The following is a 57,671-nucleotide window of genomic DNA, read 5'->3' as shown; positions in this document are numbered from 1 at the left end:
TAGAAGCCGCTGTTTCAAGAGGGCTTTTCGGCATGCGGTGCCAAAAACGTGATGAGCGGTCGAGCCGCGCATTCCGTTTGTGTTTTCAGTCGCTTGGACATGAAATCGTCACAGGGGAAATTTTTGCCAGTTGGCCTGTAAGCCGGGTTCTGTAAGGCCCCGGTTTCCCGGGACGCGGCAGCCATTCATCTGGGACAGCGTTTGCACGCTGCCTCGCGCAACCCACCCGGATGACTGGCCCGGAAACAGGCTGTAGCCACGCTTTCGCGCCGCCCGCGTCATCCCTATTCGGTCTTGCTCCCGGTGGGGTTTGCCGTGCCGTCCCTGTTGCCAGCGACGCGGTGGGCTCTTACCCCACCCTTTCACCCTGACCTCGCATGCGAGGCGGTTTGCTTTCTGTGGCACTTTCCCTGAGGTCGCCCTCGCCGGACGTTATCCGGCACCGTGTTTCCGTGGAGCCCGGACTTTCCTCACCCTACCGCCTTTCGGCATTGGTAAAGCGCGGCTGCCCGGCCAACTGGCATCGGGTCCTTAGCCGACCCTTTGCCCGATTGCCATCAAAAAGCGAGGCCGAAGCACCCCCTTGGGCGCTTTTGATGAATCAGTCTCTGAAGACGGGCTGAAAGACGTCACCATAGCTCTCATCGACCACACGCCCGTGCTGGAGCAGTTCGGCGCCGAGACGACCGATCTCGTCCGAGCTCTTCGCCGCCGCTCCGCAACCGCCCGTGAGCACCGCGACGTGGTCGCTGACAAAGCCGATCGCCGGATAATTGTCCGGGGTGAAGGACGTCACGCAGGCCGCCATCGAAACCGGTGCATCGGCAAGCGTTGGCACCAGATCGGAAATGATTCGGCGCAAATGGTCACGGGTCGTCAGCCGTCCACCGCGACGGAACCACGCCCGAACCTCCGGCTCGGTTTCCAGCAGCAGATCGTCGGGATCGCCGCCGATCTTCAGATAGGTCTTGCCGTCCGGATAGCGCACAGGCGGCAGCAGGTAGATATGATCGATCGGGTCATCCGGTTGGTGAATGAGCGATGGCATACCCGCATAGGCCGACAGGTTTGCCTCGTCGATCTCGAAGAACGCCACAGTGCGTCCATAGACCTTGAGATCGATTGGACGCGGCAGGAGATTGTCATTGATTGAGAAGCCACCGGCGGCGACAAGCACACGCTCCGCAGTGTAGACGGCCCCGTCATCGGTGGTGACAATGGCAAGACCCTGCTCCTCGCGGACCGAAATCGCCGTCTGACGGATCACCCGGGCACCGGCCTTGCTGGCCAGCACACTCTGCGCTTCGACGAGCCGGCGCGGATTGACGTAGCCGGCATTTGCCCGCTCGTAGACGCCCTCACACGCGTCACCGAAATCGAAATAACCGAAGCGCGCCTGGAGTGCCGTCTCGGACAGCATCTCAACCGACACACCGAGCTCGCGTGCCGCAGCCTCGACCTGACCAACATAGGGATCACGTCCTCCCCTCTTCGGTCCGACGATCAGGCAGCCGACCTCCTGATAGAAATCAATCCCGCTCTGGGCGGCGATCTCGCCGTAACGGGCGATCGACCGGTTGGCGAGCCGCGCCCAGACCGGGTTCGAATCGATTGTCCGGGTGATCCGGGCTTCATCATAATGGCTGGCAAAGACCCCGTGATGCGACGACCATTCCTTGGGTTCGTCGGGTCCGATCACGGCAACCCCGTCTGCCTGCAGCGCCAGATGACGAGCTGCAGCGGCTCCCATCATGCCCCGTCCAACGACAATCCACTTGAACCGTTCAATCATGCATCATCACCCTTGCGTTGCGTCCGGTGATACCATGGCAAGACACGCTGTCCAGTCGGTTTGCAGGATCGGGCATGGGTCTTTGTCAATCGCCGATCAGCGCGATGACCTTGCCGCAATAGCGCTTCGAGATCGGGTTCATGCGCTTGGCGCCATGGCCGGCATTGTAGCGCAGGATCGTGCCACAGGTTTCGCCACCACCCAGTTCATGGGCCATCGAGAGATACTTCATGCCATAGCGGATGTTGGTTTCGGGATCGTAGAGCCCCTTGGTTTTCCCCCGATAGCCCATGGCCCGAGCGGTAGCCGGCTTGATCTGCATCAGCCCCACCTCCCCGGCACTGCCGCGCGCCTTCGGATTGAAGTTGCTTTCGATCCGGACCACGGCATGAGCAAGATCGACGGGAACGCCATAGGCCTTGGCATATTTCGAGATGATGGCGCCGTAGGGGCTCTTCGAGAAGGCGGGGGCAGCGGGGTAGCCGGCATCCCGGGTGATCGTCTTCAGCGGCTTCTTGAAGCGGCGCTCCTCGCTGCCGGCGAGCGCTGACTGGGCGTGAGACAAAAGAAGAGCGAGGCATGCCGCAGCAGCAACAAGTCGTCGTGTCATGGGAAGGTTCAGTCTCCAATCGAGCAACCGAAATCCGGCACGCGTCAAAGCGGACGCAAGCTTGCGTCGCGAGCCCTCACCGGGCCGCCCGTTTCGGTTCTCTGAAGTTGATGTTTGCGCCGGGTTCTTCTGCGAACCACCGGCGCCGTTCAGCCCGTCCTTTAGAGCGACCCAATGAGGAATTCCTGTGGCACTGCAACAAATAGCAGCGCGGCGGGTTGATTTCCCCGGTCAGGAAGGCGGCAGCGGCAGGCATTTTTCAGGTGAAACGAGGCAGAGCAGCCAGCAGGCGATGCAGCGTCTCTATGGTCGAACTATCGGCCACACCATCAACCTTGGCTTGCCGGAAGTGCCGCTGGAATGCAGCGACCACGGCCTCGGTGCTGACGCAGAATTCGCCAGAAATTTCAATCCCATAACCATAGAGCGACAGCATGGACTGCAGGGCCTCGACAGGCTGCCCCCGGTCACCCCGCTGGAAGAACCGTCCCCCTGCGATCGGAGCAGGCGCCACCCAATGACCCACCCCTGCCCGATGGAGCTTCTCCCAGGGGAAATTTTCACCCGGATCCACCTTACGTATGGGCGCCACATCGGAGTGCGCAAGCACCCGATCAGGGGCTATCCCATGACGTTCGACGCATTCGAGACATAATTCGATGACGGATTCGATCTGTCTGTCGGGGTAGTCGGGCAGGCCCGCCGGATGTCCGGCATTGGCGATCTCTATGCCGATGGAACGCGAATTGATGTCCACCTCTCCGGCCCAGTTGCTCTTGCCCGCATGCCAGGCCCGCCGCGATTCGGGGACCATCTGCACAACACGTCCGTCTTCATGGACGATATAGTGGCTGGATACCTGGCTCTCAGGATTGCAGAGCCAGGCCTGCGCCCCTTCGGCTGACGGCATGCCAGTGTAGTGCAGGAGAAGAATATCCGGCCGCTCGACCTCGAGACGCTCACCATGATTGGGCGACGGACAGACCTCCGCACGCCCATAGTCGGCTGCAAACGAAGTCATGCTGCCCGGCGCGCTTTCTCGATCGCCGAGTAAGCGGCGTTGAAGCTCGCCATCCGATGGTGGGCAACTGCGTGGAACTCAGTCGGCACACCCCGGGCATGCAGCCGGTCCGGATGATTCTCGGCGGCGAGCGCGCGGTAGCGCTTGCGAATGGTTGCAAAATCGTCGGACGGCTTCACGCCGAGAACGCCATAGGGATCCCCATCCTGATGGATGTGCCGCTCGGTGAGCGACGCGAACCGTTCATCCGAGATGCCAAACAATTCGGCGATCCGGGCCAGAAAGGCCAGCTCCTTCTCGTGCACCAGACCGTCCGCCTTGGCGATGTGGAACAACGCGTCGATGATGTCTTCCAGGACAGGGCAGAACTCGTCACAGGTCCGGCACATGCCCGCGAGGTTTCTGGCATAGGTCTCGAAGCCGGCCACGTCCTGACGTGCGAGATTGTAGAGACGCGCAACATTGCGGGCTTCCTCCGGCGGAAACTCGAATATCCTGCGAAAGGCTTCGACCTCGGCATTCGACACTATTCCGTCTGCCTTCGCCATCTTGGCGGAAAGCGCAATGATCGCCACCGAAAAGGATACACGACGCCGCGTTTCTGGGTCGCCCTCGAAGACCGTGCGCACGGTCTCGACGATGCTGCCGATCACATTGCCGGCCGCCTCTCCGATTGCGCCCAGCAAACGGTCCCAGAATGACGATATTTGTTCGCAGGCGAAATCGAAGATCATGTCGGAAGCTTGACCAAATATGCCTCGAAAAAGCAAGGAGCGGAGACCTCGGGCAAGGATTAAAGTTTCTTCATCTTGAATGGGTTTCGCTGAATGCGACCTTCCAGGGACCGGCACCCCGGCACGACTGCTTATCCACAGTTCCCCTCCCGCCGTGCCGCTGCAATTGAATCGATTATATTCGACATCGCCACCCTGAAGTCAGCGAAACGCCCGTTTTCCTTGATTTTTTGGCTTTACAGCCCGCCCCGCCTGTCGCATCCATTTGCCACCTGAACAGTCAGCAAGACGGGCAATGATGGAGCCCGAGGAGGATCGATGGCCAAGCAGAAAGTCGCGATGTTGACCGCAGGGGGGCTCGCTCCCTGCCTCTCGTCCGCCGTCGGCGGATTGATCGAGCGCTATACGGACATCGCACCTGATGTCGAGCTCATCGCCTACAAGTCCGGCTTCCGTGGCCTGTTGATGGACTACAAGATCGAGATCACGAAGGAGATGCGTGAGAAGGCGCATGTCCTGCACCGGTACGGCGGCTCGCCAATCGGCAACAGCCGCGTGAAGCTGACGAATGTCGCCGATTGCGTCAAGCGCGGCCTCGTCAAGGAAGGCGAGAACCCCTTGCGGGTCGCAGCTGAACGCCTTGCGGCAGACGGCGTGACCATCCTGCACACCATCGGCGGTGACGACACCAACACCACTGCGGCTGACCTCGCCGCCTATCTTGGCGCCAACGGCTACAACCTCACCGTGGTCGGCCTGCCAAAGACCGTGGACAACGACGTCTACCCGATCAAGCAGACGCTCGGCGCCTGGACGGCAGCGGAGGTCGGCGCCCGCTTCTTCGATCACGTTTCGAACGAACAGAGCGCTTCCCCGCGCACCCTCGTCATCCACGAGGTCATGGGCCGCCATTGCGGCTGGCTGACGGCGGCCACGGCGCGCGCCTACATCCAGCGCACCCGGCACAATGAGTATATCGAAGGCTTCATGATGAACCAGGAGCTGAAGAATATTGACGGCCTCTACCTGCCGGAGACCCACTTCGACATGGAGGGCGAAGCCAGGCGTCTGAAGGAGATCATGGACCGCACCGGCTTCGTCACGCTTTTCGTCTCGGAAGGCGCCTGCATGGACGAGATCGTTGCGGATCGTGAAGCCGCCGGCGAAGAGGTCAAGCGCGACGCCTTCGGCCATGTGAAGCTTGACACCATCAATGTCGGCAACTGGTTCCAGAAGCACTTCGCCAAGCTTCTCGATGCGGATCGCTCCATGGTTCAGAAGTCTGGCTATTACGCCCGCTCGGCTCCGGCCAATTACGAGGATCTGCGCCTGATCCAGAGTATGGTCGATCTCGCGGTGGAAAGTGGCCTGAACAAGGTCTCCGGCGTGACCGGCCACGATGAGGATCAGGGCGGACGCTTGCGCACAATCGAGTTCCCGCGCATCAAGGGCGGCAAGCCCTTCGATCTCGAAACACCGTGGTTCAAAGAAGTGATGGACTATCTCGGCCAGAACTACCGCCCGATCCATTGACCTCGCGGCGGAAAGCTGGCTTCCTCTTGAAGGAGGAGTGAGTGTTATGCCCCATGCCACCTGGATCCTGTTCGCAGTCGTTGCAACGGCCATGCTTCTTGTGCCTGGCCGGTCGAAACGTCTGGTGCTGTCCTATGCTCTCGCGCATGGCCGCAAGAGCGCTTTCGCCACAGTGACCGGCGTCGCGCTCGGCGCCGCGCTCACGGCATCGGTGACACTGGCGACTTCCTGGGCGGTGTTGACACTGTCGAGCTGGGCCTTCGCGGTCCTGCAATGGATCGGCCTCGCCTTCCTCGTCCTCTTGGTCATCGGTTTCTCGCGCGCTCCCGTAGGCACCGGACCGATCGCAGACAACGATAACTTGCGCGAGGAAAAGCCTCTGCGAGTCATCCTGCACAGTTTCGAGAGCGAAGCCCGGGATCCGCGCACCAACCTGCTGACCGCCGCACTTCTGCCTCAATTCCTGCTGCCGGAGCTACCGTTCCTCCCCCAGGCGATCGCCCTTGGCAGCATCTTCGTGCTCGTCGCGGCGATGACGTGCCTGCCCTATGCGCTGATGGCGGAGAAGGCACGGAAAACCCTGAAAAAGCATGCGGTTCGTCGAACCGTGAATCGGTCGGGCGGAACCGTGCTGATCGCGGCAAAGGCAGTCACCGCCGGCTATCGCAAGATTGCGGCCTGAGCCAGCGAGGCCAGGTGAATTGCCGACTGGACCGCAAGCTTGCCGCAATCTCGGGCATAGATTAAGAAATCAGAACGAACCATCCGGTGATTTGCTGGGGCCGTTCGCGTGCATCTCGTAACGGATAGTGGCATGAACGTCAGAACCGACCGCGGCATTGCTCTGTGCATGGCTGCTTCATTGTTGGCTGGATTGGGCGGATGCACCGCGATCGATGACAGCGTGAAGGCTGATTTCGCCTCCGCGCCCGTCGCAAATCCGAAGTCGCCCGAAATGCTGGCCGCGTCGGCTGCCGAAGCTGCGACCAGCGGCACGGCTGCCCCGGTGAGTTCGGTGATGTCCCCGGCGCAATTGGCAGCCGCCAATCCCGGACCGCCCCAGATCATTCCTGGGACCGAGACCGCCGCGCCGATCCCGTTGCTCAAAGCGTCCGCACTGTCACCGACGACACAGCAGACCGCTGCCACGGAGGCGCTTGCCATGGTGACGTCGCCCGATTCGTCCTTGCCGGTCGGCCAGGAAATGGCGGCCGCGACTGCCCAGACTCAGGCGATTGTAGCACCTCCGGGTATCGCACCATCCGCGGCTCTGGCGCCGGGGGCAGGCAACGCCGCGGCCGGCGAACAGGCACCCGTGATTCTCGCCTATGCCGCCCCGCTCCGCGCCACGGCATTGACCAGCTTCGGCGACCCCTTCGACATCTCCCCACCCGGCGAACCGGAGACGCTCGCATCCGACCGGAAGCCGGAAACAATCGGACCGACCCGCCTCAATGCGCTGATCGAGAAATACTCCAAGCTCTACGAGATCCCGGTTGATCTGGTGCATCGCGTCGTTCACCGAGAGAGCCGCTACAATCCCGAGGCCTACAGCAAGGGCAATTACGGCCTGATGCAGATCCGCTACAACACGGCAAGGGCCATGGGTTACAACGGACCGGCCGATGGTCTGTTCGACGCGGAGACCAACATCAAGTATGCAGTGAAGTACCTCAAGGGCGCCTGGCTTGTCGCAGAAAACGATCACGATCAGGCGGTTCGCCTCTACGCGCGAGGATATTATTACGATGCCAAGCGCAAGGGGCTGTTGCATCTGATGCAGTGACGCTCCCTGCGGTCGTCAGCGCAGGGCATGCCGCACGGCCTGCACCAGCTTTTGCGGCTTGTGATCCAGACGGCGCGGTGTGAGGCCAAGGCGCACGACAACCAAACGCTCCGAAGCAATGACTGCGATCGACTGGCCATCATGGCCAAGCATCCAGACCGTCTCGTCCGGCAGACCATGAACGCTGTCGTCGTCCTCCGGACCATTCTGCCAGGACTGGCCGTGCGTGTAGCGGCCGTCTGACACATCGGTCGGGCGCATCATCTGCGCGACGACACTGGGATTGATGAGCTGGCGTCCCGCCCACACACCGTTCTCTGCGACCAGCAAGCCGAAGCGTGCCCAGTCGCGGGCCGTGGCATAGAGGTAGGAACTGCCGACGAAGGTCCCGGTCTGATCGGCCTCCAGCACGGCACTGTGCATGCCGATGGCGTCGAAAAGCGCCTTGCGCGGGAAGGCGCGTGCTTCTGCCTGATCTTCGAAGTGTGACATCCAATAGCGGGAAATCAGCACGGTCTCGCCAGAGGAATAGTTGAAAAGGGTTGCCGGCGGCGCAGACGCCGGAAGCGAGGCGGCATAGGCCGCCATGTCGCGCTCCAGATAGAGCATCCGCGTCACGTCGGTGACGTCGCCATAACTCTCGTTGAAGGCAATGCCGCTCTGCATCGCCAGGAGATCGGCAAGCCGGATGTCCCGGCGGCCATCGCCGGACCAGGAGCCGAACAGGTCTCGCGCATCCGGGTCGATGAGCCCCTCGCCCTTGAGCATGCCGACCAGCGCTGCGGTCACGGTCTTGGTCATCGACCAGCCAAGCAGGGGCGTATTCCGGTTGAAGCCCGGCCCGTAAAGCTCTCCGACGATCCGACCATCCTTGATCACCACCACCGCCCGGGAACCCGGTCCGAGCAGTGCGGGATCGGCCAGCACGGCTGCGAGCCTCGGATCGGTTGCCGCCTCGCCCTCGCCTTCCGGCCATGGCAGGTTCGCGTCTACCGCCACGGCCTCTGCCGGAGGCGCGGTCAGTCGGCGCGCGGCGTCGACATCCGTAGCGTCCACATTGGCGCAGCCGAGACCGGGACGGTACAGCGCGAGCGAGGGTGCAACGACGCCGAGCATGGCGGTACGGACAAGTCTCCCTTCGAGATCAACATCGACGCTCACCAGTCGCAACAGCGGGTGGCCCGGCGCCTGCACATCGTCGCGCAGGACTTCGTCGGCGTCACGTCCGGCGATGAAGACATTCGAACAGATGATCTTCGCACCATAGCCGGTGCCCACCCGCAAAAGCTCAGGCGGAAATGCGACCAGCCAACCGGTGGCGACCACGCCAAGCCCGCCAACGGCGATCGCACCGCGCAAAACCCACTTCACCCAACCCGGCATCCATATCTCCTCAAACTTCCGTCATAAAAGCAGGAAAGCATGACGGAAGGACGGTCGACAAAGAAGAAAGCGGCTTTCCCGAACGCCGTTCAAGGCAGCGCAGGGCTTGTCGGTTGCACGAGCCGCTTCTGCAGGTACTCCATCACCTCTCCCGCAGCGAAGGGCTTGGCAAACAGGAAGCCTTGCGCTTCACCGATGCCGAGGAGCTTGATGAAGTCGAGCTGGTTCTTCGTCTCGATCCCCTCGATCGTCGTGCGGATCTGAAAGGTCTCGGACAGTTTATGCATCAGGTCGACCAGCTTTGCCCCCTGGCTCGTCTCCAGCATCTGACTCGCGAAGGATCGGTCAATCTTCAACTCGTCGAGGGGAAAGAGCCTGAGATTGTTGATGGAGGAGAAGCCGGTGCCAAAATCGTCAAGCGCGATCCGGACACCGCTCGACCGAAGTTCCGCCAGACTGCGGCAAACGAGATCGATGTCGACGGAGAAGACTGCCTCGGTCACCTCGATGGTGAGACGTTCAGGAGCGAGACCGGTCTCTGCAAGACAATCAAGAATATGCGTAACGAAGTTCGGATCCTTGAACTGGTCGCCAGAAACATTGACGCTGACGCCAGTCGGTGCCGGCCATGTCACAGCCGACGCACAAGCCTGCTGCACGACCCATTTTCCGATCGCCTGGATGATTCCCGTCTTTTCGGCGAGCGGAATGAAGATATCCGGCGTAATGAGCCCCCGTTTCGGGTGGCTCCAGCGCAGCAGCGCTTCGAGCGACCGAACCTCGCCGTTCTCAACACCGACGATTGGCTGGTACTCGAGATAGAATTCTCCGTCGAGCAACCCGCGCGCCAGATCGCGCTCGAGTTCAAGGCCGTCCCTGACCTGTCGTGCCAAAGCCTCGTCATAGAAAGCATGACTCGGGCCAAAGGCCTCCTTGGCACGGTAGAGAGCGAGGTCGGCTCGCTGCTGGAGCACCTTCACATCCCGGTCCTGCGCAGCGATCAGCGTCGCGCCGATGCTCACACCCGCCATGATCCGTCCATGCTCTAGCTCAAAGGGCTGCGCAAGCGCATGCTCGATCTCAAGGCAGACGAACTCTGCCACCGGTCGCCGGGATGCCTGCGGAAGGATGGCCGCAAATTCATCAGCACCCAGTCGGAACAGCAAGGCGCCGTCCCCGGCCGATTGGCGCAGCCGATCTGCAACGGCGACCAGAAGGGCATCGCCTGCCGCATGCCCCAAGGTATCATTGACATATTTGAATCGGTCGAGGTCGATCAAGAGAAGGGTGCCCGAGGACGTATCCGCGCTTCGCATGCGCACGCGCAGTGTCTCTTCGAGCGCTTGTCGATTCCCGAGGCCCGTCAGCTGATCAAAGCGCGACGCGACTGCGAGATCCGACGCCCCACCTTCAAGGCGCCTGATTCGATCCTGCAGCAGCGCCTCCCAGGCGGCGATCCGCCAGCCGACACCCGCTCCGACAAGCGGCAGGGCCGTCGCAGCGAGGAACGACCAGTCGAAGAGCAATTCTGTGGACAGGGCGGCAAGCCCGGATTGGGCAATGGCTGGCAGGACGACCGCTGCCGGCGCAATGGAGCCGCCGACAAAACCGGCGAAGCCATATCTTAGAGCCCGGCCGAGCGGGATTTCACTTAACATCATGTTAAACACCCCTAAAATAACTGAGGACAATTTGAACAAAATGAATTGAAATTCGGTTACTACCGCAAGTCTAAGCCGTCATCATACTGTAGCATGCGATCGCTAAACGCCGTCAAACCCAAGAGAACGGCGGATCGACATGACAGACATTGCACCGAATGCCGGGTTTCATCGAAACGAAAAGCTGAAGGATGCTCTGCTCCAGCATGCCCCCCTTTCAGCAGCCGGGCTCTCGGAGCGACTGTTTGGCCTGCTCTTCTCAGGGCTCGTCTACGCCCAGATCTGGGAAGATCCGGAGGTAGACATGGAGGCGATGGATCTGGCCGAGGGGGCCCGCATCGTGACCATCGGCTCCGGCGGCTGCAACATGCTCGCCTATCTGAGCCGGCGCCCGGCCTCTATCGAAGTGGTGGACCTCAACCCGAACCACGTCGCCCTCAACCGTCTGAAGCTCGCCGCCTTTCGCCATCTGCCTGATCACGCATCGGTTCGCCGATTGCTGGGTGAGCCGTCGGTCAAGACCAATGCCCACATGTACCATCGGCATGTGGCGCCCCATCTCGACGCCGGGACCCGCGACTACTGGGAAGCGCGAGATCTCATGGGTCGCCGCCGCATCACGGTCTTCAACCGCAACATCTATCGCACCGGCCTTCTCGGTCGTTTCATTGCGCTCGGCCATCTGATTGCCCGCAGCCACGGCGTAAGATTGGAAGAGCTGGCCGAGACCCGGTCACTGCGCGAACAGCGCCTCTTCTTCGACAATCGAATCGCGCCGCTGTTCGACAAGCCGCTGATCCGCTGGCTGACCCGCCGCAAGAGCTCGCTCTTCGGTCTGGGCATTCCTCCGCAGCAATATGACGAACTCGCCTCGCTTGCCGAGGACGGGACGATCGCACCCGTGCTGCGCCACCGCCTGGAGAAGCTCGCATGCCACTTCCTGCTGCGCGACAACTATTTCGCATGGCAGGCCTTCATGCGTCGCTATCCGAAGCCGGAGGAAGGCATTTTGCCGACTTACCTGCAGGAAAGGCACTATTCGGCCATCCGTGAAACAGCGTCCCGGGTGACAGTCCATCATGCGAACTTCACCGAACTGCTTGCAGGAAAACCGGCCGCCAGCGTCGACCGCTACGTGCTGCTCGACGCGCAGGACTGGATGACCGAGCGCCAGCTCAACGACCTCTGGAGCGAAATCAGCCGGACGGCAGCCGACGGCGCGCGCGTGATCTTCCGGACAGCCGCCGAAGAGAGCATCCTGGACGGCAAGCTCGAGCCGGCGATCCCGGGGCAATGGCATTACCAGGCGGAACGCTCGCAGGCACTGACCAAGCAGGACCGCTCGGCGATCTACGGCGGCTTCCATATCTACGAGAAGCGGCCCGTATGAACGAGAGCCCTGCGGTGCTGACGGCCGGTGATGCGCGCGACCATGCCCTGCGCATGGACCGGATGTACCGCTACCAGCGGCATATCTACGATCTGACGCGGAAATACTATCTGCTCGGCCGAGACCACATGATCGCACGGCTGGGCATTCCCTCCGGCGGCTCTCTGCTCGAAGTCGGCTGCGGCACCGGTCGGAACATGGTCCTTGCACGCCGCCATCACCCGACAGCCATGCTCTACGGCCTCGACATCTCTGCCGAAATGCTCGCAACGGCACGGGCAAAATTCGCCGGAGAGCGCGTTCCACCACGCTTCGAAGTGGGTGATGCAACCGCCTTCACTGCAGCGGACTTCGGCCAGACCGGCTTCGACCGGGTGATGATCTCCTATGCTTTGTCGATGATCCCCGACTGGCCGGCGGCAATCGACAGGGCGATCGCGGCGCTGGGGCCCGAAGGTGCTCTGCACATTGTCGATTTCGGCCAGCAGGAACGCCTGCCCCGCGCCTTCCGCACAGGACTCCAGGCCTGGCTCACGCGCTTCCACGTCACCCCGCGCCCGGATCTGCGCGCGGTGCTTGAAGAACGCGCAACCGCCAACGCCCTGAAGCTGACCTTCGAGCCGCTGTGGCGCGGCTACGCGTGGCATGCTGTTCTCGCCCGCTGACGGTCGCGCTTTCAGGACAGCATTGCATCTCCCCTGATTTTGACCATGATGGATGCAGAGTTGCATCGTCTCGCCGCGCGTTTTCCTTGTCGTGCGGTATGGAGGCGTGGCTCTTCAATCCTTAGCCGACGGACCCTTCATGCGGTGGCTTTCTACAACGCTTTTTCCGCTCTGCTTCGCACTCGCGGCCTGCACGTCCAGCTCCTACGACTTCCTGGAAACGGCATCGGTCACGCCACGCTTCCAGGACACCGACCCACAGCATTTCGACGGCAAGACACCGCACCGGCATGATGTCCACGGCATTGACGTGTCCAAGTGGAATGGCGATGTCGACTGGCGACAGGTGCGCAAATCGGGCGTCTCCTTCGCCTTCATCAAGGCGACAGAAGGCAAGGACCGGGTCGATCCGCGCTTCCACGAATACTGGCAGGGAGCCCGCGCCGCCGGCCTGCCTCATGCTCCCTATCACTTTTACTATTTCTGTTCCTCGGCCGACGAGCAGGCCGACTGGTTCATCCAGAACGTTCGACGCGAATCGATCCACCTGCCGCCAGTCATCGACGTGGAATGGAATCCGAGTTCGCCAACCTGCCGCTTCCGGCCGGATGCCGCCACCGTCCGCAGCGAGATGCAGCGCTTCATGCAGCGCATCGAGGCGCATTACGGCAAGCAAGCGATCATCTACACCTCCGTCGACTTTCACCGGGAAAACCTCGTGGGCGCTTTCCAGGATCATCATTTCTGGGTTCGCGCTGTGGCCCAGCACCCCAGCGAAATATATCCGGACCGCCGATGGGCCTTCTGGCAGTATACGTCGACGGGCGTGGTTCCCGGCATTCGCGGCGAGACGGACATCAATGTCTTTGCCGGCACCAGAAAGAATTGGCAAAACTGGGTAGCAGCTGTCTCGAAATGATCGCAAACGCTGCCTAGACGTCTCGTCTGACAGGCTAGGGCTGCGGATCTCGCGCGCTTGAGGCCAAGACACTTCACATTCATGACCACTCGAAGGATCAACTGATGAAAAACGCCCTGCGTCGTGTGCTTCCTCTGGCTCTCCTCCTTGCTTCGACCGGCCTCGTCCAGGCGCAGCAGCAATGCGGTGGCGATCTCGCGGCCTTCCTCGCAGGCGTCAAGGCCGAAGCGGTTTCTGCCGGCACACCGGCCGAGATCGCCGACAAGGCACTTGCAGGTGCCGTGATTGATCAAAAGGTTCTGTCCCGCGACCGTTCGCAGGGTGTCTTCCGCCAGACCTTCCTGGAATTTTCCGGCCGCACGGTGAGCCAGGCGCGCCTCGACATCGGTCGGAAGAAGATCAAGGACTTCGCCGAAGTCTTTGCGCGCGCCGAGCAGGAATACGGCGTACCACCGGGTGTGATTACCGCGTTCTGGGCGATGGAGACCGACTTCGGCGCCGTTCAGGGTGACTTCAACACCCGCAACGCCCTTGTCACGCTGGCGCATGACTGCCGCCGGCCAGAACTCTTCCGCCCACAATTGCTGGCACTCATCAAGATGGTCGAGCATGGCGATCTGGAGCCGGCCAGCAACACCGGTGCCTGGGCGGGCGAGATCGGTCAGGTGCAGATGCTGCCCAGAGATATCATCGAGTTCGGCATCGACGGTGATGGCGACGGCCATGTGAACGTGAAGCAGAGCAGCCCGGACGCCATCCTGACGGCCGCCAAGTTCATCCAGCATCTCGGCTTCAAGCGTGGCGAGCCATGGATCCAGGAAGTGACGATCCCGGACAACCTGCCGTTCGAGAAATCCGGTCTTGGTGGCACGCTGACCGCCGGCGAATGGTTCACCCTTGGAGTCCAGCCGCGCGATGGCAACACCGCCTTCTCGTCGCTACCGGCCGCCCTGGTGCTGCCGCAGGGCCGCAAGGGGCCAGCCTTCATCACCTATCCGAACTTCAACATCTATCTCGAATGGAACCAGTCCTTCATCTACACGACCTCGGCGGCCTATTTCGCAACCCGCTTCGGCGGCGCGCCGGTCTACCAGAAGGGCAATCCCGAACCGGGCCTTGACGTTGATCAGATGACAGCGCTTCAGACGAAACTGCAGGGGCTGGGACACGATGTCGGCAAGATCGACGGCATCCTCGGCGCCGGCACGCGCGTGGCCGTCCAGAAGGAACAGCAGCGGGTAGGCCTTCCTGCCGATGGCTGGCCGACACCAGCACTCCTGAGCGCGCTCTGAAACAACCGACGGCACACTGTCGAAAGAGCCGGGGTGGCACAGCCGCCCCGGCTTTTTTCTTGGATCCGGCGCACCGTCGGCAGGTCCTGCTGCAGCGCATTAATCGGCGCAAAACCGCTCCACCGGGCCTCACGGAGGTTAAACTTCATTAACAAGACGAGATAGAAGTAAAGCATTGATCTGAAAGACTTATCCTGAAAGCGCGATCAGTTATCCACTGCCCCTCGCCGCAGCGCAGCACAGAATTGGCTTTGCGCCGACACAAATCGGACATACTATCTAACGGTCAACGCAAGGAGGCACACATGGGACTGACCAATTCAATCAATGTCCTGATCGTCGGTGCGGCGTTTGTTTTCATAGCCACGATGCTGTTCATCTGACCCTGGTCTGATGAACCACAAGCCATGAGACGGCCGGCCAAGGCCTCTCCAGCAAACATGCTTTAAAGTTTAAAGAAGGCGCATGACACGGACCGTCATGCGCCTTTTTCCATGGGTTCGTCAGGCCGCTGCGCCGGACATCCGGGCGACACGCCCCTTGATACCGAGACGCTCCAGCATCGCGATGGTCAGCGGCGCCCGGTTCATCGTGTAGATGTGGAATTCATTGACGCCGCGCTGCGCGAGGTCAGCAATCTGTTCTGCAGCCACGTCGGCAGCGACAGCCGCACGCGCCATCGCATCGCCCTCCGTCCCTTCGAAACGAGCGTCGAGAACCGCAGGGACGGTCGCTCCGCACATGGACGCAAAGCGCTTGAGTTGGGTGAGATTCTGGATCGGCATGATGCCCGGGACGATCGGGATCGTGATACCAGCGGCCCGCACCCGGTCCAGGTAACGCTCGAAGATGTCGTTGTCGAAGAAGAACTGCGTCAGAGCCCGCGTGGCACCGGCATCCACCTTTTTCTTCAGCATGTCGAGATCAACTGAATCGCTTTCGCTCTCGGGATGGCGCTCCGGATAGGCGGAGACAGAAATCTCGAAGTCGCCCATGTCCCGCAGCCCGGCAACCAGATCAGCCGCATTGGCAAAGCCGCCCGGATGGGGGGCATAACGCGTACCAACCCCACCCTGAGGATCGCCGCGGAGCGCGACGAAATGACGAACGCCCGCCGCCTGGAACTCCTCGACGACCGTCTGCACCTCTTCCCGCGTGGCTCCAACACAGGTTAGGTGCGAGGCAGTTGCCAAAGGGGTATCTTCGATGAGCCGCTTGACCGTCGAAAGTGTCGGTTCACGCGTCGTGCCCCCTGCCCCGTAGGTTACCGAGACGAAATCGGGCTCAAAGGGCTCAAGCGCGCGCACGGTCTGCCAGAGCTGCTCCTCCATGTCCGGCGACTTCGGCGGGAAGAACTCGAAGGAGACCTTGAGGTCGGATGTCTTGGCGATCGGTCGCTCGGGTTTGGTCATTTATCTGCTCCCGGTCAAGGCAAGAGGTTGGTCCTGGACGGCATGTTGTGCGGGCCCGCCGCGACGGGCCAGCCAGATGGTCACGGTGAGGCCCCGTCCGGCGGAAGTCTCGGGCGGAAGGTCGGTGACACCCTCGACCTTGAGGCCCTGGCGGTTCAGCCATTCGGCCATCACGCCGTGCGAGAAGCCAAGCCGCACATGGGCGTGTTCGTCGCGCAAATACTCATGCGCATGCGGCGCGAGATCGATGATCGCCAACCGTCCGCCGGGCTTCAGCATCCGCGCGGCCTCGGCAAGCGCAAGCTCCGGTTCTTCCAGGAAGTGAAGGACCTGATGGATCGTGACCAGGTCGAAGTCACCGGCATCGAGCGGCAGGTTCAGAATGTCGCCATGCCGGACACTGGCCGACAGGATACCTTCCTTGTCGAGATTTGATCGGGCAACGGCCAGCATGTCGCGGCTTGCATCGATCCCGATCGCGCGGCGATAGCGGGGGGAGAGCAATTGCAGGATCCGACCGGTGCCAGTGCCGAGATCCAGCATGGCCTCGACGGCTTCGATTCCGACGAGCCGAAGGAGCGCAGCCTCGACATCGGCGTCATTGACATGCAGGCGCCGCAATTCGTCCCATTCGGAGGCGTTGCGGCTGAAATAGGCCTGTGCCTTCTCCGCCCTCGCCCGCTTGACGGCGGCCAGACGGTCGCGGTCGCGCTGGAGCACCGGGTCACTGCCTTCGGCCTGACCGAGCAGAAGGCCGATGAGCGCCGCCCCTGCTCCGTCCTGCTTCAAGCGGAAATAGGCCCACGCCCCTTCCTGATAGCGATCGATCAGGTCAGCCTCGGCGAGCAGCTTCAGATGACGCGAGATCCGAGGCTGCGACTGCCCCAAAATTTCGGTAAGATCCGTAACCGTCAGGTCACCGGAGGAAAGCAATGTCAGGAGACGGAGCCGCGTGGGCTCCCCCGCAGCCTTCAACAAATCCACCAGAGTATCGACGCCGAGTCTCATTCGCATCACCGCAATAACCACATAAAGATATGTTTATGTCTTATCGCAGATTGATGCAAGTCGAAAGTTCACGACAGGACTCGGTTGTCCAAACAGAAACGGCCGCCCCGAAAGGGACGGCCGCAGGATCATGAAGACAAGAATATCGGAGCCATCCGAGCGAAAAGGTTGCCTGCCGAGGCTCAGAACTCCTCCCAGCTGTCGCGAGCCAGCGCCGTATTCCCTGATGTCGCAGCCCGCATTGCCGTCCGGGCTGGAGGCGCAGGCATCGGCGCGGCACCGGCACGACGCACAGGCGTCACGCCGCGAGGCGCAGCTGCCGGCCCACCGGCAACCGCCTGTTCACCCGCCCTGAACTGGCTGAGCAGTTCGGCAAGGCTCGCCGCCTCCTGAGCGAGCCCGGCAGACGCCGCATTCATTTCCTCGACCATGGCCGCGTTCTTCTGTGTCGCCTGGTCCATGTGGTTGACCGCCTGGTTGACCTCGCCGAGGCCGACCGACTGTTCCTGTGCGGCAGAGGCAATCGCATCCATATGCTCGTTGATCGCCTGCACCAGACCGGCGATTGCAGTCAGCCCGTCGCCGGTCTCGTTGACCAGCTTCACGCCCTCGCTGACCGCCACTTCCGAATTGCCGATCAGCGCCTTGATCTCCTTGGCCGCATTCGCCGAGCGCTGCGCAAGCTCGCGCACCTCCTGGGCAACCACCGCAAAGCCCTTGCCGGCTTCACCCGCACGTGCGGCTTCGACACCTGCATTCAGCGCCAGAAGGTTGGTCTGGAAGGCGATCTCGTCGATCACGCCGATGATCTGGCTGATCTGCTTCGACGCGTGCTCGATCCGCTCCATGGCGGTCACGGCATTGCCGACCACCACGCCGGACTGCTCCGCACGGCTGCGTGTGGTGCGGACAATGTCGCGCGCCTCGCCGGTCCGCCGCGAAGTGGCCGTCACGTTGGAGGTGATTTCTTCGAGCGCCGCTGCAGTCTCCTCCAGCGAGGCCGCCTGCTGCTCGGTGCGCTTGGCGAGGTCATCGGAGGCATGCGAAATCTCGCCGGAGCCGCCGGACACGGCATGGGCCGAACGACCGACCGAGACAAGCACGCCGCGCAGCTGTTGCACGGATGTGTTGAAGTCGTGGCGCAGCGCCTCGAACTGCGGCGCGAACTGCTCGTCGATCTCGCACATCATGTCGCCCGAGGCCAGGCGTCGCAGCGCGGATGCCAGCGAGCCCGTGGCCTTGTTGAGGCGTTCTTCCGCCTCGGCCTCGGCTAGCCTCTGCACCTCTGCGCGCTCGAGTTCGGCCCGCTTGCGATTCTCGTCCGCCTCTGCTTCGAGCTCGGCGTTGCGGATCGCCGCCTCGCGGAATATCTCCACCGAGCGCGCCATGACGCCGATCTCGTCGAGACGGTCGGCAAAGGGAATGGCCGTCTCCCGGTCACCGTCGGCGAGTGTCTGCATCCGGCTGGCAGTAGAACGGATCATCTGCGACACCGCACGCACGACGAAGAAGAAGAGACCGAGCACGACCATCGTGACACCGATGGCGATCACGCCCCCCCTGACAAATTTCCCATAGAGGCTGTCGAGCTTCTGCTGCGCACCCGCGCTCAGCAGCGCATCCGTCTGACCGATCAGCTTTGCCATCATGCCAGCCTGGGCACCCGTCAGCTTGGCCCATTGCTCGCCGGAAGCGGCATCTGGCCCGGCAGGCGCGTTCTCCCACATCTTGCTGCGGCTCGCCTGCAAAAACTGTCCGTCCGGCCCGTCATGGAAGGCCTGGAATGGCTGGATCACCTCGGTCGGCAGAAACTCGAGCATCAACGGCGTAAAGCGGTCCCGCAACGCCTTGGCATGCAGAAGGAAGGAATACTGCTTCTGCTGCAGTGCAGTGCCCGTCAAATACTGCTCGCCCAGCCGGATCTCGATCAGACCGGAATCGTTGACCTGCATCAGCGCGTAATAGCCCTCGATCAGCCGCGCAAGTTCGAGGTCTTGAATGGTTCCACCTGAACGGCGCACGAGCTCCAGCCCCGCTGCCGAAGCCGGCTGCAGCACGAAGAGCGCCTCGTCGAATGTCGCAGCTCCGGCATCGACATTGCGACGGTAGGTTGCCAGTCCCTCTTCCTTGGAGATGATCAGGGAGAAGGCCTTCTCGATGGTTGCATCCTTCCCGCCCTGCGCCTGCCAGTCCGCATAGGCTGCTTTCAGCGCCGCGATCCCCTCATCGGCGGCCTTGCGGCGCTCGGTTCGGTTTTCCGGGGTCGCAAAGGCCTCGGCAGGCAGGACCTGCGCGATCCGCCCACCCGCCATGGCCAGTGTCTGGACGACCATCTGCCGGTCAAGCTGGACATACTGCTCATAGCTGTTCCAGACAGACGAAACGCTCAACCACAGGAAGGCGATCAGAGGCGCGGTTGCGATGAGATAGAGTTGTTTGCGAAGCGATAGCGCAGCCATAATGCCTCCTCGAGCAGCACAGGTCGTGGCGGCGGAACGCACCAGACCAAACGAGAAAACCGTACGCAACGCAAATTAAAGAATTGCTAAAATACGATAGGATTCAGGCCGGACTTCAAGGGGCAGAAACCAAAATGGCCGGCTCCTTTCGAAGCCGGCCACAGCGATCGTGGTCTTGTATGGATGGCTCAGCGCGTCAGGCGCTTGTAGGACTGGCTGCCGGGGTTGAGAGCATCCGGGCCCAGACGGCGGATCTTGTCCTGTTCGTAGTCTTCGAAGTTGCCTTCGAACCACTCGACGTGGCCGTCGCCCTCAAAGGCGAGGATATGCGTCGCCAGGCGGTCAAGGAACATGCGATCGTGGCTGATGATGATCGCGCAGCCGGCGAAGTTTTCGAGTGCCGTTTCCAGCGCACCCAGCGTTTCCGTGTCGAGGTCGTTGGTCGGTTCGTCGAGCAGCAGCACGTTGCCACCGGCCTTCAGCATCTTGGCCAGATGCACGCGGTTGCGCTGGCCACCGGAGAGGTTGCCGACCTTCTGCTGCTGATCGCCGCCCTTGAAGTTGAAGGCACCGCAATAGGCGCGGGAGTTCATGTCGAACTTGCCGAGCTTGATGATTTCGGCGCCGCCCGAAATTTCTTCCCAGACGGTCTTAGAACCATCAAGCGCATCGCGGCTCTGGTCGACATAACCGAGATGCACGGTGTCACCGACACGGATCGAACCGGCATCCGGCTTTTCCTGGCCGGTGATCATCTTGAACAGCGTCGACTTGCCGGCGCCGTTCGGACCGATGATGCCGACAATGCCGCCCGGCGGCAGCTTGATCGACAGATCGTTGATCAGTGTGCGGCCTTCAAAGCCCTTGGTGATGCCGTCGAGTTCGATGACCACCTGGCCGAGACGCTCGGAGACCGGAATGATGATCTGCGCATCGCCGGGACGGATGCCTTCGGCGGCATCCACCAGCTGCTCATAGGCCTTGATACGGGCCTTGGACTTCGCCTGACGGGCCTTCGGGCTGGATGCGATCCATTCCTGTTCGCGCGAGATCGCCTTCTGGCGGCCGGCCTCTTCGCGGTTTTCCTGAAGCATGCGCTTGGCCTTCGCCTGCAGGTAAGCGGAATAGTTGCCTTCGTACGGAATGCCACGGCCGCGGTCGAGCTCGAGGATCCAGCCGGTGACGTTGTCGAGGAAGTAGCGATCGTGGGTGATCATCATCACGGCACCCGGATAGTCGCGCAGGTGCTTTTCGAGCCAGGCGATGGTCTCGGCGTCCAAGTGGTTGGTCGGTTCGTCGAGCAACAGCAGATCCGGCTGCGACAGCAGCAGGCGGCAGAGCGCGATTCGGCGGCGTTCACCACCCGAAAGCAGGGTAACGTCGGCATCCTTGGGCGGGCAGCGCAGCGCTTCCATCGCCATCTCGACCTGCTGTTCCAGATCCCAGAGGTTCTGGCTGTCGATGATGTCCTGGAGCTTGGCGCCTTCTTCCGCCGTCTCGTCGGAATAGTTCATCATCAGCTCGTTGTAGCGATCGAGCACGGCCTGCTTGTCGGCAACGCCTTCCATGACGTTTTCGAAGGCGTTCTTGGCCGGATCGAGATGCGGCTCCTGCTCAAGATAACCAACGGTGGCGCCTTCGGCGAGCCAGGCTTCACCGGTGTATTCCTTGTCCTGACCGGCGATGATGCGCAGCACGGTCGACTTACCGGCGCCGTTCGGGCCGAGGATACCGATCTTGGCATCAGGATAGAACGAGAGATGGATGTTCTCGAGAATCTTCTTTGCGCCGTAGGACTTGCTAAGTCCCGACATGTGATAGATGAACTGGCGTGCCATGGGGTCTTGCTCCGGCGGGAATGGGAATTTGCCGCTATGTAGGCGAATTGCGTCGAGGGAGCAATGCAGACCGGGCCAGGATGCCGGGTTTTTCTGCCTCTTCCCCCCAGGAACCGGACCTCGCTATCACTTCAATGCGTCATGCGCGACCCGGTAGATCCTCAGGCGACCCGGCTCCGCCGTCGGAAGCGGCACCAGCCCCGGCCAGTCTTTCCCGCCGACCAGCGCGGCATAGAGCGGCGCCTCTTCGGACGCAACGGGGAAAGGCAACTGGCAGACCGCAATGTAATCGGCTTCATCAATTGCAGCCCGACGCATAGAAGCATCAGATCCAGCAAAGGCGGTGAAGCTGAGCCGGATGCCATTGGCTGCCCGATGAAACGGGATCGCCATAACCGATACACCGTCCGGCACATGCGCTGCCAGGGGAATACCAATCCCCAAAGGCGCCAGGACACGACCGGGTGCGAGCCCCGTCAGATCGCCGAAGTCCTCGCCGCGACAATCATCCATAGACATGAGCCAGACCGCGTCCTCCTCAACCGGACGATGAGGCACCAGGATATGGAGGCCAACCAAGGCAGTGGCCAGCACCAGGAGAGGTGTGATCACGACCGCCTTCGCCCATCGCCCCTGCGCCGTCGAGAGCATCTCCGCGCAGACCATGAGCGCCAGCGGCAGGAAAACAGGCATCAGCGCCGCAGGAAACCGGACATAGCGGATCAGGATCAGGGTCGTTACGAGGGAACTGCAGGCAAACAGAAAAGCAGCCCAGTGCCGCGCACTGCGTCGTGTCTCCTGCCGCCAGCAGGGACAAGCGAAGAAAGCGATGAGCGTCAAAAGCGCCAGCATCGCCAGCACGGCTGTCGTCGCTTGGCCCATCTGCCGAAATCCGAAAAGGCCTTGCTCCTGGCCGATCCGCTCGAACCAGTAAAAGCGGGAGACCGGATCGATCATCTGATAGGGGCCATCAAGGCAGGACGGAAACAGAAGAACGAGGCCGCAAGCGACAAGCACGCCGGAGACAGCAAGCGCCAGCAAGCGTGGCAGAGCCGTAGCTCCGTCTGGCAGGAGCAGGGCACAGAACCAGAAGCAGGCGCCAAAGCCACACAGGGCGGCAAGATACGGCGCGGAATACGCATCACATGCCGTCTGCAGCATGCCCGCAGGCCCCAGGAAAACCAGCCCGGAAACCAGCGATACCAGCATCATGGAGGCACCGGTCTCGGCCAATGTCTGGCGGGAGAACGGGACCCTCAGAACGTAACCCATCGCGACCAGCGCAAGGGCAACTGCAACGAACGGCAGGCATTCCAGACCGATGACGAGAGACAGGGCAGCACCCGTCCCGACGAAGCGGCCGCCGCGTCCCCCTTCCCGGGCCAGACCGAGCAGGATCATCATCATCGCCAGGATCTGGCCATTGTGGTGATCTATGCGCCCCGGTGAGAATTCGCCTGCCGCAAAGATCAGCACGAAACCGAGCACTAGCCAGACGGGAACACTAGGCGCCTCCGGAGACGTCAGGGCTTGCACCGTCCGCACCATGAGGCCGGTGAAGACAAGCAGCATGATCGGTGGCCAGACCTGCGTTGCGACAAGCAATGCAAGATCCAGCCCGAAGAATGGACCGAGGATCGCGGCAATCGCGGCATAGGGCAGATCAATCAGGCGCGACCATGGAGAGAGATAGATCTCGGGTGACTGGATCATCGGCAGACTGAGGTCATACCAGCCACCCGTCGCCATCAAATGCTTCAGTTGCAGGAGGCGCAGATCATCGTCGATGTCGCCGAAGAACGATGAACCGTCGAGCCTGTCAAAAGCCAGCATGAGCAGCAGCAGACCCGCGAGAACGACGAACGGCCGCAGACCCGCATCTCCGGTTGCCGATCGTTCATTCTCCACCATGCCTGTTCCCTGACCTTTCGCAAGACGCCACGGAAGCTAGACGCAAAGGCATGAAAAATTCCTTTGCCCTCGACCTGCGGCATTGATTGACAGACCGGACGCGGCAGGCAAAACAGGAGAAAAAGCAGGGGGCGATCGGAATGTTTGCAGAGCGACACTGGCTGGACAGCGCAAGCGGCGCGCGTCTCGCCTATCATCGCCATTTGGCTGAGGCCACTCCGCGCGCGATCATCCTCATCTGCCACGGCCTTGCCGAGCATTCCCGCCGCTACGAGGGATTTGCGGGAGCGCTGGCAAAGCGTGGGTATCACGTCTATGCCCACGACCATCGCGGCCATGGCGAAACCACTGCCCCGGATACGGTACCCGGAATGTTCGCACGGACGGGTGGCTGCGCGAAAGTCGTGGCGGATGTGATCGCGCTGCGCGACTTCGCGGCTCAGGCACATCCGGGCCTCCCGGTCGTGCTGCTTGGCCACTCCATGGGCGGCCTGATCGCACTCAACGTGGCAACAGAACACCCGCAGGCCTTCTCTGCCCTGTCGATCTGGAACTCCAATTTCAATCCCGGCCTTGCCGGTCGCGTCGCCCAGGGCGTCCTTTATCTCGAACAGATGCTGAAGGGGTCCGATGTCCCCTCCATGATACTGCCCAAGGCGACGTTCGCCGCCTGGGGCCGCGCCATTCCCGGCCATCGCACGGCCTTCGACTGGCTCTCGCATGATCAAAAGGAAGTGGACGCCTACATCGCCGATCCGCTCTGCGGTTTCGATGCGAGTGTTTCCATGTGGCGCGATATCTTTCGCCTGACCTTCGCCGGCGCCGCCACGGAGAGGCTTGAGCGCCTTCCCCAGCGTCTGCCGGTCTATCTCGTCGGTGGGGCTGAAGATCCCGCCACAAACAAGGGCCGCGAAATCCGATGGCTCGGCCAGCGCATGCTGGATGTGGGAATGACCGATGTCGAGATACTGGTCTATGACGGGATGCGGCATGAGACGCTGAACGAGATCGGCCGTGAAAAACCGATCGCCGACATCCTGACCTGGCTCGACAATCTGGGATTCTGATCCGCGCAGGCTCTTGCCGAAACGGAATGATGCCATGAGAGAAAATCAAGTGCGACCAGCATAAGGCGGCGCTATAGCTCTTTTGACAACAGTTCTTGTCATGACAAAGCGCAAAGGCGCTGATGACAGCAAGCGCATGCCGTATGGAAGGCCTGATGACCGACAGCCACACGCCCAAGCCCCCGCTATCAGGCATCCGCGTGATCGAACTTGCCCGCGTGCTTGCCGGCCCATGGGCAGGCCAGATGCTCGCCGATCTCGGCGCCGATGTGATCAAGGTGGAAAACCCCGAAGGCGGCGACGATACCCGCGCCTGGGGTCCCCCCTTCGTTGAGGGCGCAGACGGCGAAAACCTTTCGGCCGCCTATTACCATTCGACCAACCGCAACAAGCGCTCCATCGCGGTCGACCTCAAGACGCCGGAAGGCCAGGAAACGGTCCGCCGCCTCTGTGCCTCTGCCGATGTCGTCATCGAGAACTTCAAGCGCGGCGGCCTTGAGAAATACGGCCTCGACTATGAGAGCCTGAAGGCGATCAAGCCGAAGCTCGTCTATTGCTCGATAACAGGCTTTGGCCAGAACGGCCCCTATGCCGATTTCGCCGGCTACGACTACATCGTCCAGGGCATGTCCGGCTTCATGTCGATCACCGGCGAGAAGGACGGCGAACCGATGAAGGCAGGCGTTGCCATCGCCGACATCTTCACCGGCATCTATGCGGTGACCGCCATCCAGGCGGCCCTGATCCATGTCATGAAAACCGGCCAAGGCCAGTTCGTCGACATGGCCCTGCTCGACGTCATGTCGGCGGTGCTTGCCAACCAGAACATGAACTACCTGATCTCGGGCAAGCCGCCGACCCGGCTTGGCAATGCCCATCCCAATATCAGCCCCTATGAAGTGGTGCCGACATCAGATGGACACCTGATCCTTGCAGTCGGCAATGACGGGCAGTTCAGGCGCCTCTGCACCATTCTGGGCATCCCCTCCGTCGCCGAGGACGAGCGTTTCGCCACCAACAAGGCCCGTGTCGCCAACAAGGTCGAGGTCCGCCGCATCGTCACCACAGAAACCATGAAGTGGCCGAAGCGCGATCTGCTCTCCGCCTGTGAGGCCAATGCCGTGCCGGCAGGACCGATCAACTCGATCGAGGAAATGTTCGCCGACCCGCAGGTTCAGGCGCGCGGCCTGAAGATCGAGCTGACCGACGACAAGGGCACTGTGATCCCGAGCGTGCGCACCCCGATCGTGCTCTCAGAGACCCCCCTGCGCTACGAGCGCCCAAGCCCGCGCATCGGCGAGCATGGTGAAGACATTCTGGCCGAACTGGCCGAGCTGGAAAGGAAGATGAAATGAAGAGAACCGGCGGAGCCCTGATCGTCGAAGCCTTGAAGGCCAACGGCGTCGAACGCGTGTCCTGCGTTCCCGGCGAAAGCTATCTGGCCGTGCTCGACGCGCTGAAAGACAGCGGCATCGAGACGCTGGTCTGCCGTCAGGAAGGGGGGGCCGCGATGATGGCCGACACCTGGGGTCGCCTCACCGGCAAACCCGGCATCTGCATGGTCACCCGCGGTCCGGGCGCGACGAACGCCTCTGCCGGCCTGCATGTCGCAAAGCAGGATTCGATCCCGATGATCCTCTTGATCGGCCAGATCGGTCGCGACATGAAGGAGCGCGAAGCCTTTCAGGAAGTCGAATACCGCCGCGCCTTCACAGAATTTGCCAAATGGGTCGGCGAGATCGATGACGCCCGCCGCATCCCGGAATTCGTCACCCGCGCCTTTGCCGTCGCCACATCAGGCCGCCCCGGCCCGGTCGTGCTGACGCTGCCCGAGGACATGCTGCTCGACGAGGTCGAAGCCCCGGAAGCGAAGCCCCACACCCCTGTCGAGGCCCATCCCGGCCCGTCCCAGATTGCGGCCCTCGGCGAGATGCTGAAGACCGCCAAACGCCCGATGGTGGTTCTCGGCGGCACCCGCTGGAGCGAGACTTCGGTCGCCGGCATCGAGGCCTTTGCGGAAAAGTTCAAGCTGCCGGTCGGCTGCTCCTTCCGCCGCCAGATGCTCTTCGATCACCTGCATCCCTCCTATGCCGGTGATGTCGGCATCGGCATCAACCCGGCGCTGGCTAGGGAAGTGAAGGAAGCAGACCTCCTCATCCTGCTCGGCAGCCGTTTCTCCGAAATGCCGTCCTCCTCCTATACGCTGATGGACATCCCCTACCCGGCGCAAAAGCTGGTCCATATCCACCCGGATCCTTCCGAACTCGGTCGCGTCTACCGCGCCGATCTGGCCATCTGTGCCGCGCCTGAGGAGTTCGTCGCAGCACTCGGAATCCTCGAGGCACCCGCCGCCCCCACATGGGCCGGGCGCACCGAGAGCATGCACGCCGCCTATCTCGCCTGGTCCACACCGCCCAAGGCAGGCCCCGGCGCCGTGCAGATGGGCCCGATCATGGAGTGGATCGAAGCCAACACGCCAAAGGACGCGATCTTCACCAATGGCGCCGGCAATTACGCCACCTGGCTGCATCGTTTCCACCGCTTCCAGGCTTTCAACACCCAGGCAGCCCCGACCTCCGGCTCGATGGGCTATGGCCTTCCGGCAGCCGTCGCCGCCAAGCAGTTGTTCCCTGAGCGTGAAGTCATCTGTTTTGCCGGTGACGGCTGCTTCATGATGCATGGCCAGGAATTCGCGACCGCCATCCGCTACAACCTGCCGATCATCACGCTGGTCATCAACAACAGCATGTATGGCACGATCCGCATGCATCAGGAGCGCGAATATCCGGGCCGCGTCAGCGCCACTGACCTGACAAACCCCGATTTCGCCGCACTCGCCAAGGCCTATGGCGGCCACGGCGAAACCGTCGAAAAGACCGAAGACTTCGCCCCCGCCTTCCTGCGCGCCCGCGCCTCCGGCAAGCCTGCGATCATCGAGATCAAGCTCGACCCGGAAGCGATCACGCCAAGCCGCACCTTGACTCAAATTCGCAACAAAGCCTGACAGACACTTGAATCAAAACAGAATGGCCGGCTCATCCCCGGCCATTTCTCTGTCCGGGCAAAGGTCACGGCGCGACAGAGACGATCACGAGGAGCGTGGCGCTGAACTCCGTTTGATCGCCGTCGGCGGTCGTTTGTACACCTCCTGAAAGACGGCATTGAACCGCCTGACGCTTCCAAAACCCGCCTGCAGCGCAATCTCGGTGATCGGCATATCAGTGCCGGTCAGCAAGCGCTTGGCACGCTGCACCCGCGCCGTTTTTGCCACCTGCAGCGGGCTTGCGCCGAGATGCTTTTGAAACAGCCGCGTCAGATGCCGTCCGCCCACGCCAACCCGAGCAGCAAGCGCTTCGACAGTCGCACCCGGCGCATCCAGTGCGCCTTCCTCGCGGATCAGTCGAGCTGCCCGTTCGACGATGGCCGCACTGCCCTTCCAGGCCGGGCTGAAAGGGGCCGTTTCGGGCCGGCAGCGAAGACAAGGCCTATAGCCCGCAAGTTCGGCAGCAGCCGCGCTCGGCAGGAATTCGATATTGCAGCGATAAGGCTGGCGCACCGGGCAGACACAACGGCAATAGATCCCGGTTGTTCGAACGCCGATAAAGAACCGGCCGTCAAACTGGGGATCACGCGCAAGCCATGCCCGCTCACATTGGTGGATATCCAAGCTCATGACCCGAGATTACATCAGCGTTTAGAGCGCCAAAAGGACAGAGTCCGAATCCGGCGAGCAAATCGCGGTTCGGCGGGTCACTCATGGCCAACCGATCCACCGTGGAACCATCGCATGCAGACGAACCAATCCATGGGCCTCACCGACTGGGCTCTCCTCCTGACACTGTCCGTCCTGTGGGGCGGCTCCTTCTTCTTTTCCAAAGTCGCCCTCTCCGAACTGCCGCCGCTCTCGGTGGTGCTGGCCCGCGTGTCGATCGCAGCGCTTGCCCTGTTCGTCTACCTGCGCTTGAGCCGCCAGTTCCTTCCCGCCGACGCGACCACCTGGACCGCCTTCTTCGGCATGGGGCTGCTCAACAATCTCATCCCCTTCACGCTTCTCTTCTGGGGGCAGACCCAGATTGCCAGCGGCCTGGCCTCGATCCTCAACGCGACCACACCGATCTTCTCGATTCTCGTCGCGCATTTTCTGACATCGGACGAAGGCATCACGCGCAACAAGCTCGTCGGCATCGCCCTTGGGTTCTTGGGTGTCACAGTGCTGATGGCCGGAAACCACGTGAAGACCGAGGCCATACCGCTTCTGCCCCTCCTCGCCTGCCTCGGTGCGGCCCTGTCCTATGGCTTTGCTGGCGTCTTCGGCCGGCGCTTCCGGCGCATGGGCATTTCGCCTGCTACCAGTGCATTCGGCCAGGTATCGGCGACGACGCTGATGATGATACCCGTGGTCGCGCTGGTCGATACACCATGGCATCTGCCGATGCCGGGAATGACGACCGTCGCTGCGCTTCTGGGACTCGGGCTGCTCTCCACGGCGCTTGCCTATATCCTCTTCTTCCGCATTCTCGCTGTCGGCGGCGCAATCAACAGTTCCCTCGTCACCCTGCTCATTCCCGTCAGCGCCATCCTGCTCGGCTATCTGTTCCTCGGCGAAAGATTGGCCTCCAACCATTTCGCCGGAATGGGCCTGATCGCGCTCGGACTGCTCTCCATAGACGGGCGCTTTTTCCGTTGGCTTGCCGCAAGGCGAAATCAAAACACTGGCATCTGACCACCGCAGAAGCGAAGGCAGCAAAAAGGCCGGAATCGCTCCCGGCCTTCTGTAAGCAATTGCGGTCTCTGAAAAATCAGAGAGCAGCCGTAACGATGAACTCGACCTTGTAGTCCGGGGTCGCAAGTGCTGCTTCCGACGTGGCGCGGGCCGGCGGGTTGGCAGGATCAATCCAGCCTTCCCAGACGGCGTTCATTTCGCCGAAGGTCGACATGTCGGAGAGGTAGATGATCGTCTGCAGGATCTTTGACTTGTCCGAACCGGCAGCCGCCAGCAGGCGGTCGACTTCGGCAAGCGCCGACTTCGACTGCTCGGTCACCGATGCGCCTTCGCCAACCTGGCCGGCGAGATAGACTGTGTTGCCGTGGACGACGGCGGCGCTCATGCGCTTGCCGGGCTCGATACGCTTGATGCTCATGGGAAAACTCCTGCTTGAGGCTTGGGTGAAACACAGACGGGCCGGAGGCGAAGCTCCGGCCGTTCATGATGAAAGGAAGGGTTTAGCCGCGCTGGCGAAGGGCGTGCTCGTAGGTCGCCGTCGAGCGGGCGCCCGAACGGCAATAGCCGAGCATCGGCCGCTCGAACTCTTCCAGCGCATCGACCATGTCGGCGACGGCATCGGGCGTCACGCCCATCGGGCCGACAGGCACATGCTTGATCTTCAGTCCCAGCTCTTCCGCACGTTTGGCAACGGCCGCGAATTCCGGCTGGCCAAAATCTTCCCCGTCGGGGCGATGGCAGACGATCGACTTGAAGCCGAGCGCCTTGATCTCGTCGACCTCGTCGACGGTGATCTGGCCGCTGACCGAATATTCCTCGTTGATCTCACGGATGTTCATCGGGGCACCTCGTCAATTTCTTGGGGCCAAACATCTACGACGGGCATCCGAAAGCGTCAATCGCGACAGGCTCGCCGTCCCGCCTCAGACGAAGGAAAAGGCCAGCCCGTAGTCACGGCTTTCGCCCGGCTGCAGCATGTTGAATTCGCCGACCGCTTCGAGCTCGGCACGCCCGACCCAACGATGCGAGACCGGCTCGATGCCGAGCACATGCGCAGGCAGCCTCTGGTTCCGCCAGACCTGCAGATGCGGCAGCGTATCCGTGCGGAAGCGGACCTTGAGCCGCTTGCCACCGATCGCCGCGATCGGTCCGAGACGAAGCTCCGCCCAGCCACCATGGCCTGCGGGCACGCAGAAGATGCCGCCATCCCCTTCGCCAAACGCCCAGGGAAGAGCACCACCTTCGAGCATCGCGCCTTCCAACCGGGTCAAAGGGTCGAAATGCTTCGCGCCAAGATTCATGTGATACATCAGAAATGTCGGAAACGCGGTATCGCCGACATTGACGACGGTATCGGCAAGCTGCACCTCGCCGCTCTCGCTCTTCAGGCGCCACTGCCGCCGGAGCTCAGCCCGGCCGCCTGCAGCAAGGGACACGTCAACGACGGCGCGCGCCACGAGATCGTCACCCTCGACCGTCATCTCGATTGAATGGGCCGGATTGGCCGAGAAGGAACCATGCAGGGGATAGAAACCTGCGCTCCCGGCAATCGGCTCCCTGTGTCGGATATGATCTGGCCCACAGGTGAAAAGAAAGCCCTCAAGCGAATGGTCGATGCGCGGATCGCCATCGTCAGGTATTGCCCGCCCCGGTGAAAGATCCACGCCATCGACGATGCAGGCGCCGATGTCGAATACCGATGCAGCATCCAGGGCCAGCCGCGGTCCCTTGGGACCGGAAAACATGATCATACGAGAGGTTCCTCGGATTGCCGCTGCGGCGCTCTGAGGTGACCGGTAGAAATCAAATCCTCCACACCGACGAGTCCGCTGTCGAGGGAGGAGAGATAGGCGATGTTGACGCTGCGCTCAAGCCAGCGCTGGAAAGCCTCGGCATCGCTAGCAAGCCGGTCGAAACGCTGCCGCCCCTTCGGCGTGAGCGACAAGAGCTCGAAGCGCCGATCGGACCGATCTTTCTTGCGCTGCAGGTAGTCCTTGTCCTCCAGAACCTTCACCGCCCGGCTGATCTTCGTCTTCGACAGGCCCGAATGACCGGAGATCGCCTTGGCCGTCGTCGGGTTGTGTTCGCCGAGAGACCAGAGCACCTGCCATTCGGACCAGGACAATTCGTCCTCTGATCCGCAGAACTGCATGAAGCCATTGTCGACGCTTTCGGCGATCCGGATCAGCCGAAAGGGCAGAAAGGCTTCCATTCTCAGTCGATCATGCATGCTCTCCCCCTTCGATCCGGGCGATACATTTCCGCATCTGAACCCGGTCGCTCAACTGTCCCCACAGCGAGTTAACCCTATTTTCATTATGAATTCACCTTTTCCACATTAGTGTCAAATTTGTCGCGTTGATCGCCGGCTCAGATGAGGAAACCGAATCGTGTTCGACATCAGGAATTCTGGCTTGGTACTGGCGGTTTTGACCGCCGCTTCGCTCGTTTCAGCGAGCGCTACTTGGGCACAATCGGTCTACGACTATCGCCGATCGCATACCCTGCTCGTGTCTCCGGAGGGAGACATTCTGGACTATGTCCCGGAAGCGGGAGAGGTCGTGATCAGTCGTGACCGTATGGGACGCACAGTCCTGATCGATCGCATGGGCAATCTCGTCGCGACCGAGATCCCGGCGGAAAGCTATTTCCCGCCCCGCCAGGGTGGCGGCAACCGGGCCCTGCCCGGCGTCTATGATCCCTATGGGCAACCCGAACCCGCCCCTCGCGGTTGGGACGACGATGTGACCACCGCATCGATCCCTGACGCAGCGCCCAACGACGGCATGCCGCTCGATGGCTCGCCGCAGGACATGCCCTATGGCGGCCCGGATCTGCCCGCTCCCGCAGATACGGCCCCCTCCCGCACAGTCACCCCGGAAATCCCAGTCAAAAGTGACCTTTCACGCCTCGAAATCACGGCACTTCAGGTCTTCCTCGATCGCGAAGGCATTTCTCCCGGCGTGATCGATGGCAAGATGGGCCAGAACGTCAACAAGGCCATCGTCGCCTGGGAGCAGATGACCGGCGAAACGCTGGACCCGAACAATGCCGATGACATCCTGGAGCGCCTGCGCCTGTCCGGCGGGCTGGCGATCAAGAGCTACACGATCACGGCTGGCGATGCCGCCGGCCCCTTCGTCGCCTCTATCCCGGATGACTATGCCCACAAGGCACAGTTGCCGGCGATGTCCTATACCTCGACGGTCGAGATGCTCGCCGAGCGCTTCCACATGGACGAAGCCTATCTGCGCGAACTGAACCCAGGCGCAGACTTCTCGATCCCGGGCACCACGATCAAGGTGGTCGAGCCAGGTCCGATCAAGAAGGGAAGTGTCGCGCGCATCGTCGCCAACAAGGGCCTGAAACAGGTCTTCGCCTATGGCGAGGATGGCGCTCTCGTTGCCGCCTATCCGGCAAGCATCGGCTCGGCCGATACGCCCTCGCCCACCGGCACGGTGACCATCGATCGCATCGCGCTCAATCCGGGCTATACCTACAACCCGAAGGTCAACTTCCAGCAGGGCAACAATACCCAGATCCTGCAGATCCCGCCGGGCCCCAACGGCCCTGTCGGCACGGTCTGGCTGGCACTGTCCAAGCCGACCTATGGCATCCACGGCACGCCCGAACCCTCCAAGATCGGCCGCACCCAGAGCCACGGCTGCATCCGCCTGACCAACTGGGATGCAACGGAACTGGCCAAGATGGTCAAGGCAGGCGTGACGGTCGAATTTGTCGAGTAAACGACCGGCGACGTTCGACCGCCGATGACAATCTACAAACAAAGAGACCGCCGGCGTCCCCCGGCGGTCTCTTTGTATTGGATAGGAAGTCTGACGACTACGCTGCCGAGCGAACCAGCCGGAACAGGCGGCGCGGCTCGCCGGAGCGGATGATTTTCACCGGCAACAGGCGCATGACTTCGGAGGCGAAGGCCTTGGCGTTTTCCTGGGCCTTGTCGAGATTGCTGATTCGCGCTGCATCCATCGAATACAGCGTGCCTCCACAGTCGAAGATCTCACGATAGGCGCTGCGCTCGGCAATCGGTGTGTTGACGACGTTGACGCCGCGAGCGGCAAGCAGGCCCTTGATCGTCAGCAGCGCACGCGTCGTCACCATTGAGGTGACGCGGGTCAGGACGACCGAATGCGGAATGACCATATTGCCGGCACCTTCCATAAGCTTGATCAGATCCAGGATCTGAGCGCCGCCCTTGGCGTCCATGGCGCAACCTTGCACCGGGATCATCACGTGATCCGACAGACCGATCGCCGTCGTCACCATCGCGTCACGCGCGCCGGCCAGATCCATGATGATGTAGTCGTTTGTGCGCGAGAGTTCGCGGATATGTCCCTGGACAGAGGCCACGGTCACTTCCGAGATCACTTCTATGTTGCGTTGCGGACCGGAGATCTCGTGCCACTGGGTGATCCAGCGCTGCGGATCGGCATCCAGGATAGCGACGCGGTAGCCCTGATGGGCCAGTTCAGTGGCGAGAAGAAGGGCTGCGGTGGTTTTGCCGGCACCGCCCTTGGCATTGGCAAAAGAAATGACTGGCATGCTGTTTCCTTGGGAGGTCGGATCCGAGCGGCTCATCGCTCTTGAGCAGCCAGCATCATCGGCGCCCCACGCATTGATCATGGAGCAAACATGGTTAACAAAATGGAAACGGGACACCTGGCACCCTCCCCCATAATGGGGAGAAGCGACGGAAAAACAAAGTATATTCGCAAATAAGAATGCGCAGGTCCGTCCCTACTGAGCCGCGCACAGATAGACATCTGCCGACATGCGGCGGCGCGACTTGCCCTGCCCTGACATCTGCCAGCAAGGGGCTGGACGGATCACAAGCGCATGAGCAAGACACGAAAAAGACCCCGCCACACAGTGACGGGGTCCTCAATGCGATCAGCGCGAACTGTCAGAAGCAGTCGGCGAACAGCTTCTTGGTATTTTCGAGCGTCATCTTGACCGGATTGCCGCCCGCACTCGGATCCTCGATCGCCATGGCGGAGAGTTCGTCGATCCGGTCATTGGCAATGCCCATGGCGGTCAGGTTAGCCGGCACATGCAGTTCTGCCCGAAGCGCCAGGACGTAGTCATAGAAACCGTCGAAGCCGCCTGCGATACCGAGATAGGCAGCTGCGCGCTCGATCTTGTCCTCGATCACATGCCGGTTGAACTTCAGCACCGGTGGCATCACGACCGCGTTGGTCATGCCATGATGGGTGTTGTAGACAGCGCCGATCGGGTGCGACAGCGCATGGATCGCGCCAAGCCCCTTCTGGAAGGCCACCGCACCCATCGCAGCCGCCGACATCATGTTGGTCCGCGCTTCGAGGTCGGTGCCATCATGATAGGCGCGCGGCAGGAACTCCTTGACCAGCCGCATGCCTTCGAGCGCGATGCCCTGGCTCATCGGGTGATAGAAAGGCGAGGAATAGGCTTCCAGGCAATGCGCGAAGGCGTCCATGCCGGTGCCAGCCGTGATCATCTTCGGCATACCGACGGTCAGTTCCGGGTCGCAGATAACAACGCCGGGCAGGAACTTCGGATGGAAGATGATCTTCTTCACATGCGTGACGGAGTTGGTGATGACGGAAGCGCGACCGACTTCCGAACCGGTGCCCGCCGTGGTCGGCACGGCGACGATCGGGGCAATGGCGTCGGAATTGGCGCGGGTCCACCAGTCACCGATATCCTCGAAGTCCCAGACAGGCCGCGTCTGGCCAGCCATGAAGGCGACGCACTTGCCGAGATCGAGACCGGAGCCGCCACCGAAGGCCACGACGCCGTCATGGCCGCCATCCTTGTAGGCCTTGATGCCGGCCTCAAGGTTCTTCTCATTCGGGTTCGGATCGACATCGGCAAAGAGCGCGCGACCGAGGCCGGCTTCTTCCAGCACGTCGAGCGCCGTCTGGGTGATCGCCATCGGGGCGAGACCCCGGTCGGTGATCAAGAGCGGCTTCTTCATGCCGAGCGACTTGCAGGCGTCCGCCAGTTCCTTGATGCGGCCACGTCCCATCTTGACGGCGGTGGGGTAGCTCCAGTTGGCGACGATGTTCATTTCGTGACTTTCTTCAGGTGGTAGGATTTTGGACGGGTAAGATTCTGGAAGCCGAGCACGGAGAGCGAACCGCCCTTGCCGGTTTCCTTGACGCCGGTCCAGCAGAGCGCCGGGTCGAGATAGTCGGCACGGTTCATGAACACGGTGCCGGTTTCGACATCGCGGCCGATGCGCGCGGCGCGCTCCGGATCCTGCGTCCAGAGCGAGGCGGTCAAGCCATAGGGGCTGTCATTCATCAGGCCGAGCGCTTCCTCATCGCTCTTCACCTTCATGATGCCAACCGCCGGACCAAAAGTCTCGTCCTTCATGAAGGCCATGGAGTGATCGACGTTCACGAGCACCTGAGGCATGATATAGGCGCCGCCGTCATCCGCCGGGAAAAGCTTCGGATCAACGAGCGCCTTGGCGCCCTTCGAGACCGCATCGGCGATCTGCTCGCGCACGACTTTGGCGAAACGCTTGTTGGCCATCGGTCCGAGCGTCGTTTCCGGATCGAGCGGATTGCCGAGCTTGTAGTTCGACACCCAGGCGACCGACTTCTCGACAAAGGCGTCGTAGAGGCTCTCATGCACATAGATGCGCTCGATGCCGCAGCAGCACTGGCCGGAATTGTAGGTGGCACCATCCATCAGCGTATCGACGGCAGCGTCGAGGTCCGCGTCGTCCATGACGTAGCCCGGATCCTTGCCGCCGAGCTCAAGACCGAGGCCGGCAAAGGTGCCGGCAGCGGCCCGCTCGATCGAACGCCCACCTTCGACCGACCCGGTGAAGTTGATGAAGTTAAAATTGCCGGCGGCAATCAGCGCCGAGGTCGTGGCGTGATCGAGGAACAGGTTGATGAAGACATCGTCAGGCACGCCGGCCTCGACAAAGGCGCGCACCATGCGCTCGCCGACGAGAAGCGTCTGCGTCGCATGCTTGATGACCACGGTATTGCCGGCCATCAGCGCCGGCGCAATCGTGTTGATCGCGGTCATGTAAGGATAGTTCCACGGCGCGATGACGAAGACGACGCCATGCGGCTCACGCTCGATGCGGCGCTCGAAGCTTGCACTGTTTTCAACGACCAGCGGCGCCAGCGCGTCAGCAGCAACAGCCGCGACATAGTTCGAACGCTCGTTGAAACCCTTGTATTCGCCGCCATAGCGGATCGGGCGCCCCATCATATGGGCGAGTTCCGGCACCACTTCGTCCGACATCTCGTTGAGGCGGGCAACGCCCTTCAGCACCAACTGAACGCGGTCTTCCAGAGGCCGGCGCGCCCAGGCCTTCTGCGCCTTGCGGGCGCGACCGACGGCTTCGGTGGCAGCCTCCAGCGACATGGCCGGTCGCTCGGCGTAAACCGATCCGTCGATCGGCGAAATGCATTGGATCATCGTCATCTTCACTTGCTCCTTCGAGCTGAGCAGACTTTCGTTGGCAAGCCAACGATTCATCCGCTTAGCGTCTTTGTTTTGTCGCAGGTTCTCATCGTAAAACCGTGGGACACTTTTACGAAACCTGCTTAGCAGGCCAGCACTTTCACATGACCCGCCGCGCCATAGGTCAGAATGGCGCGGTCGCGGGTCACGATCGTCAAATCATAGGACCGCGCCGTGGCAATCAGGATGCGGTCGATAGGGTCCTTGTGGATCGGCTGCGGCAGGAAACAGGACGCGATGAATATCCCGGAAGTTACCTGCTGCTCAACGAATCCCCCGTCCCGCAAATAGCCGCGATACCAATCTTCCGCCTCACGCGTCTCCCGAATCCGTCCTTTTGACAGCAACATGGCCAGTTCCCAAGCCGTCGCAGACGACACGAACACGGGGACCATCTGTATCCTGCTTTCACCCAGAATCCGCAAGGAATCCGGCGCCAATTCCCCGTGCTGCGACATCCAGATTACGAAACACGTGTCGAGCAGAAATCCGCTACTCATTGTAGAGCTTCTCGCCCCATTCCTCATCCCAGTCCATCGGCGCGGTCAGATCCACTCCGGGCATGATGGTTATCGTACCAGCCATACAGCCATAGGCCGGATGAAGCTCTACCAGGGTGCCGTCGTCCTTCTCCATCCAGCGCTTGCCGTCCTTGTAGACTATGTCGTCGGGACCAAACATCTTGCCAGCGGGTATCCAGCCGGGCGGGCTGCCGGGATAAAGCTCATAGGGCTTCTGCTTCTCCTCCTCGAAACCGGTGAAAACGCTGTCGCCGCGGCGGTGCATCGCCACAGTCTCAAGAGGCACCCCAAGAAAGACGGAAATCGCATCCTGCTCCTCGGCGCTCATTTTGCGGTCGCCCTTCAGCATCCGCGAAACGGAACTCGGGTCGAGGCCAAGAAAAGCGGCCAGTTCCCGAGCCGATGCCCCCTTGCGCTCAAGCTCGCGGTAGAACCATTCGCTGTCGATCGCCATCACAATACCTCCATCTCGACATCCGGAAACGTATCACGATGTTGATTTTTCAACAATCCACCACAGAGTAAGTGCGATTATCTCAAGCTCGTTCAAACCCGCGCGCCACCTCCCAGTCGGTAATCCGACGGTCATATTCTTCCTGCTCCCACTCGGCAGCCCTTACATAATGATCCACCACGTCATCGCCGAAAGCGGCCCGCAGCATGGCCGAACCGCGAAGCGTTTCGGCGGCCGCCCGCAGTGTCCTTGGAATTTCGCGGGCGCCCTGCGCACCATAGGCGTCGCCCGAGAATTCCGGCTCCAGCGCCATCTTCTTCTCGATCCCGTCGATGCCGGCGGCCAGAAGGGCAGCCATGGCAAGATAGGGGTTGAGGTCGGAGCCGCCGACGCGGCATTCGACGCGGATGCCCTTGCTCGCCTCGCCGCACAGGCGGTAGCCGGCGGTGCGATTGTCCTTCGACCAGATCGCCTTGGTCGGTGCAAAGGTGCCCGCGACGAAGCGCTTGTAGGAATTGATATAGGGCGCCAGGAAATAGGTGAACTCGCCGGCATGGGCCAGAAGCCCGGCCATATAGTGCTTCATGGTCTCCGACATGCCGTATTGACCGTCCTTGTCGAAGAACAGCGGCGTCTGGCCATCGGCAGACCACAGCGACTGGTGGATATGCGACGAGGAGCCTGCGGCATTGTAATGCCACTTGGCAAGGAAGGTGATCGCCTTGCCCTTCGACCAGGCAATCTCCTTGCAGCCATTCTTGATGATCACATGCCGGTCGGCCATGGTGAGCACGTCGGCATAGCGGACGTTGATCTCTTCCTGGCCGGCGGATGCCTCACCCTTGGAATTCTCGACGGGGATACCCGCCCCCTGCAACCCCTTGCGGATCGCCCGCATGACGCCCTCTTCCTTGGTCGTCTGGAAGATGTGGTAATCCTCGTTATAGCCCGAGACCATTTTCAGGTCGCGATAGCCGGAAAGCCGCGCCTCGTCATAGGTCTGGTCGAAGAGGAAAAATTCGAGTTCGGTCGCCATGAAGGCCTTCATGCCCATGGCCTCAAGCCGGGCGACCTGCTTCTTCAGGATCGCGCGCGGCGAATGCGGCACCTCGGCATGAGTGGCATGGTCGAGCATGTCGCAAAGAACAAGCGCCGTACCTTCGAGCCAGGGAATCCGACGCAGCGTCGAAAGATCGGGCTTCATCGTGTAGTCGCCGTAACCCTTCTCCCAGCTGGTTGCCTTGTAGCCGGAGACCGTTTCCATCTCCATGTCGGTCGCCAGCAGATAGTTGCAGCTATGCGTTTCCTTCCAGGCGCTCTCGACGAAGAACTCTGCCTGAAAGCGCTTGCCCATCAAACGGCCCTGCATGTCCACCTGACACGCCAGAACCGTGTCGATGCGTCCCTCAGTGACGTCCTTTTTCAGATCTTCGAATGTGTAAGTGGTCATCTCGGTGTTCCCAGGGCAGCGCTTGGCTCATGCCGTCTTGTTTATGATGGTGACCCGGCGAAACGCCGGGCCACCGCTTCTGTTGATCAGCCGTAGCGGTAAGGCTTGCCGGCCTTTTCCATGTCGGCATTGTACTTCTTCAGGATCTCGACGACCTTGCCGGTGCGCGGGGTCTGCTTGGCAACCTCCTCCCAGAAGACATGCGCTGCATCTTCGACGGTCTTCCATTCGGCATCCGGGATGCTGGTGAGTTCGAGACGGCCACCTTCTGCACGAAGCCGGGCTTCGCCACCCCAGTACCAGTGCAGGCGCTTGTAGTGGGAGGAATCCATGCACATCTGCCAGAGGGTCTGCAGATGCGGCGGCACTTCCTTCCAGCGGTCGGCATTGGCAAAGAACGAACCCGCCCAGCCGCCAGAGACGTTGTTGGTGAGGAAGTATTTGGTCACATCCACCCAGCCAGAGGTGAAGACTTCCGTGATGCCGGACCAGGCGATCGCATCGATTTCACCGGTCTGCATGGCGACCGGCACGTCTTCGAACGGAATGGTGACCGGCACGACGCCGAACTGCGACAGGAACTGACCGGCCGTCGGGAAGGTGAAGACGCGCAGGCCCTTCAGATCGTCGAGCTTGGTGATCGGCTTGTTGGTGGCAAAGTTGCACGGATCCCAGGCGCCGGCCGACAGCCACTTCACGCCGACTTCCGTATAGGCTTCGTCCCAGATCTCGGCGAGACCGTATTCGTAAAACAGCGTCGGCACGTCGAGGCTGTAGCGCGAGGCGAACGGGAAGTAGCCGCCGAAGACCTTGATATCAACAGGCGAGTTCATCGAATCGTCGTCCGACTGGACGGCATCGATCGTGCCGGCCTGCATGGCGCGGAACAGTTCGCCGGTCGGAACCAGCTGGTCAGCCGTGAAGAGCTGGATTTCCATCTCGCCATTGGCCGCCTTGTTGAAGGCGTCGACGGCAGGCCGGATGACGAATTCGGCGAGTGCCGCACCGGCATAGGTCTGCAGGCGCCAGGTGATCTTGGCATTCTGGGCTTTGACATAAGGGGCTGCCAGAACGGCGGGGGTCGCCATGGCGGCCGTCTTCAGGAATGAACGTCTGCTGTTGGTCATTTCGTTTCCCTCTGTTTTCGTTTCTCTTCAAACCCGCCATCCCTGAGGTCCGACGGGTAGTCCTGGTGCCGGGCCCGTTTGCCGGGCCTCTTGTCATTCGAACGCTAACCTCTGAGATAGATCTGGCTCGGCAGCCAGGTCGCAATCTGCGGGAAGATCATGATGATCACCATGCCGAGCAGCATGATCAGCACGAAGGGCACGACCGACCGATAGATGTCGATCAACCGGAAATCGGGCGGCGCCATCGCCTTCATGAGGAAGAGATTGTAGCCGAAGGGCGGTGTCATGTAGGCGATCTGGCAGGTGATCGTGTAGAGGACGCCGTACCAGATGAGCGCGTTCTCGACACCCAGATCGAGCTTGCCGACCAGCGGAATGTAGAGCGGCGCGACGATGACCAGCATGGCCGTGTCGTCGAGGAAGGCCCCCATCACCAGGAACGACAGCTGCATCATGATCAGGATCTGCCAGGGTGTCAGACCGATATCATTGACCAGCAGGTTCTCGATCGCCTTCACAGCCCCCAGACCGTCGAAGACGGCGCCGAAGCAGAGGGCCGCCAGAATGATCCACATGAACATGCAGGAGATGCCGAGCGTCTGCTCCAGCACCCGGTTCCACACCGCCTTGGTCAGGCGGCCTTTGTACCAGGCGGCGAAGAGCGCACCGAGCGCACCGACGGCAGAGCTTTCCACAAGGCTGGTGATGCCCATCAGAAAGAGACCCATCATCAGGAAGAAGATGAGGAACGGCAGGATGCCCGCCTGCAGCAGTTTCAATTTCTCGCGCATCGGCATGTCGCGCTCTTCCTTGGGAAGGGCGGGGCCGAGCGCCGGATTGAGGCGGCAACGGATGTAGATGTAGATACAGAACAGGGTCGCGAGCAGCAGCCCCGGGAAGACGCCCGCAAGCCACAGCTGGCTGACCGGCTGGCGCGCAATCATGCCGTAAAGCACCAGCACCACGCTCGGCGGAATGAGGATCCCGAGCGAACTTCCGGCCTGAATGACACCGGAGACCATGATCTTGTCGTAGCCACGGCGCAGCAATTCGGGCAGCGCAATCGACGCGCCGATTGCCATGCCCGCAACCGAGAGCCCGTTCATCGCCGAGATCACGACCATCAGTCCGATCGTACCGATCGCAAGACCACCCGGCATGCCGCCGAACCAGACGTGGAAGGCCTTGTAGAGATCTTCCGCAATGCCCGATTCCGAAAGCATGTAGCCCATATAGATGAACAGCGGCAGCGTCAGCAGCGGATACCACTTCATCAGCTTCATGCCGGCCGAGAAGCCCATCTCGAAGCCACCATTGCCCCAGAGCACGGCGGCGGCAACGACGCCGACGAAACCGATCGTCGCAAACACGCGCTGCCCTGTCAGCATCGACATCATCATCGATGAGAACATCAGGAGCGCGATCATTTCATAGCCGAGGAAATCACTCATGCGATCGGCCTCTCCATCGCGATTGCAAGGTCCTTGATCAGGATCGAGGTGGCCTGCAGGAAGGTGAGGAAGATACCGATCACCATAACAATCTTGATGGGCGCCATGTAGGGCGACCAGGAGGAATAGCTCGTCTCACCATATTGAACGGCGTAGGTCGTGCTCGACACTCCACCCCAGAGCAGGAAGAACAGGTAGACGAAGAGCATCATGATCGTGATCACGTCCACGACGGCCTTTGTCCTCGGCGACCAGCGGCCGTAAAGCAGATCCATGCGCACATGGCTATCGAGCTGAAGCGAATAGGCGCCGCCGAGCAGGTAGTAACCGGCCATGACGAACTGCGCCATTTCCAGCGTCCAATGTGCCGGTAGAAACATGCTCTTCGACAGCGAGGAATAAAGCAGGATGCCCATCATGACGAAGACGCCATACATGACGATCCGACCGACGCGGCGATTGAAGGCGTCGACGACACGGACATAGGTTTGCAGGGCTTGCGGCATCAGGCTACCGCTGCCCCGGACCGCTTTGGCAGTCCTTTTTCAATGCTTTCATGTGCCGGCATCCGTTCCCTCATTGACTTTTTTGGTTTGACCAGCGGCTGGAAATAGTTATGCGGCCCTTTCGAGCGCTTTCGAAATCAAGTCCGCGAGATAGGAAGCCACAGCCTCCACACCGGCAGAATCGCGAACGAGATCGTTGCGGACCTCGATCATCACATTGGCAAGGCCCTGCGGTATCGCATGCAGGCGCAGCGTATGGGTGACGCCATCTTCCGGCCCATAGGGCGAATTGCGCTCAACCCTGTAGGGACCACTCTTCGATGCCTCGAGCATTGCATCGGCCAGGCGGCTGTCGGCATCGTGAAGAATGCCGATCTCGACCTCTCTCGGCTTGCCGAAGTAAACGGGCGTGAACGTATGGACGGTCACGATGACCGGCTGCAGCCCAGCCCCCTGAAGTCGGGTGATTTCGGCGGCTAACCGATCGTGAAACGGGATGTAGAGCGCAGCCGTTCGCGCATAACGCTCTGCGGGACCGAGGTCCCGGTTGCCGGGGATCTCGTAGATCTCGCTCTTCTCCGGCATCGCCGCAGGCGATTCCGGTGGACGGTTGCAGTCATAGATGAGCCGCGAGAAGCGCTGGTGCACCAGCAATCCGTCGAGTGCCGTCGACAGACGCCCTGCAATCGCAAGAGCGCCGGGGTCCCAGGCGATGTGGCTGGAAAGCGCTTCCGGTGAAAGTCCAAGGTCACCCGCCGATGGCGGGAGAAGCGAGGACGCATGCTCGCAGACAAGCACGACGCCGCTTGCCGCCGTCGCATTCTCAAGCGCGACAGCCTCACCGTCAGACGCCGTCAGGATCCCCGACCTCAAGAGCATGCTGATTGTTCCCCCGGGCTCTTTGGCCCAATCTATTTTCGAAGAGAATTCTTCACGGTTAAGCATCTGTCAATCCGCTACTGAAAAATTCTCTTCAAGGGGCGGTTGACTCAATTGTGACAGCGAGGCTTAATCCAAAAAAAGCTGGCAACAGACCAGCTTGAGGGGAGTCAATCGGTTCTTGATGAATGCGTCGACCACGGTGTCGGACGTGATCCATGCCCATTTTGACGGGCTGACGCGTGCCGAACGGCAGCTGGCAGAGAGCCTGCTGAACAACTACCCTGTGTCAGGACTGGGGAGCATAACGACCGTTGCCGAAAACGCCGGCGTCTCGACCCCGACGGTTGCCCGTATGGTGCAAAAGCTCGGTTACAAGGGCTACCCGGAATTTCAGGCCCATCTACACCTCGAACTTGAGGCAACGATCTCCAACCCGATCACCAAACACGACCGCTGGGCAGCGAACGCACCGAACCGCCACATCCTCAACCGCTTTGCAGAAGCGGTCATGGCCAATCTCCGCTCGTCTCTCGGTGAGTTGAAGACGGCAACATTCGATGATGCCGCCCGCCTCATCGGTGACCGCAACCGCAATCTCTATTTCGTCGGCGGACGCATCACCGGCGCACTTGCGGAATACTTCTTCACCCACATGCAGGTCATCCGGCCGCGCACGACCTTGATGTCGTCGAATGCCAGTTCGTGGCCGCAGCATGTGCTCAACATGCAGGACGGAGACGTTCTGGTGATCTTTGACATCCGCCGCTACGAGGCCGACCTCACGACGCTCGCCGAAGTCGCGCGCGCCAATGGCGTTCAGATCATTGTGTTTACGGACCAGTGGATGTCGCCGGTAGCACAGCATGCCCGGCACTGTTTCAAGCTCCATATAGAGGCACCCTCGGCATGGGACAGCTCCGTGGTGACGCTGTTCGTCGTGGAAGCCCTGATCGAAGCCGTGCAGAGCTCGTCCTGGGACGAGACGCGCGAGCGCATGAATACCCTTGAGGGTCTGTTTGAGCAGGCACGCCTGTTTAGAAGACCCCGATGAGGAGCAACCCGACGAAATGGAGGAACCATTTTCTGGATGACGCGACACACGACTGCAAAGAAGAACCGGCAGCGAAGTCATCCGTCACATAACCATAACACAGCGCACCTAAGTGAACCGCATCGCTGCCAAACCTCAGAGGAGAACCACAGTGACCAAGACCATTCGTAAATTCCTGTCGCTCACGACCGCACTGGTCATGACGAGCTCGGCTGTTGCTTACGCCGAGCCGAGCGCCGAGCTGATCGAAGCCGCCAAGAAGGAAGGCATGCTGACCACCATCGCCCTGCCCCACGACTGGTGCGGCTACGGCGCCGTGATCGACGCCTTCAAGAAGAAGTATCCGGAAATCACCGTCAACGAACTGAACCCGGATGCTGGTTCGGCTGACGAAGTCGAAGCCATCAAGGCCAACAAGGACAACAAGGGCCCGCAGGCTCCTGACGTCGTTGACGTCGGTCTCGCTTTCGGTCCGCAGATGAAGGCCGAAGGCCTGCTGCAGCCTTACAAGGTCTCCACCTGGGACGAAATCCCGGACAACATCAAGGACGCTGAAGGCTACTGGTACGGCGACTACTACGGCGTCATGTCCTTCCTGGTGAACAAGGACCTCGTCACCAACACGCCGAAGGACTGGGCCGATCTGACGAAGCCGGAATACGCCGGTCAGGTTGCTCTCGCAGGTGACCCGCGCGCTTCCAACCAGGCCATCCTCGGCGTTCTCGCAGCCGGCATGGCATCGGGCGCAGCTGCCGGCAAGGACGCTGGCGAAGCCGGTCTGAAGTACTTCGCCGAACTGAACAAGGCCGGCAACTTCGTTCCGGTCATCGGCAAGTCGGGCACGCTCGCACAGGGCGCGACCCCGATCGTCGTCATGTGGGACTACAATGCGCTTTCGGCCCGTGACACGCTCGCTGGCAACCCGCCGGTCGAAGTCGTCGTTCCGACGTCGAGCGTTCTGGCCGGCGTCTACGTCCAGGGCATCTCTGCTTACGCACCGCATCCGAACGCTGCAAAGCTGTGGATGGAGCACCTGTACTCCGACGAAGGTCAGCTCGGCTGGCTGAAGGGTTACTGCCACCCGGCCCGCTTCAACGCCATGGTCAAGGCTGGCAAGGTTCCGCAGGACCTGCTCGACGCCCTGCCGCCGGCTGAATCCTACGAAAAGGCCTACTTCCCGACGCTCGAAGAAGTCGACGCCAACAAGGCTGCCGTTGTCGGCGGCTGGGACAGCGTCGTCGGCGCCAACGTCCAGTAAGTCGAGACCTTGATGTGCCGCCCCGATCTTGTCTAAGGTCGGGGCGGCGCTTGCATTTTAAGAAGATCCGTCGAGACGCGGACAGAGGGGCAGATCGAATGACGACAGAGGCGGTGAGCCAGGGCCATCAGGCACGGCCACGAACGAAACTTCCACTTCACTGGCTGGGCGTCCTGCCCTTCGCAGCCTTCGTGATACTCTTCCTGATCATGCCGACCATGAAGATCGTCATTGGCGCATTCCAGCGTCCAGACGGCTCGTTCACGCTCGACAATATCGGTGGGCTATTCACGCCTTCGATCATGGCGGCCTACTGGATCTCCATCAAGATCAGCCTCGCCTCGGCCATTCTCGGCTGCCTCATCGGCTTCGGCGTTGCCGCAGCCGTCGTGCTTGGCGGTCTGCCGCAGTGGATCCGCGGCCCGCTCCTGACCTTCTCGGGCGTCGCCTCCAACTTCGCCGGCGTTCCGCTCGCCTTCGCCTTTCTGGCGACCCTCGGCCCGGTCGGCCTGCTCACCGTCTTCCTGAAGACCCAGCTCGGCATCGATCTTCGCCTGCTCGGCTTCAATCTCCTGTCTTTCTGGGGCCTGACAGTCACCTATCTGTTCTTCCAGATCCCGCTGATGATCCTGATCATCACCCCGGCTCTTGACGGACTGAAGCGCGAATGGCGCGAGGCAGCCTCGATCCTCGGCGCGACCAATGCGCAGTACTGGCGCCTCGTGGCCTTCCCGATCCTGCTGCCCTCGATCCTGGGCACGATGGCACTGCTTTTCGCAAACGCATTCGGCGCTGTCGCAACCGCGATCGCATTGACCGGCTCTTCGCTGAATATCGTGCCAATCCTGCTCTTCGCCCAGATCCGCGGCGACGTGCTGGGCGACCCCCATCTCGGCTACGCGCTCGCCTTCGGCATGATCGCGGTCACCGGTGTCGCCAATGCTCTGTATATCTGGCTGCGCGCCCGCAGCGAAAGGTGGCTGAAATGAAGCGCTTTTGGGCCTGGGGGGCCCTGATCTTCGGCCTCCTCTATTTCTTCCTGCCGCTGATCGGCATGACCAACTTCTCGCTCAAGATGCGGCGCGGAGAATATTCCTTCGACGCCTACGTCAAGGTTCTGACGGATCCGCGCTTCCAGGAAACCTTCACCTATTCGGTCACGATGGCGCTGGTTACCATCCTCTTCGGCGTCTTCCTGGTGGTCCCGACCGCTTATTGGGTACGCCTCAAGCTGCCGCGCCTCCGTCCCTATATCGAGTTCGTGACGTTGCTGCCGCTGGTCATTCCGGCGATCGTCATCGTCTTCGGCTATATCCGCCTCTACAACACCTCGAGCTGGCTGCCGCTGACGGGCTCTGCCTTCGGCACGGACGTGCTCCTGATGTTCGGCTATGCGACGCTCGCCCTCCCCTACATGTACCGCGCCGTCGACACGGGCCTGCGCACCATCGACATCGGCACGCTGACGGAGGCGGCCCAAAGCCTAGGCGCCGGCTGGTTCACGATCATCTCGAAGATCATCCTGCCGAACGTACTCGTCGCTGTGCTCTCGGGCGCCTTCCTGACCTTCGCCATCGTCATTGGCGAATTCACCATGGCAGCGCTCCTGAACAAGCCGGCCTTCGGACCCTTCATGCAGCTTCTCGGCGCCAACCGCGCCTATGAGCCGGCTGCACTCGCCGTCATCGCCTTCGGCATCACCTGGGGCTGCCTCGGTCTGATCCAGCTCGTGTCCCGCCTCCAGAAAACAGCCCCGCGCCAGGCCTGAGGAATTCTTTTCATGACCTTCCTGACACTCTCCCACCTCAAGAAATCCTTCGGCGCCACCCAGGTCGTGCACGACTTCAACATGGCGATCGAAAAGGGCGAATTCATCTCCTTCCTCGGCCCATCGGGCTGCGGCAAGACCACCGTCCTGCGCATGATTGCCGGCTTCGAGACGCCCTCGGGCGGCACGATCGAAATCGCCGGCAAGGACCAGACCTATCTCAAGCCGAACCAGCGCAATATCGGCATGGTCTTCCAGGCCTATGCCCTGTTTCCGAACATGAACGTCGCCGACAATGTCGCCTTCGGCCTGAAGATCTCAGGCATGCCGAAGGCCGATATCGACAAGCGCGTGAAGGAAATGCTGGCGCTGATCCATCTCGATCACCTCGCCGAGCGCTATCCCTACCAGCTTTCGGGCGGCCAGCAGCAGCGCGTGGCGCTTGCCCGCGCGCTTGCACCCAAGCCGCAGGTGCTCCTGCTTGACGAACCGCTCTCGGCGCTCGACGCCAAGATCCGCGTTTCGCTGCGCGAAGAAATCCGCCATATCCAGCAGCAACTGGGCATCACCACCGTTTTCGTCACCCATGACCAGGAAGAAGCGCTCTCGATCTCCGACCGTATCGTCGTCATGAATGCCGGCAAGGCCGACCAGATCGGCACGCCCTTCGAGATCTACAACCGCCCGACCACCCGCTTCGTCGCCTCCTTCGTCGGTACGCTCAACGTGCTCGAAGCTGTTGTGACCGACCAGAGCGCGGGCATCGTTCAGATCGGGGACAAGACGCTGGCGATCAAGGAAGCCATCCCGGCGACGAACGGCTCGACCATTCAGCTCGCAATGCGCCCGGAAGCCGGCACGCTCGCCAGCGCCGACGTGGCAACGGTTCACGGCGAAGTGGCGTCCAGCCAGTTCCTCGGATCGGTCATCCGGACCCGCATCAATGTCGGCGGCAAGACGCTCTCCTTCGACACCTTCAATGACCCGGGCATCAAGCCCCCTGTTGTCGGGGACACGGTCGGCGTGAAGATCGACCCGACTGCCTTGATCCTGCTCGCCGACTGAGGCAAACCGAAACGAACGGAAGAACGGTCTGAATGCCGCCCGCCAAGGCGGCATTCTCGCATTTGGAGGAAGCCCATGCGCGCGATGTATTACGAAGCCTTCGGAGCAGCGCCGGAAATCCGGACCCTGCCCGATCCGACGCCGACCAATGCGGGTGTGGTGATCTCCGTCAAGGCAACGGGCCTCTGCCGCAGCGACTGGCACGGCTGGATGGGCCACGATCCCGACATCAAGCTGCCCCACGTACCCGGCCATGAACTGGCCGGCACGATATCCGCCGTCGGCCGCGATGTCCGCCGATTCAAGGTGGGCGACCGCGTGACCGTCCCCTTCGTCTCCGGCTGCGGCCACTGCATGGAATGCCGATCCGGCAACAGCCAAGTCTGCGAGGAACAGTTCCAGCCCGGCTTCACCCATTGGGGTTCCTTCGCCGAATATGTCGCGATCGACTATGCCGACCAGAACCTCGTGCATCTGCCCGAAGAAATCAGCTACGAAACGGCAGCGAGCCTCGGCTGCCGCTTCGCCACCTCCTTCCGCGCCGTCGTCGACCAGGGCCGTCTTAAGGGTAGCGAATGGCTCGCCGTCCACGGCTGCGGTGGGGTCGGTCTCTCGGCGATCATGATCGGCGCGGCGCTGGGCGCCAATGTCGTGGCAATCGACATCGCCGAGGACAAGCTGGCGCTCGCCAGGGCGCTGGGCGCAACGGCCACGATCGACAGCCGCGCGGTCGCCGATGTCTCCGAAGCCGTGCGCGAGGTAACAGGCGGCGGTGCCCATGTCTCCGTCGATGCGCTTGGTCATCCCCAGACCTGCTGCAATTCGATCCTCAACCTGCGCCGCCGGGGCCGCCATGTGCAGGTCGGCCTGATGCTCGCCGATCATGCAACACCGGCGATCCCGATGGCCCGTGTGATTGCCCACGAACTCGAAATCTATGGCAGCCACGGCATGCAGTCCTGGCGCTACGACGCCATGCTGCGCATGATCCTCTCCGGCAAGCTCTCGCCGGAGCGCCTGATCGGCCGCCGCATCACGCTGTCTGAGGCAGCGCCCGCCCTCGCCACCATGGACAGCTTTCGCGAAAACGGGATCAGCATCATCGACAGGATGATCTGACCTCACGGCTTGAACGCCAGTTCGGTCCCTTGGTGTGATAGCGTTAACGCGTTTGTGCTGAAATTCAGCCTGCACGAAACCGGCAACGGATCGACAGCAGCAATGGTCAAGCAGACGAAAACGCCGGATATCACTGCTCAGCGCTTCGTGGCAGAGTTCATGCGCCTGAAGCGCGGCTCCGTCACGCGCCGGCATTTCCTCGCCGTCACCGGGCTCGGTGCCGCCGCCCTCTTGTTTGGCGGGGCTCGCCGCACCAGTGTCGCGACCTCCGAAAGCGCTCCGCTCGGCAAGAAGGTGTCGCTCGCCACCTGGCCCAACTATCACGATCCCCAGACCTTCGAGGATTTCACCGCCCGCTACGGCGTTGAGGTCGATGTCTCGATCATCGGCTCGAACGAGGGAACCTTCAAGGCGCTCGAAAGCGGGCGTGACTGGGATATCATCGTACCGACGCAATATGCGATCGCCCCCTATGTCCAGCGCGGCATGCTCATACCGCTCGATCTGCGTCAACTACCCAACTTCGACCTCAGAGCCCATTCAGACCGCTTCCTGAGACCCGGCGTGAAGGCCGGCGCGTTCTATGCAGTCCCCAAGAATGCCGGAACCAGCGGCATCGCTTACAACACCCGGCATCTCGATCCTGTCACAAGTTGGCGCGGCTTCTTCGACCGCGCTATGGCAGAAGCCTCAGGCAGAACGATCGTGCACGACTATCAGCTGACGGCAATCGGCGGTGCGCTCGTCGCCCTTGGCCACCGCTTCAACTCGCTCGACACCACCGAACTTGCCCGCGCGGAAGAACTGCTGATGCAGGTCAGGCCACATCTGCAGGCGATCGACAGCGATTACCAGCCTGCGATGCGGACCGGCGAAGCCTGGATGACGATGTGCTGGAGCAATGACGCCAGCCAGATGCATCGCGACGTGCCTGAAATTGCCTATGAGATCGCAACTGATGGCGGCGAAATCTGGACGGACTACTACGCGATCCCCACCTCTGCCCGCAACCGGCCGGCCGCCCACGCCCTGATCAACCACCTGCTCCATCCGGACATCGCCGCGCGCGAACATCTGGTTCACGGCGGTACGGTCACTGATAAACGCGTCCGCGCCCTCCTGCCGGAAGAGATCCTCGCAGACGATATCATCCACCCGGGCAAGGCAAAACTGACGGCGCTCGAATTCGGCCTCGCGGTGGTAATGACCGATCCCACCCGCGCCGAGATCATGAACCGCTTTCGCGCCGCCCGCGGCTGACGACCCTTTCTTGAGATGCTAGTCAGGACTGACCGGAGTGATCCGGCGCTCCAGTCTTTGAGGGTCCCCATGCCGCAAATCTCTGTTATCGACACTATCTCTGACCCCGGCAAGCAAAGTCGCCCAAACGAGGACCGCCTCGGCTACAACCGGCATGCCGCCTTCGTCATCGACGGCGCGACCGGCCTTGGCGACCGCCAGTTCATGGACGGCTACGGCTCGGATGCCGCCTGGATCGCAGAATTCGGCACCATGCGTCTGGCCGAGCGCCTCGACGCCTTAGCCGATCCGGCCACAGTCCTGCGTCAAATCTCCGAGGAAGCCCGCGACGCCTTCCTGGGCATTGCCGGCGACCAGCCCCGCTATGTCTGGCCGGTCTGCAGCCTGTCGGCCCTGCAGGCGACGCCGACCGGCTTCCGCTGGTTCGGCCTCGGCGACAGCTGCCTGTATCTCCTGCATGACGACGGCCAATCCGATTTCGTCATCCCGATCCCCGGCGCCTATGAATGGGAGCAGCACCGGGCCGCAGAGCACATCGCCCGCGTCGGCGGCATCGGGGCGGCAGGCGTTGCCAATGACGATTCGGAAACGCTGGAAGATCTGCGTCGCGGTCGGGCGCTGCAGAACACGCCTGATGGTACCACCTGGACCTTCGGTGTCGTTCCCGAAGCCGCAGATCACCTCGCCATGGTCGACGTACCCCTCCATGGCGGCGGCGCCACCGCCCTTCTCTGCTCCGACGGCCTCGCCGATCTTGTGGCCCTCTACAAGCTCTACGATCCCGCAACGCTCATCCAGCGCGCCGCAACGGCAGGGCTGAAATCGCTGGTCTCAGAGCTCCGCCACATGGAGCGGGAGGTCGACCCGGACGGCTTGAGATATCCGCGCTACAAGCAGAGCGACGACACAACGGCAATCCTTCTGAGGCTTGAGGCGTGAAGGCAATGAGCGGTCATCCTGCTGTGACAGAAGAAAACTAAACGCACCTCCGGGCCGGAACGAGGAGACGCCAAGTGATCGAAACCGAACGCCTTCTCCTTCGCCCGCCCAACACTTCGGATCGCTCGGCATGGACGGCATTCCTCTCTGATCCGGAAGTAACGCGTTTCATTGGCGGACCGCAGGATGAGGCTGGCGCTTGGCGCAATCTGTGCCTCTTTGCAGGTGCCTGGAGCATCCAAGGATACAGTAACTTCTCGGTCATTGAGAAAGCGTCTGGCCGATGGGTCGGTCGCGCTGGGGCATGGTTCCCGCCCGGCTGGCCCGGGCGAGAGATCGGATGGGCGTTTCATCGCGACGTCTGGGGAAAAGGATATGCGACGGAGGCTGCGACAGCCTGCCTTATCTGGGCGTTTGAGGAACTTGGCTGGACCGAAGCAATCCACGTCATTCACCCTGAGAACCTCGCCTCCATCGCCGTCGCAAAAAGGATTGGAGCGGTTCCCCAGGCATCCGGGACCGAAGAGAGAAATCTCGTCTATGTGAGTGGTAAGGAAGCCTTCGCCCTGAGGCAGGCCAAAGGCAGCAGGCGCGAAGGCAATTAGGAATCTGCCTCAATAACTTATCGCCGAATTTGGAATCGGCACTTGAGGCATCTCAAGTGATCTATGAGCCCCTCATCCCCCTGCCGGGACCTTCTCCCCGCAAGCGGGGAGAAGGGGGCAACACGTCAGCCGCATCGGCCTTCTCCCCGCCTGCGGGGAGAAGGTGCCCGAAGGGCGGATGAGGGGCCGTAGCACAAATCGATCCTCAGGCATCCGCCTTCGGCACATAATTCAACACCGGCCCCAGCCAACGCTCCACCTCGCGCACCTCCATACCCTTGCGGCTGGCATAATCCTCAACCTGATCGCGCTCGACCTTGGCGACGCCGAAATAATAGCTGTCGGGGTGGCCGATATAGAGACCGGAAACGGAGGAGCCCGGCCACATGGCATAGCTTTCCGTCAGCGTCACGCCGGTCGCCTCGGTCGCATCCAGAAGCGAAAACAGCGTCACCTTTTCCGTATGATCGGGCTGGGCCGGATAGCCCGGCGCCGGGCGGATGCCGGCATAGGTTTCCGAGATCAGTTCTTCCGGCGTAAAGGTCTCGTCCGGTGCATAACCCCAGAATTCGCGGCGCACCTGTTCATGCATACGCTCGGCAAAGGCCTCGGCAAAGCGGTCGGCCAATGCCTTGACCAGGATCGACGAATAGTCGTCATTCGCCCGCTCGAAACGCTCGGCAATCGCCACCTCCTCGATGCCGGCCGTCACCACGAAGCCGCCGACATAGTCAGGAACGCCGGTCTCCAGAGGTGCGACGAAATCGCTGAGGGCTACATTGGCCCTGCCCTCGCGTTTGGCGATCTGCTGGCGCAGCGTGAAGAAGGTTGCAAGTTCCTCCTTGCGGCTATCATCCTTGAACAGCCGGATATCGTCACCGACAGCATTGGCCGGCCAGAACCCGATGACGGCGCGTGGCCGGAACCAGTTTTCCTCGATGATCTTCTTGAGCATCGCCTGCGCATCGGCAAACAACTGCCGCGCTGCCTCGCCTTGCTTCTCATCTTCAAGAATGGCCGGATAGCGCCCCTTCAGCTCCCAGGTCTGGAAGAAGGGCGTCCAGTCGATATAGCGGGCGAGTTCGGCGAGGTCATAGGTCTCGAACACCTTGGTGCCAGTAAAGCTGGGCTTCGTCGGCTTGTAGCTGCTCCAGTCGAGCTTGATGGCATTCTCCCGGGCCGACGCCAGCGGCTGGCGCTGCTTTTCGGCTTCTGCGCGCGCATGGGCCTCGGCAACCTTGGCGTATTCGCCCTTGACACCCTCAACATAGGTCTCGTTGCCGTCCTCGGCCAGCAAGGCCGAAACCACGCCCACGGCACGGCTGGCATCGGTGACATAGATCGCCTGCCCCGCCTTGTATTGCGGGTGGATCTTCACTGCCGTATGCACACGGCTCGTCGTCGCACCACCGATCAGGAGCGGAATATTGAAGCCCTGCCGCTGCATCTCGGAGGCCACATGCACCATCTCGTCGAGCGACGGCGTGATCAGGCCGGACAGACCGATGACATCGACATTTTCCGCCTTCGCCACTTCGAGGATCTTGGTGGCCGGCACCATGACGCCGAGATCGATGATCTCGTAATTGTTGCAGGCGAGAACCACGCCGACGATGTTCTTGCCGATGTCGTGCACGTCACCCTTCACGGTCGCCATCAGCACCTTGCCGGCCGCCTGACGCTCGCCGGTGCCGCCATTCAGCCGCTTCTCTTCCTCCATGTAAGGAAGCAGCACGGCCACCGCCTGCTTCATCACACGCGCCGATTTGACCACCTGCGGCAGGAACATTTTGCCGGCGCCGAAGAGATCGCCGACGACATTCATGCCCGCCATCAGCGGCCCTTCGATGACATGCAGCGGGCGTTCCGCCTGTTTGCGCGCCTCTTCCGTATCAACATCGATGAATTCGGTGATCCCATTGACCAGCGCATGCTCCAGCCGCTTTTCGACCGGCCATTCGCGCCAGCTCATGTCCTGGGTGCGGGCCTTGGCCTCGCCCGTGCCGCGATAGCGTTCGGCGATCTCCAACAGGCGTTCCGTTCCGTCCTTGCGACGGTTCAGGACAACGTCTTCGCAGGCCTCGCGCAGATCCGGATCGATGCTTTCATAAACCGCGAGCTGGCCGGCATTGACGATGCCCATGTCCATGCCCGCCTGGATGGCATGATAGAGGAAGACCGCATGCATGGCTTCCCGCACCGGCTCGTTGCCCCGGAAGGAGAAGGAGAGGTTCGAGACCCCGCCCGAGATATGCACCAGCGGCATTTCCTGCCTTATCGTCCGCGTCGCCTCGATGAAGTCGACGCCGTAATTGTCGTGTTCCTCAATGCCGGTCGCGACAGCAAAGACGTTCGGGTCGAAGATGATGTCTTCGGGCGCAAAACCCGCCTCGTCCGTCAGGATGCGGTAGGCGCGGCGGCAAATCTCGACCTTGCGCTCGTAGGTATCGGCCTGGCCCTTCTCGTCAAAGGCCATGACGACGACGGCAGCACCGTAATTGCGGATGAGCTTGCCCTGGGCGACGAAATTCTCCTCGCCCTCCTTGAGCGAAATGGAATTCACCACCGCCTTGCCCTGCACACACTTGAGGCCGGCTTCGATGATCGGAAACTTGGAGCTGTCGATCATCACAGGCACGCGGGCAATGTCGGGCTCGGCGGCGATCAGGTTGAGGAACTCGACCATCGCCTTTTCGGAATCGATCAGGCCCTCATCCATGTTGATGTCGATGATCTGCGCGCCGTTCTCCACCTGATCGCGCGCCACGACCAGGGCTGCGGAGTAATCGCCTGCCGTGATCAGCTTGCGGAACTTGGCCGAGCCCGTGACATTCGTCCGCTCGCCGACATTGACGAAGGGAATATCCTTGGTCAGTTCGAAGGGCTCGAGCCCCGAAAGCGACATGAAGGGCCGATGCTCGGCAGGTTGGCGCGGCGCCCTGCCCTTCACGGCCTCCGCAATCGCGGCGATATGCGCAGGCGTCGAACCGCAGCAGCCACCGACGACATTGACGATGCCCTCTTCGGCAAAACCAGCCACGAGCGATGCCATCTCTTCCGGGCTCTGGTCGTAGCGGCCGAATTCGTTCGGCAGACCGGCATTCGGATAGGCCGAGATGAAGGTATCGGCGACACCGGACAATTCCTGCAGATGCGGCCGCATGGCGTCCGCCCCGAGCGCGCAATTCAAACCGACGGCAAAGGGCTTGGCATGGCGAACAGAGTTCCAGAAGGCCGTCGGCGTCTGGCCGGACAGCGTGCGACCGGAAAGATCGGTGATCGTCCCAGAGATCATCAGCGGCAGGCGAATGCCCTTGGCGAGAAAACGCTCCTCGCAGGCAAAGATCGCCGCCTTGGCATTCAGCGTATCGAAGATCGTCTCGATCAGGATGATGTCTGCGCCGCCATCGATCAGACCGTCGATCTGCTCGCCATAGGCAAGGCGCAAATCGTCGAAGGAGACGGCGCGATAACCGGGATTATTGACATCAGGCGAAATGGAGGCCGTGCGGTTCGTCGGCCCAATGGCGCCGGCGACGAAACGGCGCTTGCCGTCCTCACGCTCCGCACGCCAGGCGGCCCGGCGCACGAGTTCCGCGCCATGCCGGTTCAGGTCATAGACAGCCCCTTCCATCTCGTAGTCGGCCTGGGCGATGCGGGTCGAGGAGAAGGTATTGGTTTCGAGAATGTCGGCACCCGCCATCGCATAGCGGAAATGGATGTCTTCGATGGCGTTGGGCTGGGTCAGGATCAGGAGGTCGTTATTGCCCTGCTGGTGGCAGGCACAGCCGAGGAAGCGCTCGCCGCGAAAATCCTCTTCGGTCAGGCCAAGACCCTGGATCTCGGTTCCCATCGCACCGTCGAGGATCAGGATACGTTCGCGCGCCGCTTGCTTGAGCGCTTTCAAGATCTCCGCTCCGTCCCGGGCAGCACCGTCACGGCCGAACAGTTGATCGAGCATATGCGAAGTCTCCTATTGTGTCTGCGACACGCGCCAAATCACATAAAGACATCTTTATGTCAACATGCGATACTGTTGTGCGTGACTGCGGTCAAGCGGTGGCAGCCGGACCGGCGATCGGTTATAGAGGCTGCAACGATGCAGCCAGGGAGGAAGAAATGTCGGAAAATCAATCGCAGCAGTCGCCATCCAGCCCCTGGAGCGCCCGCCCCTACCACCGCAAATGGCTGCTGGCACAGGCAGACGGCCTGTTTGATTTCTTCTCCGGCTCGGCGATCAATCCGAAGGGCGGATTCTACGATCTGTCGCGCGACGGCAAGCCGCTTGTCACCGACAATCCCGCCCGGGGCATTCATGCCAGCGCCCGCATGGTGCATTGCTATGCCATCGGCCATCTGCTGGGACGCCCGGGCTCGGCCGATATTGTCGATCACGGCATGCGCTATCTCTGGGAACGCCACCGTGATGAGAAACACGGCGGTTACTTCTGGCAGGCCAACGACACTGGCGCTGCAGACGACACGAAGCAGGGCTATGGCCACGCCTTCGTACTGCTGGCAGCCTCTTCGGCCAAATGCGCCGGCCATCCGCTGGCTGACACCATGCTCGCCGATATCACAGAGGTGATCGATAAGAAATTCTGGGAAGAAAGCCACGGCGCAATCGCCGAGGAGTTCTCCTCCGACTGGCAGCCGGTGCCCGGCTATCGCGGCCAGAACTCCAACATGCACCTGACCGAAAGCCTGATGGCCGCTTTCGAGGCAACCGGCGAGCGGCACTACCTCATCAAGGCCGAGCGGCTCGCCGACCTGATCATCAACCGCCGCGCCCGCGAAGAAGCCTTCCGTGTCGCCGAGCATTTCGATGAAAACTGGCTGGTCGACCGCAATTATTACCATCCGAACGAAATGTTCCGGCCCGCCGGCACCACGCCCGGCCACTGGCTGGAATGGGCCCGCCTCATCCTTCAGCTCTGGGTGCTCGGCGGCAAGAGCCACGACTGGATGCCGGAAGCCGCGCGCGGCCTCTTCTTCCAGTCCATGGTGCTCGGCTGGGACAAGGACGGAGGCGGCTTTTTCTACACGCTCGACTGGGCAAACGCCCCCGAGAAACGGTCAAAACTCTGGTGGCCGCTCTGCGAAGGGGCTGCGGCTGCCCATTTCCTCAACCAGCATCAGGAAAGCGACTTCCACGAGGAGAGCTACCGCAAGATCTGGAACTACATCGCGGCCAACAATCTCGACCGCGATTTCGGCGGCTGGTTCGAGGAACTGACCGAAGACGGCAAGCCTTCGAACAGCCTCTTCCCCGGCAAGGGCGACATCTACCACGCCCTCCAGGCCTGCCTCATCCCGCTCTTCCCGGCAGATGGCAGTTTGACCAGCATGATCGCTGAACACCCGCTCGACGTCTGAGCAACAACAAGACCAGCAAACGCAAAAAGGGCCGGAAAACCGGCCCTCAGACTGCTGACAAACCCCTGGTCACATCCAGGGGTTTATGATTCACTGGGACATGTTGAAGAAACCTGCTCCCGAACAGACGGCTCTTGAGAT

Annotated in this window: 49 protein-coding genes and 1 other RNA gene; 22 read left to right on the top strand and 28 right to left on the bottom strand. The window is 61.6% G+C overall.

Going from position 1 to position 57,671, the window contains the following annotated elements; all coding sequences use genetic code 11:
- Window positions 1–122: 122 nt before the first annotated feature.
- From rnpB to J2045_RS11500, 5 genes are all read right to left on the bottom strand, one after another.
- Window positions 123–521, bottom strand: an RNA gene (gene rnpB, locus J2045_RS11520) — RNase P RNA component class A.
- A gap of 80 nt (window positions 522–601) precedes the next feature.
- The gene (locus J2045_RS11515) at window positions 602–1,792 is read right to left on the bottom strand and encodes an NAD(P)/FAD-dependent oxidoreductase (protein ID WP_307372899.1); all 1,191 of its coding nucleotides are present in this window, start codon (window positions 1,790–1,792) and stop codon (window positions 602–604) included.
- 85 nt (window positions 1,793–1,877) lie between these two features.
- Window positions 1,878–2,402 carry a lytic transglycosylase domain-containing protein gene (locus J2045_RS11510; protein WP_307372895.1) on the bottom strand — a complete coding sequence of 175 codons (525 nt, stop codon included), beginning with the start codon at window positions 2,400–2,402 and terminating at the stop codon, window positions 1,878–1,880.
- 259 nt (window positions 2,403–2,661) lie between these two features.
- Window positions 2,662–3,423 (bottom strand): N-acetylmuramoyl-L-alanine amidase, encoded by a 762-nt coding sequence (locus tag J2045_RS11505; RefSeq protein ID WP_307372893.1) that lies wholly within the window; start codon window positions 3,421–3,423, stop codon window positions 2,662–2,664.
- Window positions 3,420–4,157 (bottom strand): J domain-containing protein, encoded by a 738-nt coding sequence (locus J2045_RS11500; protein WP_307372891.1) that lies wholly within the window; start codon window positions 4,155–4,157, stop codon window positions 3,420–3,422. Before J2045_RS11500 ends, J2045_RS11505 begins: the two co-directional genes overlap by 4 nt.
- A 318-nt stretch (window positions 4,158–4,475) precedes the next feature.
- On the opposite strand from J2045_RS11500, the gene J2045_RS11495 reads away from it, so the two are divergent.
- The 3 genes from J2045_RS11495 (at window position 4,476) to J2045_RS11485 (ending at window position 7,476) form a co-directional block, all read left to right on the top strand.
- Entirely contained in the window at window positions 4,476–5,690 is a 1,215-nt protein-coding gene (locus J2045_RS11495) for a pyrophosphate--fructose-6-phosphate 1-phosphotransferase (RefSeq protein WP_307372889.1), read from the top strand.
- 46 nt (window positions 5,691–5,736) lie between these two features.
- Window positions 5,737–6,372: a LysE family translocator gene (locus tag J2045_RS11490; protein ID WP_307372887.1), complete on the top strand. Its 636-nt coding sequence runs from the start codon at window positions 5,737–5,739 to the stop codon at window positions 6,370–6,372.
- Between the two features lie 132 nt (window positions 6,373–6,504).
- Window positions 6,505–7,476 carry a lytic transglycosylase domain-containing protein gene (locus tag J2045_RS11485; protein WP_307372885.1) on the top strand — a complete coding sequence of 324 codons (972 nt, stop codon included), beginning with the start codon at window positions 6,505–6,507 and terminating at the stop codon, window positions 7,474–7,476.
- 15 nt (window positions 7,477–7,491) lie between these two features.
- Here J2045_RS11485 and J2045_RS11480 read toward each other — a convergent pair whose 3' ends face one another.
- Entirely contained in the window at window positions 7,492–8,859 is a 1,368-nt protein-coding gene (locus J2045_RS11480; RefSeq protein ID WP_307372884.1) for a serine hydrolase domain-containing protein, read from the bottom strand.
- Window positions 8,860–8,948: 89 nt separating this feature from the next.
- Complete coding sequence (locus tag J2045_RS11475) at window positions 8,949–10,520, bottom strand: putative bifunctional diguanylate cyclase/phosphodiesterase (RefSeq protein WP_307372882.1); 1,572 nt, start codon at window positions 10,518–10,520, stop codon at window positions 8,949–8,951.
- Window positions 10,521–10,659: 139 nt separating this feature from the next.
- On the opposite strand from J2045_RS11475, the gene J2045_RS11470 reads away from it, so the two are divergent.
- From J2045_RS11470 to J2045_RS11455, 4 genes are all read left to right on the top strand, one after another.
- Window positions 10,660–11,910 carry a BtaA family protein gene (locus J2045_RS11470; protein WP_307372880.1) on the top strand — a complete coding sequence of 417 codons (1,251 nt, stop codon included), beginning with the start codon at window positions 10,660–10,662 and terminating at the stop codon, window positions 11,908–11,910.
- The gene (locus tag J2045_RS11465; RefSeq protein ID WP_307372879.1) at window positions 11,907–12,575 is read left to right on the top strand and encodes a class I SAM-dependent methyltransferase; all 669 of its coding nucleotides are present in this window, start codon (window positions 11,907–11,909) and stop codon (window positions 12,573–12,575) included. The genes J2045_RS11470 and J2045_RS11465 overlap by 4 nt, the downstream gene beginning before the upstream one ends.
- Before the next feature lie 139 nt (window positions 12,576–12,714).
- A complete protein-coding gene (locus J2045_RS11460; protein WP_307372876.1) occupies window positions 12,715–13,494 on the top strand; it encodes a glycoside hydrolase family 25 protein in 780 nt (259 codons plus the stop codon).
- 104 nt (window positions 13,495–13,598) lie between these two features.
- A complete protein-coding gene (locus J2045_RS11455) occupies window positions 13,599–14,786 on the top strand; it encodes a lytic murein transglycosylase (RefSeq protein ID WP_307372874.1) in 1,188 nt (395 codons plus the stop codon).
- 503 nt (window positions 14,787–15,289) lie between these two features.
- Here J2045_RS11455 and metF read toward each other — a convergent pair.
- From metF to J2045_RS11430, 5 genes are all read right to left on the bottom strand, one after another.
- Complete coding sequence (metF, locus tag J2045_RS11450; RefSeq protein WP_307372872.1) at window positions 15,290–16,198, bottom strand: methylenetetrahydrofolate reductase [NAD(P)H]; 909 nt, start codon at window positions 16,196–16,198, stop codon at window positions 15,290–15,292.
- Complete coding sequence (locus tag J2045_RS11445; RefSeq protein WP_307372870.1) at window positions 16,199–17,206, bottom strand: ArsR/SmtB family transcription factor; 1,008 nt, start codon at window positions 17,204–17,206, stop codon at window positions 16,199–16,201.
- A gap of 182 nt (window positions 17,207–17,388) precedes the next feature.
- Complete coding sequence (locus J2045_RS11440; protein ID WP_307372868.1) at window positions 17,389–19,665, bottom strand: methyl-accepting chemotaxis protein; 2,277 nt, start codon at window positions 19,663–19,665, stop codon at window positions 17,389–17,391.
- A 188-nt stretch (window positions 19,666–19,853) separates the two neighbouring features.
- Complete coding sequence (gene ettA / locus J2045_RS11435) at window positions 19,854–21,503, bottom strand: energy-dependent translational throttle protein EttA (protein ID WP_307372866.1); 1,650 nt, start codon at window positions 21,501–21,503, stop codon at window positions 19,854–19,856.
- Window positions 21,504–21,629: 126 nt separating this feature from the next.
- Window positions 21,630–23,414 carry a hypothetical protein gene (locus J2045_RS11430; RefSeq protein WP_307372864.1) on the bottom strand — a complete coding sequence of 595 codons (1,785 nt, stop codon included), beginning with the start codon at window positions 23,412–23,414 and terminating at the stop codon, window positions 21,630–21,632.
- A 140-nt stretch (window positions 23,415–23,554) separates the two neighbouring features.
- Here J2045_RS11430 and J2045_RS11425 point away from each other — a divergent pair, with 140 nt between their 5' ends.
- The 3 genes from J2045_RS11425 (at window position 23,555) to J2045_RS11415 (ending at window position 27,485) form a co-directional block, all read left to right on the top strand.
- Complete coding sequence (locus J2045_RS11425; protein WP_307372861.1) at window positions 23,555–24,481, top strand: alpha/beta hydrolase; 927 nt, start codon at window positions 23,555–23,557, stop codon at window positions 24,479–24,481.
- Window positions 24,482–24,636: 155 nt separating this feature from the next.
- The gene (caiB, locus tag J2045_RS11420) at window positions 24,637–25,836 is read left to right on the top strand and encodes a succinate--glutarate CoA-transferase (protein ID WP_307373303.1); all 1,200 of its coding nucleotides are present in this window, start codon (window positions 24,637–24,639) and stop codon (window positions 25,834–25,836) included.
- Window positions 25,833–27,485 (top strand): thiamine pyrophosphate-binding protein, encoded by a 1,653-nt coding sequence (locus J2045_RS11415; RefSeq protein WP_307372858.1) that lies wholly within the window; start codon window positions 25,833–25,835, stop codon window positions 27,483–27,485. Before caiB ends, J2045_RS11415 begins: the two co-directional genes overlap by 4 nt.
- A gap of 84 nt (window positions 27,486–27,569) precedes the next feature.
- Here J2045_RS11415 and J2045_RS11410 read toward each other — a convergent pair whose 3' ends face one another.
- Complete coding sequence (locus tag J2045_RS11410) at window positions 27,570–28,154, bottom strand: bifunctional transcriptional activator/DNA repair enzyme AdaA (protein ID WP_307372856.1); 585 nt, start codon at window positions 28,152–28,154, stop codon at window positions 27,570–27,572.
- Window positions 28,155–28,268: 114 nt separating this feature from the next.
- On the opposite strand from J2045_RS11410, the gene J2045_RS11405 reads away from it, so the two are divergent.
- Window positions 28,269–29,204 (top strand): DMT family transporter, encoded by a 936-nt coding sequence (locus J2045_RS11405; protein ID WP_307372853.1) that lies wholly within the window; start codon window positions 28,269–28,271, stop codon window positions 29,202–29,204.
- 76 nt (window positions 29,205–29,280) lie between these two features.
- On the opposite strand, the gene J2045_RS11400 is transcribed toward J2045_RS11405, so the two are convergent.
- From J2045_RS11400 to J2045_RS11385, 4 genes are all read right to left on the bottom strand, one after another.
- On the bottom strand, window positions 29,281–29,622 hold the full coding sequence (locus J2045_RS11400) for a RidA family protein (RefSeq protein WP_307372851.1): 342 nt from the start codon (window positions 29,620–29,622) through the stop codon (window positions 29,281–29,283).
- Window positions 29,623–29,704: 82 nt separating this feature from the next.
- Window positions 29,705–30,043: a protein tyrosine phosphatase family protein gene (locus J2045_RS11395; protein ID WP_307372849.1), complete on the bottom strand. Its 339-nt coding sequence runs from the start codon at window positions 30,041–30,043 to the stop codon at window positions 29,705–29,707.
- Between the two features lie 84 nt (window positions 30,044–30,127).
- Window positions 30,128–30,955: a DUF4432 family protein gene (locus J2045_RS11390; RefSeq protein ID WP_307372846.1), complete on the bottom strand. Its 828-nt coding sequence runs from the start codon at window positions 30,953–30,955 to the stop codon at window positions 30,128–30,130.
- Entirely contained in the window at window positions 30,952–31,434 is a 483-nt protein-coding gene (locus tag J2045_RS11385) for a MarR family winged helix-turn-helix transcriptional regulator (protein WP_307372843.1), read from the bottom strand. The genes J2045_RS11390 and J2045_RS11385 overlap by 4 nt, the downstream gene beginning before the upstream one ends.
- Before the next feature lie 160 nt (window positions 31,435–31,594).
- On the opposite strand from J2045_RS11385, the gene J2045_RS11380 reads away from it, so the two are divergent.
- Entirely contained in the window at window positions 31,595–32,950 is a 1,356-nt protein-coding gene (locus J2045_RS11380) for a L,D-transpeptidase (protein ID WP_370873092.1), read from the top strand.
- 97 nt (window positions 32,951–33,047) lie between these two features.
- On the opposite strand, the gene J2045_RS11375 is transcribed toward J2045_RS11380, so the two are convergent.
- The 10 genes from J2045_RS11375 to J2045_RS11330 all read right to left on the bottom strand — a co-directional run bounded on the left by J2045_RS11375 (window position 33,048) and on the right by J2045_RS11330 (window position 43,086).
- The gene (locus J2045_RS11375; RefSeq protein ID WP_166602962.1) at window positions 33,048–33,767 is read right to left on the bottom strand and encodes an AAA family ATPase; all 720 of its coding nucleotides are present in this window, start codon (window positions 33,765–33,767) and stop codon (window positions 33,048–33,050) included.
- Window positions 33,768–34,128: 361 nt separating this feature from the next.
- A complete protein-coding gene (locus tag J2045_RS11370) occupies window positions 34,129–35,274 on the bottom strand; it encodes an iron-containing alcohol dehydrogenase (protein ID WP_307372840.1) in 1,146 nt (381 codons plus the stop codon).
- The gene (locus J2045_RS11365) at window positions 35,271–36,656 is read right to left on the bottom strand and encodes an aldehyde dehydrogenase family protein (protein WP_307372836.1); all 1,386 of its coding nucleotides are present in this window, start codon (window positions 36,654–36,656) and stop codon (window positions 35,271–35,273) included. Before J2045_RS11365 ends, J2045_RS11370 begins: the two co-directional genes overlap by 4 nt.
- A gap of 122 nt (window positions 36,657–36,778) precedes the next feature.
- Window positions 36,779–37,195 (bottom strand): type II toxin-antitoxin system VapC family toxin, encoded by a 417-nt coding sequence (locus tag J2045_RS11360; RefSeq protein ID WP_307372834.1) that lies wholly within the window; start codon window positions 37,193–37,195, stop codon window positions 36,779–36,781.
- On the bottom strand, window positions 37,188–37,670 hold the full coding sequence (locus J2045_RS11355) for a helix-turn-helix domain-containing protein (RefSeq protein WP_307372832.1): 483 nt from the start codon (window positions 37,668–37,670) through the stop codon (window positions 37,188–37,190). The genes J2045_RS11360 and J2045_RS11355 overlap by 8 nt, the downstream gene beginning before the upstream one ends.
- Window positions 37,671–37,752: 82 nt before the next feature.
- Complete coding sequence (locus J2045_RS11350; protein WP_307372829.1) at window positions 37,753–39,120, bottom strand: glutamine synthetase family protein; 1,368 nt, start codon at window positions 39,118–39,120, stop codon at window positions 37,753–37,755.
- 86 nt (window positions 39,121–39,206) lie between these two features.
- Window positions 39,207–40,247 (bottom strand): TRAP transporter substrate-binding protein, encoded by a 1,041-nt coding sequence (locus J2045_RS11345; protein ID WP_166602968.1) that lies wholly within the window; start codon window positions 40,245–40,247, stop codon window positions 39,207–39,209.
- Window positions 40,248–40,351: 104 nt separating this feature from the next.
- Window positions 40,352–41,701, bottom strand: a complete 1,350-nt coding sequence (locus J2045_RS11340; protein ID WP_307372826.1) for a TRAP transporter large permease — start codon at window positions 41,699–41,701, stop codon at window positions 40,352–40,354.
- The gene (locus J2045_RS11335) at window positions 41,698–42,207 is read right to left on the bottom strand and encodes a TRAP transporter small permease subunit (RefSeq protein ID WP_307372823.1); all 510 of its coding nucleotides are present in this window, start codon (window positions 42,205–42,207) and stop codon (window positions 41,698–41,700) included. The genes J2045_RS11340 and J2045_RS11335 overlap by 4 nt, the downstream gene beginning before the upstream one ends.
- A gap of 108 nt (window positions 42,208–42,315) precedes the next feature.
- A complete protein-coding gene (locus J2045_RS11330) occupies window positions 42,316–43,086 on the bottom strand; it encodes an N-formylglutamate amidohydrolase (RefSeq protein ID WP_307372820.1) in 771 nt (256 codons plus the stop codon).
- Window positions 43,087–43,270: 184 nt separating this feature from the next.
- Between J2045_RS11330 and J2045_RS11325 the strand changes: the two genes are divergently transcribed.
- The 9 genes from J2045_RS11325 to J2045_RS11285 all read left to right on the top strand — a co-directional run bounded on the left by J2045_RS11325 (window position 43,271) and on the right by J2045_RS11285 (window position 52,154).
- The gene (locus J2045_RS11325; RefSeq protein WP_370873090.1) at window positions 43,271–44,140 is read left to right on the top strand and encodes a MurR/RpiR family transcriptional regulator; all 870 of its coding nucleotides are present in this window, start codon (window positions 43,271–43,273) and stop codon (window positions 44,138–44,140) included.
- 199 nt (window positions 44,141–44,339) lie between these two features.
- Window positions 44,340–45,398, top strand: coding sequence for an ABC transporter substrate-binding protein (locus J2045_RS11320; protein WP_307373297.1), 1,059 nt, complete (start codon window positions 44,340–44,342; stop codon window positions 45,396–45,398).
- A 98-nt stretch (window positions 45,399–45,496) separates the two neighbouring features.
- Window positions 45,497–46,387: an ABC transporter permease gene (locus J2045_RS11315; protein WP_307372814.1), complete on the top strand. Its 891-nt coding sequence runs from the start codon at window positions 45,497–45,499 to the stop codon at window positions 46,385–46,387.
- Window positions 46,384–47,166, top strand: a complete 783-nt coding sequence (locus tag J2045_RS11310; protein ID WP_102022030.1) for an ABC transporter permease — start codon at window positions 46,384–46,386, stop codon at window positions 47,164–47,166. Before J2045_RS11315 ends, J2045_RS11310 begins: the two co-directional genes overlap by 4 nt.
- A gap of 12 nt (window positions 47,167–47,178) precedes the next feature.
- Window positions 47,179–48,231: an ABC transporter ATP-binding protein gene (locus J2045_RS11305; protein ID WP_307372809.1), complete on the top strand. Its 1,053-nt coding sequence runs from the start codon at window positions 47,179–47,181 to the stop codon at window positions 48,229–48,231.
- 75 nt (window positions 48,232–48,306) lie between these two features.
- Window positions 48,307–49,350 carry a zinc-dependent alcohol dehydrogenase family protein gene (locus J2045_RS11300; RefSeq protein WP_307372806.1) on the top strand — a complete coding sequence of 348 codons (1,044 nt, stop codon included), beginning with the start codon at window positions 48,307–48,309 and terminating at the stop codon, window positions 49,348–49,350.
- Window positions 49,351–49,452: 102 nt separating this feature from the next.
- Entirely contained in the window at window positions 49,453–50,610 is a 1,158-nt protein-coding gene (locus tag J2045_RS11295) for an ABC transporter substrate-binding protein (protein ID WP_307372803.1), read from the top strand.
- Between the two features lie 69 nt (window positions 50,611–50,679).
- Window positions 50,680–51,549: a PP2C family serine/threonine-protein phosphatase gene (locus J2045_RS11290; protein ID WP_307372801.1), complete on the top strand. Its 870-nt coding sequence runs from the start codon at window positions 50,680–50,682 to the stop codon at window positions 51,547–51,549.
- A 74-nt stretch (window positions 51,550–51,623) separates the two neighbouring features.
- Window positions 51,624–52,154 (top strand): GNAT family N-acetyltransferase, encoded by a 531-nt coding sequence (locus J2045_RS11285; protein ID WP_307372799.1) that lies wholly within the window; start codon window positions 51,624–51,626, stop codon window positions 52,152–52,154.
- 205 nt (window positions 52,155–52,359) lie between these two features.
- Here J2045_RS11285 and metH read toward each other — a convergent pair whose 3' ends face one another.
- A complete protein-coding gene (metH, locus tag J2045_RS11280) occupies window positions 52,360–56,115 on the bottom strand; it encodes a methionine synthase (RefSeq protein WP_307372797.1) in 3,756 nt (1,251 codons plus the stop codon).
- 158 nt (window positions 56,116–56,273) lie between these two features.
- On the opposite strand from metH, the gene J2045_RS11275 reads away from it, so the two are divergent.
- Entirely contained in the window at window positions 56,274–57,530 is a 1,257-nt protein-coding gene (locus tag J2045_RS11275) for an AGE family epimerase/isomerase (RefSeq protein ID WP_307372795.1), read from the top strand.
- The last annotated feature ends 141 nt before the right edge of the window (window positions 57,531–57,671 follow it).

The organism is Peteryoungia aggregata LMG 23059, from assembly GCF_030814435.1.
GTDB classification, from domain to species: Bacteria; Pseudomonadota; Alphaproteobacteria; order Rhizobiales; family Rhizobiaceae; genus Allorhizobium; species Allorhizobium aggregatum.
Note: the sequence above shows the minus strand (reverse complement) of the source record. Positions and strands in the feature narration are given on the sequence as shown.

Excerpts from the sequence above, each read along its gene's own strand:
- J2045_RS11515 (WP_307372899.1), bottom strand. The coding sequence starts at position 1,792 with ATGATTGAACGGTTCAAGTGGATTGTCGTTGGACGGGGCATGATGGGA.
- J2045_RS11510 (WP_307372895.1), bottom strand. The coding sequence starts at position 2,402 with ATGACACGACGACTTGTTGCTGCTGCGGCATGCCTCGCTCTTCTTTTG.
- J2045_RS11505 (WP_307372893.1), bottom strand. The coding sequence starts at position 3,423 with ATGACTTCGTTTGCAGCCGACTATGGGCGTGCGGAGGTCTGTCCGTCG.
- J2045_RS11500 (WP_307372891.1), bottom strand. The coding sequence starts at position 4,157 with ATGATCTTCGATTTCGCCTGCGAACAAATATCGTCATTCTGGGACCGT.
- J2045_RS11495 (WP_307372889.1), top strand. The coding sequence starts at position 4,476 with ATGGCCAAGCAGAAAGTCGCGATGTTGACCGCAGGGGGGCTCGCTCCC.
- J2045_RS11490 (WP_307372887.1), top strand. The coding sequence starts at position 5,737 with ATGCCCCATGCCACCTGGATCCTGTTCGCAGTCGTTGCAACGGCCATG.
- J2045_RS11485 (WP_307372885.1), top strand. The coding sequence starts at position 6,505 with ATGAACGTCAGAACCGACCGCGGCATTGCTCTGTGCATGGCTGCTTCA.
- J2045_RS11480 (WP_307372884.1), bottom strand. The coding sequence starts at position 8,859 with ATGCCGGGTTGGGTGAAGTGGGTTTTGCGCGGTGCGATCGCCGTTGGC.
- J2045_RS11475 (WP_307372882.1), bottom strand. The coding sequence starts at position 10,520 with ATGATGTTAAGTGAAATCCCGCTCGGCCGGGCTCTAAGATATGGCTTC.
- J2045_RS11470 (WP_307372880.1), top strand. The coding sequence starts at position 10,660 with ATGACAGACATTGCACCGAATGCCGGGTTTCATCGAAACGAAAAGCTG.
- J2045_RS11465 (WP_307372879.1), top strand. The coding sequence starts at position 11,907 with ATGAACGAGAGCCCTGCGGTGCTGACGGCCGGTGATGCGCGCGACCAT.
- J2045_RS11460 (WP_307372876.1), top strand. The coding sequence starts at position 12,715 with ATGCGGTGGCTTTCTACAACGCTTTTTCCGCTCTGCTTCGCACTCGCG.
- J2045_RS11455 (WP_307372874.1), top strand. The coding sequence starts at position 13,599 with ATGAAAAACGCCCTGCGTCGTGTGCTTCCTCTGGCTCTCCTCCTTGCT.
- metF (WP_307372872.1), bottom strand. The coding sequence starts at position 16,198 with ATGACCAAACCCGAGCGACCGATCGCCAAGACATCCGACCTCAAGGTC.
- J2045_RS11445 (WP_307372870.1), bottom strand. The coding sequence starts at position 17,206 with ATGAGACTCGGCGTCGATACTCTGGTGGATTTGTTGAAGGCTGCGGGG.
- J2045_RS11440 (WP_307372868.1), bottom strand. The coding sequence starts at position 19,665 with ATGGCTGCGCTATCGCTTCGCAAACAACTCTATCTCATCGCAACCGCG.
- ettA (WP_307372866.1), bottom strand. The coding sequence starts at position 21,503 with ATGGCACGCCAGTTCATCTATCACATGTCGGGACTTAGCAAGTCCTAC.
- J2045_RS11430 (WP_307372864.1), bottom strand. The coding sequence starts at position 23,414 with ATGGTGGAGAATGAACGATCGGCAACCGGAGATGCGGGTCTGCGGCCG.
- J2045_RS11425 (WP_307372861.1), top strand. The coding sequence starts at position 23,555 with ATGTTTGCAGAGCGACACTGGCTGGACAGCGCAAGCGGCGCGCGTCTC.
- caiB (WP_307373303.1), top strand. The coding sequence starts at position 24,637 with ATGACCGACAGCCACACGCCCAAGCCCCCGCTATCAGGCATCCGCGTG.
- J2045_RS11415 (WP_307372858.1), top strand. The coding sequence starts at position 25,833 with ATGAAGAGAACCGGCGGAGCCCTGATCGTCGAAGCCTTGAAGGCCAAC.
- J2045_RS11410 (WP_307372856.1), bottom strand. The coding sequence starts at position 28,154 with ATGAGCTTGGATATCCACCAATGTGAGCGGGCATGGCTTGCGCGTGAT.
- J2045_RS11405 (WP_307372853.1), top strand. The coding sequence starts at position 28,269 with ATGCAGACGAACCAATCCATGGGCCTCACCGACTGGGCTCTCCTCCTG.
- J2045_RS11400 (WP_307372851.1), bottom strand. The coding sequence starts at position 29,622 with ATGAGCATCAAGCGTATCGAGCCCGGCAAGCGCATGAGCGCCGCCGTC.
- J2045_RS11395 (WP_307372849.1), bottom strand. The coding sequence starts at position 30,043 with ATGAACATCCGTGAGATCAACGAGGAATATTCGGTCAGCGGCCAGATC.
- J2045_RS11390 (WP_307372846.1), bottom strand. The coding sequence starts at position 30,955 with ATGATCATGTTTTCCGGTCCCAAGGGACCGCGGCTGGCCCTGGATGCT.
- J2045_RS11385 (WP_307372843.1), bottom strand. The coding sequence starts at position 31,434 with ATGCATGATCGACTGAGAATGGAAGCCTTTCTGCCCTTTCGGCTGATC.
- J2045_RS11375 (WP_166602962.1), bottom strand. The coding sequence starts at position 33,767 with ATGCCAGTCATTTCTTTTGCCAATGCCAAGGGCGGTGCCGGCAAAACC.
- J2045_RS11370 (WP_307372840.1), bottom strand. The coding sequence starts at position 35,274 with ATGAACATCGTCGCCAACTGGAGCTACCCCACCGCCGTCAAGATGGGA.
- J2045_RS11365 (WP_307372836.1), bottom strand. The coding sequence starts at position 36,656 with ATGACGATGATCCAATGCATTTCGCCGATCGACGGATCGGTTTACGCC.
- J2045_RS11360 (WP_307372834.1), bottom strand. The coding sequence starts at position 37,195 with ATGAGTAGCGGATTTCTGCTCGACACGTGTTTCGTAATCTGGATGTCG.
- J2045_RS11355 (WP_307372832.1), bottom strand. The coding sequence starts at position 37,670 with ATGGCGATCGACAGCGAATGGTTCTACCGCGAGCTTGAGCGCAAGGGG.
- J2045_RS11350 (WP_307372829.1), bottom strand. The coding sequence starts at position 39,120 with ATGACCACTTACACATTCGAAGATCTGAAAAAGGACGTCACTGAGGGA.
- J2045_RS11345 (WP_166602968.1), bottom strand. The coding sequence starts at position 40,247 with ATGACCAACAGCAGACGTTCATTCCTGAAGACGGCCGCCATGGCGACC.
- J2045_RS11340 (WP_307372826.1), bottom strand. The coding sequence starts at position 41,701 with ATGAGTGATTTCCTCGGCTATGAAATGATCGCGCTCCTGATGTTCTCA.
- J2045_RS11335 (WP_307372823.1), bottom strand. The coding sequence starts at position 42,207 with ATGCCGCAAGCCCTGCAAACCTATGTCCGTGTCGTCGACGCCTTCAAT.
- J2045_RS11330 (WP_307372820.1), bottom strand. The coding sequence starts at position 43,086 with ATGCTCTTGAGGTCGGGGATCCTGACGGCGTCTGACGGTGAGGCTGTC.
- J2045_RS11325 (WP_370873090.1), top strand. The coding sequence starts at position 43,271 with ATGAATGCGTCGACCACGGTGTCGGACGTGATCCATGCCCATTTTGAC.
- J2045_RS11320 (WP_307373297.1), top strand. The coding sequence starts at position 44,340 with ATGACGAGCTCGGCTGTTGCTTACGCCGAGCCGAGCGCCGAGCTGATC.
- J2045_RS11315 (WP_307372814.1), top strand. The coding sequence starts at position 45,497 with ATGACGACAGAGGCGGTGAGCCAGGGCCATCAGGCACGGCCACGAACG.
- J2045_RS11310 (WP_102022030.1), top strand. The coding sequence starts at position 46,384 with ATGAAGCGCTTTTGGGCCTGGGGGGCCCTGATCTTCGGCCTCCTCTAT.
- J2045_RS11305 (WP_307372809.1), top strand. The coding sequence starts at position 47,179 with ATGACCTTCCTGACACTCTCCCACCTCAAGAAATCCTTCGGCGCCACC.
- J2045_RS11300 (WP_307372806.1), top strand. The coding sequence starts at position 48,307 with ATGCGCGCGATGTATTACGAAGCCTTCGGAGCAGCGCCGGAAATCCGG.
- J2045_RS11295 (WP_307372803.1), top strand. The coding sequence starts at position 49,453 with ATGGTCAAGCAGACGAAAACGCCGGATATCACTGCTCAGCGCTTCGTG.
- J2045_RS11290 (WP_307372801.1), top strand. The coding sequence starts at position 50,680 with ATGCCGCAAATCTCTGTTATCGACACTATCTCTGACCCCGGCAAGCAA.
- metH (WP_307372797.1), bottom strand. The coding sequence starts at position 56,115 with ATGCTCGATCAACTGTTCGGCCGTGACGGTGCTGCCCGGGACGGAGCG.
- J2045_RS11275 (WP_307372795.1), top strand. The coding sequence starts at position 56,274 with ATGTCGGAAAATCAATCGCAGCAGTCGCCATCCAGCCCCTGGAGCGCC.